Source organism: Halomonas sp. MMH1-48 (assembly GCF_022348105.1).
GTDB lineage: Bacteria > Pseudomonadota > Gammaproteobacteria > Pseudomonadales > Halomonadaceae > Vreelandella > Vreelandella piezotolerans.
This window is the reverse complement of record NZ_JAKRFL010000003.1, coordinates 115,136-172,806: the sequence shown is the minus strand read 5'-3', so window position 1 is coordinate 172,806 and position 57,671 is coordinate 115,136. Positions and strand designations below refer to the sequence as shown.

The window sequence follows — 57,671 nt, the reverse complement described above, 5'->3', positions numbered from 1 at the left end:
CACCCGAGGGCCGACTTTCAGCGTGGGGTCGAAGTGCAGGCGCTGCTTGGCATCCGGTGAAAACTCCAGCGCCGCCATCAGGCCTACGCCGCGCACGTCGCCCAGCAACGGGTGGCCTTCGAAGGTCGCTTTCAGCTGCTGCTGGAAGTAAGCGCCGGTTTCTGCTGCGTTGCCCACCAAGTTTTCGCGCTCGATGATATCCAGGTTCGCCAGGCCAGCGGCACAGCCCAAGGCGTGGCCGGAATAGGTCCAGCCGTGGCCGATGGGGCCATATTCGCCGGTACCCTGCTCCAGCACTTTCCATACCTTGTCGCCGACGATGACACCCGACAGCGGCTGGTAGGCGCTGGTCAGGCCTTTGGCGATGGTGATCAGGTCTGGCTTCATGTTGTAGTGGTGGCTACCGAAGTCGGAGCCGGTACGGCCAAAACCACACACCACTTCGTCGGCGATCAGCAGCACGTCGTACTTGTCCAGCACCGGCTGAATCGCTTCCCAGTAGCCTTCTGGCGGCGGCACGATACCACCGGTGCCCAGCACCGGCTCGCCGATGAAGGCGGCCACGGTGTCCGGTCCCTCTTCCAGAATCATCGCTTCGAGCTTGTCCGCGCAGTAGGCGGAGAATTCGAGCTCGGTCATGCCGTGTTGTTCGGCGGCACGCAGGTAGTAGTGCGGCGCTTCGGTATGGCGAATGGTATCGATGGGCAGGTCGAAGTGGTCGTGGAACGCCTTCAGACCAGTCAGCGAGCCAGACGCGATGCCTGAGCCGTGGTAGCCGCGCATGCGCGAGATGACCTTTTTCTTCTGCGGGCGGCCCAGCACGTTGTTGTAGTAGCGCACGATCTTGAGCTGGGTTTCGTTGGCGTCAGAGCCGGACATGCCGTAGTAAACCTTGGACATGTTGAGGCCCGCGATTTTCAATACGCGCTCGGACAGCTCGATTTGCGGCTCGTTGGAGTGGCCGACGTAGGTGTGGTAGTAGGAAAGCTCAAGCGCCTGCTTGTAAATCGCTTCCGCCACTTCGGTGCGGCCATAACCGATGTTGACGCAGTAAAGGCCCGCAAAACCGTCGATGAACTCACGGCCATCTTTATCCACGATGTGGATGCCTTTACCGCCGGTAATCACGCGGCCCGGCGCATCGCCATGGGCGAAATCACGCAAATGGGTAGAGGCGTGGAAGGTGACTTTGCGGTCGCGTTCGATCAGGTCCTGATGCAAGCTCATAACGTTCTCTCTGTACGATACGCCTTTCACATATTAGAAAGGCTTCAATTCAATAGTACTGGGGCCAGCGGGGCTGGATAGGGGCTAAGCGAACCGTCTTTTTCAGGGATGAAAAAGCCGAGCGCCCAGGGATGGGTCTACAGCGTGTTCGTGTGCCCCTATCCAGCCATGCACAATGGCGATATTTAACTACCCGATACGGAACCCAGCGCCCCCAGGCAGTAGTACTTCGTTTCCAGGTACTCATCGATGCCCGTCGCGCCACCTTCACGGCCAAGGCCGGACTGTTTGACGCCGCCGAAAGGCACGGGCGGGCCGGTCATCTTCACCGAGTTGACGCTCACCATGCCGTACTCCAGCGCGCGCATCAGCTTCCAGATGCGGCGAATATCGTGGGTATAGATATACGCAGCCAAACCATATTCGGTGTCGTTGGCCATCTCGATCACTTCGTCGTCGCTACTATAAGCGGTAATGCCGGCCACGGGGGCAAAGTTCTCTTCCTGCCATACTTTCATTTGCGGCGTCACACCGGTCAGCAGCACCGGCATGAAGAAGTTATCGCCCGGCGCTTGGCTTTGGTCACCCGCGATCATCGTGGCACCTTTCGAGATCGCATCATCGACAATCGCAGCCGCTTTTTCGACCGCTTGGCGGTGAATCAGAGGGCCAAGATCCACTTCGCCGTGCAGGCCGTTGCCCACGGTGAGTGCCGCCATGCGCTCGGTGAACTGGGCCACGAACTCATCGTGAATGGATTCGTGTACCAGTATCCGGTTAGCGGCTAGGCAATCCTGCCCGGCGGTTTGGAACTTCGCGGCCACCGCCGCATAGGCGGCTTCTTTGGGGTCCATATCCGGTCCAACGATGAACGGCGCGTTGCCACCCAGCTCCAGCGAAAGACGTTTTACCGTATTGGCGCTCTGTTCGATGAGCAGGCGGCCCACGCGGGTGGAGCCGGTGAACGAGAGCGCACGAATGCGCGGTTCGCTGCATAAAATCTTGGAGACTTCCGCAGGGTCACCCAACACCACGTTGAAGATACCCTCCGGAATGCCCGCACGCTCGGCAAGCTCGGCCAGCGCCAGTGCCGAAAAAGGCGTCTCGTTGGCGGGCTTCACGATCACCGGGCAGCCTGCGGCCAGCGCAGCGGCGGCTTTACGGGTGATCATCGCCAGCGGGAAGTTCCAGGGTGTGATCATCGCCGCAATGCCCACCGGCTCCTTGATGGTGCCGAGCGATGCATTGGGAATGTGGCTTGGGATGGTTTCGCCGTAGGTGCGTTTGCCCTCTTCGGCGAACCAACGCACGAAGCTGGCACCGTACTCCACCTCACCACGAGCATCCGGCAGCGGTTTACCCTGCTCCAGCGTCATGATAGTGGCCAGGTCTTCACGGTTGGCTTGAATCAGGTCGTACCACGCCAGCAGGCGTTCGCAACGCTCATCGGCGCGCAGGGCGCGCCAGTGGACGAAGGCCGCTTCCGCTGCGTCCACCGCCGCGGTGATTTGAGCCGCCTCTAGCAGAGGAATATGACCAATGGCCTCATTCGTCGCGGGGTCAACCACCGCTTCTTCGCGGCCACCCTCGCCATGGGTCCATTTGCCATTCACATAGGCGTACTGCCGAAACAGGCGCGGATCTTCCAGACGTTTCACGAGCGTGGTGGATAGTGTGGTCATGAGTATCTCCCCAGGTGCAGCCAGTACGGTGAAGCCAGCCAACGGCGACACACCGTGTACATCGAAAGAGCCATTAACGGCGGTTAAGGCCGTGTGGAATCTATGTGCCTAGCGTAAGGGAGAACCATCACGAAGTGTTTTCGAAAGCGCCGGAGATTTCCGGCACTTTTTTTGTGGCAGGACGATTTAAATCGGTTTTTTTTGGCAGCCCATAAACGTAGCTATAGTGCGGCGCTGGTATCGATGCCGATGGGCTGATGCTTGACCGTTTTCGTCACGATATAGGTGAAGTAACGCTCGATGCCCGCCTCGGAGACCAGCCACTTATCCATTAGGCGCTGATAGCTGTCGATGCTGCGGGCCTCGAACTTGACCAGATAATCCACCCCGCCGCCGACGGCCACGCACTCGGTCACTTCGGGGGTTTGCATCACCAGGGCTTCGAAGCGGGCAAAGCTGTCGGCATTGTGCTGTTTGAGTTCGATCTGCACCCATACCGGGTTGCGCGGTACCAACACGTCGGCATTGATTCGCGCGGTGTAGCCCTCGATCACCCCAGCCTTTTCAAGGCGCTTCACCCGTTCCCAGCAGGGGCTAACGGACAGGTTAATCGCCTCGGCCAGTTTGGATTTGGTGATTCGCCCATCCCGAGAGAGGATATCAAGGATTTTGAGATCAAAACGGTCCAGTTTCATCATGCCGGGGGCTACGCCTCCAGGCGTTCGACAACATCGGCGATCACCGCCAGGGTATCCCCCATATTGATCAGTGACGGCGCACGGCGAGCCATGAGAATGCCGTCACGCTCAGCTTGGTAGGCCACCGGAGCCGTGCCGCTGCGGGTCATGTCGTAGACATAGGCGATGGTTTGACCCTTCTTCACTTCATCCCCCAGGGCCACTAACAGTTCCAACACGCCGGAGTGTTGGCTCTGCACGTAGCAGCTGGCATCGGGCATATCGAGGTACATCTGCCCACCTTCGGGCATCTCAACATCACCCGCTACTAGGCCGTAATGAATCAAGAAGTTGCGTACGCCACGCTCGGCAATGGCGATGCTTTGCGGTGTAGAGGTGCCGCCGCCGCCCAGCTCAGTGGCTACAAACACTTTGCCCTGGCGCTCGCAGGCAGTGTCGAACAGCTTTTCGGCATCCAGCTCAAACATCACCATGGCGTAAGGCGCACCAAAGGCCTTGGCACCTTCCAAGGCGGCCTGCTGCTGCTGTTTGTCATCCAACACATGAGAGGCACCAAACGGCAGGATATCCAGCGTGCGGCCGCCGGAGTGCAGATCGAGCACCACATCGCTCATGGGCACCAGTACGCGGGTGAAGTAGTCGGCAATTTGCGAAGTCACCGTGCCGTTGGGGTCACCGGGAAAGCTGCGATTCAGGTTGCCCTTGTCCATCGGGGAGGTACGCTTGCCTGCCATGACCGCCGGGGTGTTCATGCAGGGCACGATGATGACGCGGCCGGTCACGTCCTCTGCTTTGAGCGTCGAAGAGAGCTTGAGTAGGGAGGTAATTCCCTCGTACTCATCGCCGTGGTTGCCCCCCGTCAACAGCGCCGTAGGGCCTTCGCCGTTTTTCACCACCGTGACGGGAATCATCACCGCGCCCCAGGCCGACTCATCGGTGGAGATCGGCAGTTTTAAAAAGCCGTGCTGAACGCCGTCGGCGTCGAAATCAACGGTGGCAGCAATAGGGCTTGGGCGCAGTGAGTTCGGTTGAAGCGTCATTGTGTGTCCCTTGTGTTGTCACGCAGCTACTTGACGAACAGCTGGCGGGGGAAGTTTGCCAGCGTTTCGCAGCCGTCTTCGGTAATCAATATGCTTTCGGTAATTTCCAGCCCCCAGTCATCGACCCACAGGCCTGGCATGAAGTGGAACGTCATACCGGGCTGCAGAATCGTTTCGTCCGACGGGCGCAGGCTCATGGTGCGCTCGCCCCAGTCGGGGGGGTAGGAGATACCGATGGGGTAGCCACAGCGTGCGCCGCCGCGGTCAAAGCCGTACTTGTCCATCGCCGCGCCCAGCGCCATGGCGATATCGGCCGTGCGGTTACCGGGTTTGGCCACCGCCAAGCCGTGCTCGATGCCTTCCAGCAAGGCCGACTCGGCGCGGATGAAGTCGGTGGGCGGCGTGCCGAGAAACACGGTCCGGGACATGGGGGCATGGTAGCGTTTGAACACCCCGGCAATTTCGAAGAAGGTGCCCTCACCGCTGCGAAAAGGCGTGTCGTCCCAGGTCAAGTGTGGAGCAGCGGCGTCTTTACCGGTGGGCAGCATCGGTACGATGGCCGGATAGTCACCACCAAACACCTTGCCGTTCTCGTCCACGAAGCCTTCGATACCGACGCGATAGATTTCAGACACCAGCTTGCTCTTTGGCAGTCCTGGCTCGATCACCTCTAGAATGCGTGAGTGCATACCTTCGACGATTTTGGCCGCCACGCGCATATAGGCGACTTCTTGCGGTGACTTGATCGCCCGGCACCAGTTGACCAGTGCATTAGCATCCATGAAGCGTGCGTGGGGCAGCTCCTTGAGCAGGCTTTGGTAGGCTTTAGCAGAGAAGTAGTAGTTATCCATCTCCATACCCACCACGCCGGTGTGCCAACCGCGGTCGGGCATGATCGACTGCGCCAAATACTCCATCGGGTGCATGTCGGGGTTCTGGACGTAATAATCCGGGTAGTAGGTAATGTTGTCTGGATGAATCCAACAGGTGCGCAGCGCGCCGTTGGCATCCATACGTCGCCCAAACCACACCGGCTCGCCTTCCAGCCCTACCAATACACACTGGTGAACATAAAACGACCAGCCATCGTAGCCGGTTAGCCACGCCATGTTGGAGGGATCGCTGACGATCAGTACATCGATGCCGCGAACGGCCATTTCGGTACGCACCTTCCAAAGGCGGTTTGCATACTCTTCACGAGTGAAAGGCAGGGAAACCTCAGTCATCGGGCAACTCGCCATCAAAGATCACTAAGAACCAGCGCGAGCCGCAAGGACATGCCGCACTGGGCCACAGGATCGACCTGGCCACCGCCGCTGTTGGCCCGCCAATGTCGTCTTAAGCCGATACTAGCACCCACCCTTGGTTGCCGGTCAAAACCTTTATGACAAAAATTTCATATGCCGTTAACGTTGTATACATCGAGGTGTTAACAGCGCTCTTACTCCTTGGCACAAGGCGCTCTACGGGTTGCGAACTCGTAAGACTCTCACCCATGATAGTGAATGACGGCATTGGCTAGATAACGAGGAGATCATATGAAAATTGTCGTGCATATCGACGACGCGGCCCAGTGGCAGAACGCCATTGCCCAAGCGCTACCCCACGCGGACGTCGTGACGAGCGACGCTCCCCCTAGTGAGCGCGCCAATGCCGATTACCTCGCGGTGTGGAAAGCGCCCGCGCATCTCTTCGAGGAACAAACCCAGCTGAAGGGAATTATCAACCTGGGAGCCGGCGTCGATCATTTGCTCAAGACGCCTGAACTACCCAAAGACGTGCCCATCGTCAAATTGCGTGATGCCGGGATGAGCGAGCTGATGGCCGACTACGTGCTCTACGGCGTGCTGTATTTTTATCGCAGTATGGATCGTTACGCTGCGCAACAATCCAGCGCTTGTTGGCAGCCCCAGACAGTGCCGGATAAAGCAAACTGGCCAGTCGGCGTATTAGGGCTGGGCGCCATCGGTAGCTACGTCGCCAGTGCACTCCAGCAAGCAGGCTTCCCCGTTTTGGGCTGGAGCCGAACGCCCAAGCACATCAACGGTGTGCGCTGCTTACATGGCGATGAGGGTCTGAACGAGCTGTTGAGCCAAGTACAAAGCGTGGTGACGATCTTGCCTGACACCGCGGCAACCCGGCACATTCTCGACGGCGAGCGGCTGGCCCAACTGCCTAAAGGGGCCAGTGTCATCAATCCAGGTCGCGGTAGCCTGATCGACGAACAGGCGCTGCTCGATGCGTTGGGTCAGGACGAGCGTTCAGGCCATCTGCGCGGCGCGCTACTGGATGTGTTCGATAAAGAACCCTTGCCCGCTGACCATCCGCTATGGCGACACCCCAAGGTCATCGTCACGCCTCACATGGCGGCCCCCACACCGCTGAACGATGCCATCGACCAGGTCATCTCCTACCTGCATGCCTTCGATGCAGGAGAGCCGGTCGCCACCGTCGATCCCAAGCTGGGCTACTGACGGCAAGTAGCCCGCTCGCTATACTCACCCAAGGAACCAAGCGCTTGCTAAAGGCTCTTAGGACGACACACTGTAGGGAGGGAGAGCCTTTGCAATACACATTCGCTCGTAACACACGGCACGGCCTAATGGGCGCTACACTGACTGCCGCGCTGATGACGAACAGCGCCGCCGCGCTTGCCGATGACAGCGCTTCCTTGGCCTCTCCTCAGCCATTCGAGGCGCAGTACCGGCTTGACATTCGCGGCTGGCCGAGCGCCAACATTACCCATACGCTCACGCATGAAGGCTCGCATTGGCTGAGCGACATGAGTTTCTCCATTGCCGTCGCCCGAGGTAACGAGCGCAGTCGTTTCTACATCGATGATGGCGACACACACTCTTTGCTTTATAACAGCAGCTACTCTCTCTTCGGCGTCGGCGACAGCTATCAGCTCAACCAAGACGACATTCCCTCCATCGATCGTCAAGCCGCCCTGTTCGACCTCTCCCGCAGGGCTGGCACAGAAGGCTGCACCGAGAGCAACCCCTGCGATATCGACTTCGTGGATCACCGTGGGCGCGACGAACACTTCCAGTACTTCGTGAACGAGCCCACTACAGCCCGTGTGCCTGCCGGTGAGTTCGACGCCAAGCAGGTCACGCTGATCGATGCTGAAAAGCCCGATCGGCATTTGCTGATCAACTTCCATCCTGACTGGCCGGGGCTCATCCTCTCAGCCACCTATGAAAAAGAGGGGCGCCGACAAACGACGCTCACCATGACCCAGTTCACCCCTGCCGAGGATAACGCGCCCTAAATGCTGTCTGGCCTATTGATCGTTTTACTGCCGCTGTTTTTGGGCTACTTGGTACGCGTTGGCTCATCAACTTTACTCAACCTGATCAACCGAGCCGTTAGCGGCTCGGTATATGTGATCCTGCTGTTGATGGGCATCAGCCTTGCCGGTCTCGACAACCTAGGCAGCCAGCTCTCCCGTTTGGGGGGCAATGCCCTGCTGCTGTTTAGCATGACCACCCTATTTAACCTAGCGGCGCTATGGTGGCTGTCACGGCGGGTACGACTCAGCGCGGGCGGCTCGCCAGTGGTGAAAGATGCCCCCACCAGTAAACTCGCCGCGATGCAGGGCTCGTTAATGTTAGTGGGAGTGGTCGCCGCGGGTGTCACTGCAGGTCTGCTGCTGGGGCCTAGGGTTGGCGAGGCGCTATTCACCACGGCTGACCGGCTGGCGGAGTGGGTGCTCTATCTGCTGCTGGCGTTGATTGGCTGCCAGTTACGCAACTCCGGCATGCCGTTGAAGCAGATTTTGCTAAACCGCTTGGGGCTTGCCATTGCCATCACGCTGGCGCTGAGCTCGCTGCTGGCGGGACTGGCCGCCGCGCCGCTGCTCTCGCTGAGCTGGAACGAAGGATTGGCCCTGGCTTCTGGGTTTGGATGGTACTCGCTGTCGGCCATCCTGATTGGCGACCAGCTCGGCCCTTTGATGGGCGGCGTGGCGTTCTTCAACGACCTCACCCGCGAGCTGCTGGCGTTCATTTTGATTCCCTTGGTCATTCACCGCCACACCGCACTGGCAATTGGCTACGGCGGGGCCACCTCCATGGACTTCACCTTGCCCATCATACAACAACACGGCGGCGTGGCCTGCGTGCCGATCGCGGTGGTTAGCGGTTTTATCCTGTCGCTGCTGTCGCCTCCGCTGATACTGTTTTTTCTTTCGCTGTCGGGTTAGCGCGTACGGGCGCTCCTTGGGTAGGATACGCAGCAAGTGCTCTGCTTTATTCATCACCAAGGACGCCCACCCGCCATGCTCAACGGAATTTGGTTAAGTTTTTTCATTGCCGCCTTTGCGGCATCGCTTTGGCAGTGGCTGGTGGGTGGCGACAGCGAGGTGTTTGCCCGCCTAGTGCAGTCGCTGTTCGATATGGCGAAGGTCAGCGTCGATATCATTCTGGTGCTGCTGGGCACCATGACGCTGTGGCTGGGGTTTCTGGCCATTGCCGAAAAGGCGGGCTTGATACGCCTGCTGGGGCGAGTGCTCGACCCGCTGTTCTGCCGATTGATGCCCGAGGTGCCCCGCGGCCACCCCGCCATGGGGCTGATCAGCATGAACTTTGCCGCCAACATTCTGGGGCTGGACAACGCTGCGACGCCGATTGGCATCAAGGCGATGCACTCGCTGCAAACCCTGAACCCCAGCCGCGATACAGCCAGCAATGCGCAAATTCTGTTTCTGGTGCTGAACACCTCGTCGCTGACCCTGCTGCCCGTCACGATCTTCATGTACCGTGCCCAGCAAGGGGCGGACGAGCCAACGCTGGTCTTTTTACCGATCCTGTTGGCGACAAGCGCCTCCAGTCTGGCAGGGCTGATAGCCGTGGCGATCATGCAGCGCCTGAAACTATGGCAACCGGTGGTGTTGGCCTACCTGTTAGCCGCAGCACTCGCGCTGGGCCTGCTGATGACCACACTCGCCGGGATGTCCGCCCAGGCACTGGCGGCGGCGTCTACTCTGGTCGGTAACCTAACGCTATTTAGCATCGTGATACTGTTCTTGATGGTTGGGGCGCTACGCGGCGTCAAGGTGTACGACGCTTTTATCGAAGGGGCTAAAGAGGGCCTGAGCTTTACCATCACCCTACTGCCCTACCTGATTGCCATGCTGGTCGCGGTGGGTGTGCTGCGCGCCAGCGGCGTGCTGGATGCCGGGCTTGGCGGTATCCGCTGGCTGGTGGAGGGCATTGGCTGGGATACCCGCTTCGTGGATGCGCTGCCCACCGCCTTTGTGAAACCGCTTTCTGGCAGTGGCTCCCGTGCCATGATGATCGAAACCATGAACACCTTTGGGGTCGATAGCTTTCCTGGGCTACTGGCCGCGACCTTCCAAGGCAGCACCGAAACCACGTTTTACGTGCTGGCGGTTTACTTCGGCGCGGTGGGCATTACACGCATTCGTCATGGTCTTGGCTGCGCGTTGATAGCCGACGCGGCAGGCATCACCACCGCCGTTTTCGTATGCTATTGGTTCTTTGGTTAAGTTAAGAAGCGAGCCTAGCGCTTTCGTTCTGAATGTTCGGCATCTACCTTTCAAAGCCACGTCATACCATTCACGGACGAAAGGTGACACATGCCAGGCGCCAGCACGCTATGGATTGCGCTCGCGGCACTCTTCTGGGGGATTTCCGGAGGCATCGCGGGCATCTTATTAGACAGCGGCTGGGATGCCACCGTCGTCTCATTTTATCGTGGTTTCGTTGGGCTTATCTTTGCACTGCTGTGGCTGTTGGTGCAGCGGGGCGGCCGTGGCTTGGCCAGCCATTCGCTGTGGTTCTGGTCAGTGGTGGCAGGCTTAGGGGTTGCGGGCAACTTCACGTTTTATTTTCTGAGTATTGAGTACGGCAACGTGGCGGTGGCGGCGACATTAATGTACTGCGCCCCGGTGTTTGTCTATCTGGCCTCGTTTGTGCTGAAGCTTTAGCGTCCTACGGCCGTTAAGTGGCTGGCCATCGCGCTGATCATGGTCGGCGTGGTGCTACTAACCAAGCTGTACGCCATTGGCGCAGGCGATCTGTCGCTGATGGGCGTCGCCACGGGGCTGCTGGCGGGGCTTTCCTATGCGCTGTTCATTTTTGGCTTCAAGTACGCCGCCCCCCATGGCAGTCCTTCCGCCGTGCTTTCGATTGCCTTTACGGTGCTGGTCATCGTTCTGCTCGTGCCCGCCGACCTCTCTCAGACACTCAGCGTGGTCAGCGCGCCACAGCTTCCGCTGTTTGTGGCGCTGGGTATTTTAGGCGCGGGCTTATCCTTCTTGCTCTACGTGATGGGGATCAGGCACGCGGCCCCGGCAATGGCGTCGATGGTGGCAATGGTCGAGCCCGTGACCGCCACGCTGTTTGGGGTGGCGGTGCTGGGAGAAAGCTTGGAGATGATTCAGATGCTCGGCATGGGAATTATCTTATTCACAGTGACCGCGCTGAGCGTGACGTCCCGCTAACGGGCCATCGCTTCGCCACTTAGGGGCGCACTTAGCGCCCTACGCAGCGCTGGCCCCGAAAGCTCCTGGCCAATCAGCACGGTAAGTTTCGCCACCGCGGCTTCCAGGGTGATGTCGCCTCCGGCAATCACGCCAGCCTGGTTAAGCGCCGCCCCCGTGGCGTAAGCGCCTTGCACGACTTCCCCTTGGGCGCACTGAGTCACGTTAAGCAGTGCCACGCCCCTCTCATTGGCGGCTTTTAAAGCATCCAGCAGCTCGCCGTCAAAACTCGGCGGGTTGCCCACGCCGTAGCTATGCAGCACAAGCCCTTTTAGCGCGGCGTCTTCCAACAGCGCTTTAGCGCGCCGTAGCGACATTCCTGGATGCAGCGGCAGTACCGCCACCGCTTCATCGTCTAGCTGAAGGGGAGCAAAGTTAGGCTCCCCACTGAGCAGCGCCGAGGGCTGGGGAAAGGTGATGTCAATGCCGATCTCGGCCAGCCAGGGGAAATTGGGAGAATCGAAGGCATCCAGACCTTGCGTGCGCACCTTACGGGCGCGATTGCCGCGCAGCAGCCGGTCATGGAAGAGCAGGCTCACTTCGCAGGGCGTTGCCGGATGAGCCGCTAGCTGTAATGCGCTGACCACGTTGTTCAGCGCGTCACTTCTTGGCTCACCCAGCGGAATTTGGGAGCCGGTGAAGAGCACCGGCTTGTTAATCGCACCGAGCATGAACGACAGCGCCGCAGTGCTGTAGGCCATGGTATCGGTGCCATGCAAAATCACGAAGGCATCGTAAGCCTGCCAGTGACTCTCTAGCGCTGCCACGAGACGATTCCACGCCTCGGGCATCAGCTCAGCGCTGTCGATCAGTGGCTGTATTTCAACCACCTCGAAGACAGGCAGCCGATAAGGATCACCTACGGCCAAGTGCGCCGCCAAGCGCTCGGCCAGCCCCGCGCTGGGCACATACCCTTGGGGCGAGGGTTGCATACCGATGGTGCCGCCCGTATAGAGGATGAGGACGCGGGGCATGGGTTCTCCTTATGAGCTGAAAAGAAGCGAACTTACTTCGCTAGCGCATTTTCCAGGCGCTGTTTTAGCGCTTCGGCCTCTTGGGGCTCCAGCTCCCACGCTTTGGGGTCCAGGTCGAGATCCGGGTGCTGGTTGGCGTCGAAAATCGGCTGTTCGATGCCCTGACGGCGCTGACTGTCAAAATCCTTCATAATGCGCAGACCGCATTTGAACAGCAGAATGAGCGCCACGAGGTTAACGACCGCCAAGAGGCCCATGGTGACGTCGGCAAAACCGAACACGGTGCCTAGGTCAGTCGTCGCGCCCCAGCACACCAGCAGCACGATGGCCACGCGGAAGGCGTTGAACAGATTCTGGTTATCACGGCTGAAGAAGTTCAGGCTGTTTTCGCCCAGGTAGTAGTTGTACAAAATGGTGCTGAAGGCAAACAGCAGCAGCGCTAGGCTCACGAAGGTGCGGCCCCACTCACCCACATGGTCTGCCAGAGCAGCTTGGGTCAACGCAATACCTTCGACACCCGCACCAGCAGCCGGGTCATACACGCCACTAAGCAGAATCAGAAACGCCGTGGCCGAACAGATGATGACCGTGTCGATAAACACCGAGAACGCCTGAACGATCCCTTGGTTGGCCGGGTGCGGCACGTAGGCAACGGCGGCCACGTTGGGCGCACTGCCCAAGCCCGCTTCGTTGGAGAACAGGCCGCGCTTCAAGCCCATCATGATGGCCGCGCCAATACCGCCGCCCACCAGCGGCTCCAAACCAAAGGCGCTCTTCACGATCAGCGCGATCACGCCAGGAATCTCAGTGATGTTCAACGCAATGACCAGCAGCGCCACGGCGATGTACCCCACGGCCATGAACGGCACCAAAAATTCGGAAATTCGGGCAATCCGCTTGATACCGCCAAAGATGATCAGCCCCACCAGCATGGCCAGCGCGATACCGCTGTACAGCACCGGCACGCCAAAGGCATCGCCAAAGGACGTGGCAACCGCATAGGACTGTAGAGCTGTAAAGGCAAAACCGAAGGTAATCAGCAGCAGAACCGAGTAGAACGCCGCCAGCCAGCGCCACTGCTTGCCCAGGCCTTTGACGATGTAGTACGCCGGGCCGCCACGGTAGGTGCCGTCGCCCTCGGCCTCTTTATAGGTTTGCGCCAGCGTACACTCCAGAAAGCTGGTGGCCATGCCCATCAGGCCGACGAGCCACATCCAGAAAATGGCCCCAGGACCGCCCAGCGTAATCGCCACGGCCACACCGGCAATGTTACCACCGCCTACACGACCCGCCACTGACAGCACCAGCGCCTGGAACGAGCTCAAGTGGCCGTACTGGTTACGCTTGAAGGCTTGTCCTGTGCCCAGGATGCGGAACATTTCACCAAAATAGCGAAACTGTACGAAGCGGGAGGCAACGGTAAAACCGATCCCCACTCCCACCAGTAAAACAAGTAATACCTTCCCCCAGAGGAGGTCATTGAGCATATCGAGCATGGAGTACTCTCCGCGTTATTATTGAGCGTTATGTTGTAAGTTGCGTCGTTAACGACCGCGTCTTTGTGCTATTGGGATGCGCGGAGAGTGTTGTACCAAGCCAAGGGCGGGATGAAATTTGGCGCAGCGGTGCAGTTGGTTGCACTCACTGCGCCAATTGCTGCACCAGAGTGCATCACAAAAAAAACGGTGCGGGCCAAGGGGCCGCGCACCGCTGTCGTTACTCACCGATAAACGCCGTTAGAGACCCGCTTTAGCCGCTCGCGCTGCGTGAAGCTTCTTGTAGCTTTCGATCAGGCGCTGGTGGCGATCCAAGCCCTCTAACTGCATATTGGTGGGCGTGAGGCCGTGAAAGCGTACCGTGCCGTCTACCGAACCGACGACGGCTTCCATGGTGGCTTCGCCGAACATGCGTTTGAAGTTGGGCAGGTAGTCCTCCAGCGCCAGCTCGTCGTCCAGGGCAATTTCTAGCACCGCGTTCACGGCTTGATAGAACAGGCCGCGCTCGACAGTGTTGTCGTTGTACTGGAGGAACATCTGCACGCAGTCCAGCGCCTCTTCATGGCGTTGCAGGGCCAGGTAGACCAGCAGTTTGAGCTCCAGAATGGTCAGCTGGCCCCACACGGTGTTCTCGTCGAACTCGATGCCGATTAGCGTGATGATATCGGCGTGGTCGTCCATCTGGCTCTCTTCCAGCCGCTCGACCAGATCGGTGAGCTGCTCGTCGTCCAGGCGGTGCAGGTTGAGGATATCTTCGCGGTAATCCAGCGCCTTGTTGGTGTTGTCCCAAATCAGGTCTTCGATGGGGTACACCTCGGAGTAGCCCGGCACCAGAATACGGCATACCGGTGCGCCCAGGTCTTCGTGCACCGCCATGTACACTTCGGCCCCCAGCTCCTCGAAAATGCCGAACAGGGTCTCGGCTTCCTCTTCGTTGCTGCCGGAGAAGTCCCACTCGCTGAACTCGAAATCAGGCTTGGCACTGAAGAAGCGCCAGGAGACCACGCCCACCGAGTCGATGAAGTGCTCGACGAAGTTGTTGGGCTCGGACACCGTTTGCGAGTTGAAGGTCGGCAGCGGCAGGTCGTTCAGGCCTTCAAAGCTGCGGCCCTGCAACAGCTCGGTCAGGCTGCGCTCCAGCGCTACTTCGAAGCTTGGGTGGGCACCGAAGGAGGCAAACACGCCGCCGGTGCGCGGGTTCATCAGCGTGACGCACATCACCGGGAACTGCCCGCCCATGGAGGCATCCTTCACCAGTATCGGGAAGCCTTGAGCTTCCAGGGCATTAATGCCCTCTACAATGCTCGGGTACTTGGCCAGCACTTCTTGGGGTACGTCGGGCAGGGTCAGCTCCTGCTCGAGGATCTCACGCTTCACCGCCCGCTCGAAAATTTCAGATAAACACTGCACCTGAGCTTCCACCAGGGTATTGCCCGCGCTCATACCGTTACTGAGGAACAGGTTCTCGATCAGGTTGGAGGGGAAGTAGACCGTTTCGCCATCGCTCTGGCGCACGAACGGCAGCGAGACGATGCCCCGGTCTTCGCGGCCCGAGTTGGTATCGATCAGGTGCGAGCCGCCAAGCTCGCCTTCGGGGTTATAAATCGCCAGGCAGTGCTCGTCGAGAATCTCGGCGGGCAGCTCGTCATTCGGGCCGGGCTTGAACCACATCTCATTGGGATAGTGTACGAACGCGCTGCCCGCGATCTCTTCACCGAAGAATTGATCGTTGTAGAAGAAGTTGCAGCTCAAACGCTCGATGAACTCGCCCAGCGCCGAGCAGAGCGCGCTCTCTTTGGTCGCGCCTTTACCGTTGGTAAAGCACATCGGCGATGCCGCGTCGCGGATATGCAGCGACCACACGTGGGGCACGATATTGCGCCAGGAAGCGATCTCGATCTTCATACCGAGGTCGGCCAGAATACCGCTCATGTTGGCAATGGTCTGCTCCAGCGGCAAGTCTTTGCCTTCGATGTAGGTGCTGCTCCCTTCCGGCGCGCCCATCAGCAGCGCCTGAGCGTCCTCGTCGATGTTCTCGACCACCTCGATCTGAAATTCCGGGCCGGTCTGCACGACCTTCTTCACCGTGCAGCGGTCAATGGAGCGGAGGATGCCTTCGCGATCCTTTTCCGAGATATCTTCCGGCAGCTCGACCTGGATTTTGAAGATCTGCTTATAGCGGTTTTCCGGATCGACGATATTGTTCTGCGACAGGCGAATGTTCTCGGTGGGAATATTGCGCGCGTTGCAGTACACCTTGACGAAGTAAGCGGCACACATGGCCGACGAGGCCAGGAAGTAGTCGAATGGGCCGGGGGCCGAGCCGTCGCCCTTATAGCGAATCGGCTGGTCGGAGATGACCGTAAAATCGTCGAACTTGGACTCCAGGCGGAGGTTGTCGAGGTAGTTAACTTTGATTTCCATGGGCGGGCGTCCAGAATAATGAGTGTGCCTGAGCGCCAACGCATCAGGCGAATGGCGGCCATTATCCAGTTTTTTGCCCGCCTCGTCTTGGGCCACCGCCTAAATCACCGGCTGCCGTTATGTGCCAATGGCAGTGCCGGCCATAGCAGCATCCTGGCGATCCGTTCAGGAGGGTAACGTCTTACTGCGCTTGCAACATACGCTCGGCCTCGGTGTCGCTGATCCCGAGCATGAGTAAAATTTGGCGCTGTGTGGCGATCAATACCTGTTTGCGCTCCGCCTCGCTCGGCAGACTTTTCGCAATCGCCACGGCTCCCACCAGAGATGCCAATATCACCCGCGACTTATCCGCAATGGCGTTGCGATCAGCAGCAAAGGGGAGTTGTTTCAACTTGCTAAGCGCCATCAACCGCGTTTCGAGCATCTTTTTCATACTCATGTAAGACGCTTCGAACAGGGTGCGGATTTCGGCTTTTTCACTGCCTATTTCATTGAACAGTACCGATTCGGGCCCAGGCTTATGCTTCGCTTCCAGCTCTTGGAGATTGCAGTAATTATCGACTAACTCGGTCAGGTGTTTTAACGAAAGAGGGCCTTTTACCAGTCTAGCGGCCCGACTGTTATCGATGGTCAGGCGTACGGATTCATGGTAGAGGGCCTCTTTTGACGCGAAATGGGCATAAAAGGCGCCGTGAGTCATCTTCGCCAGCTTCATGATCTGGCCAATTGATACCTTCTGAAACCCGTTGCGGCTGAATAGCTCGGTCGCCGACGCCAAAATGCGCTCTTTGGTTTTCGATTTATGGCTCTTGGGGTAAGGCATACTCACCTCATCGTGCGTCAGCTAAATATTATCTTGATCATATACTGCCCATTGCTAGGGTGACCACACTACTGATTCAGGAGTCACTTATGCAGTCACCTATTGTGATTACCGGCATGGGAATGGTCAGCCCGCTAGGCAACAGCGTCCATAAAAGTTGGCAGCGCCTGGTTGACGGCCAATCTGGCATCAGCACCATTGACCGCTTCGATACCAGCAATATCCCGATCAAAATTGCTGGGACGGTACCAAGCATTCACCAGGACCCCAGCGGCGGCGTTGACGTGAGTGCCATCGCCGACCCCAAAGAGCAGCGCAAAATGGACCTGTTCAGCCTGTACGCGTTAGCAGCCGCCCAAGAGGCACTGTCGCAGGCCGACTGGTTCCCCGTCGAGCAGTCGCAAAAACGCCGAACGGCTACCATCATTGGCTCTGGTATTGGCGGGTTTCCTACCATCACACAAGCGCAAAGGACGCTGGTCGAGCGCGGCTATCGCAAACTTACCCCTTTCACGGTGCCTGCCTTTCTAGCCAATCTGGCAGCGGGCAATCTATCTATTCGTTATGGATTCCAAGGCCCCTTGGGGTGTCCGGTAACGGCGTGCGCCGCAGGACTACAGGCGATTGGCGACGGCATGCGCATCATCCGCAGTGGCGAAGCCGATGTCGCCCTCGTCGGCGGGGCTGAAGCATGTATTGATCCGCTTTCGCTCGCCAGCTTTAATGCTTTAAAGGCCGTTTCCACTGAATCAGACGCCCCGGAGCTTGCTTCCAGGCCGTTTGATAACGCCCGTAATGGTTTCGTCATGGGAGAAGGCGCTGGCGTCATGGTGATCGAACCCCTTGACCATGCGATGGCACGGGGCGCCACGCCCTTAGCAGTGATTAGCGGTTACGGTACCAGCGCGGACGCCTACCATCTGACGGCAGGTCCAAAAGATGGATCTGGCGCAGCCGCCGCGATCCAAGCGGCGCTAGGGATGGCCAAACTAGATCCTGATGCGATTGACCATATCAATGCCCACGCCACCTCCACACCCGTTGGCGATCGGGCTGAAATAGCGTCATTGCGCAACGTATTCGGTGAGCGCTTGCCCGCTATTCCCATATCGGCCACGAAAGCCGCCACAGGCCACTTGTTGGGCGCAGCCGGCGGCATAGAGAGTATTTTTTCCGTACTGGCCCTCCGGCATCAGCAACTCCCGCCCACCATTAACCTGGAGGCGTGCGACGAGGATATGCAGGATTTGACCTTCGTCACGTCGGCGCATCAGCACGCCACTCAGCATGTATTGTGCAACGGGTTTGGTTTTGGTGGCGTCAATGCGGCACTGATCGTCAGCAGCATGGAACGTTAAGCGTAGCGCTAGCAGAACCGACGCGATGATCGGTACTGCTAGCGCCTAATGTCATTCATCCTGGTGTAGAAACGACAGCGCTTCTTCCAGCAGCAGGTCAGGAGCCTCCTCGGCAATGTAGTGCCCGCAGGGCAGCGCCTTGCCCTCTACCTGCGTCGCTACCTTGCGCCATTCAGCCAAGGCATCGAAGCAGGCTTCAATCGCACCTTTGGCGCCCCACATCACGTTGATCGGACAGGTGAGCTTCACCCCCGCGTCGATATCCGCCTGGTCGTGCTCCAAGTCGATGGTGGCGCTGGCGCGGTAGTCGCCGCAGATACCGGTGGCCGTACCGGGAAGCGAGAGGCAGCGCTCGTACTCCGCCAGCGCTGCTGGGGCGAACGGTGCCATACCTGCGCTGCGGGCACCCATCACGCTTTTCAGGTACTGCGCGGGGTCGGCTTGAATCAGCATTTCCGGCAGCGGCTGAGGGCGAATCAGAAAGAACCAGTGCCAGTAGCTGCGGGCGAACGCTTCATTCGTGCCGCGATACATCGCCAGCGTCGGGGCGATATCTAACAGCACCATCCGCTCGACCCGCTCGGCGTGATCAACGCCTAAACGATGCGCCACCCGCGCGCCACGGTCGTGGGCCAGTACTTTAAACCGCTCAAACCCAAGCGCGCTCATCAATTCAGCCATATCGGCGGCCATGGTGCGCTTGGCGTAATTGAGGTGCTCGGGGTCGTCGTCCGGCTTGCCGCTGTCGCCGTAGCCGCGCAGGTCGGCGGCAATCACCGTGAAGTGCTGGGCAAGCGTATCCACTACCTTGTGCCAAATCACATGGGTCTGCGGATGGCCGTGAAGCAGCAGCAACGCTGGGCCGCTTCCTCCTACCCGATAGGCAATCTCGACGCCATTGACGCGGCGTGTCTGCTTCTCGAAATGTTCGAACACTCGCTCACCTCCCCCATTCAGCGTGGCGCCCCTTTCCATGGGCGGAAAGTCCGTACAAAGCATTGCACTCGCTGGCGCAAGGCGGCACATTAGCCGCACCGCCACCGCCCAAGAGCTCCGAGTCACGCCCATGCACGATGAATTTGTGGCCAATTTGCGCCTGCTGTGCAGCTACTATCCCTCGATTGCCGAGGTGTGCCGTCGTCTACCGATCAATCGGGCACAGTTCAATCGCTACCTCAGCGGACGTTACTATCCCAGCCATGCGGCGCTCCAGCGGATCTGCCACTTTTTTGGCGTAACGCCAGACGATATTGCCCTGCCCCATCACGATTTCCGAGCGCTGGTTCAAACCGGGCAGCTCAATGCCGACACCGCAAGCACCTCACTGCCCTGGCCCAATGCGCTCATCCAGCGGGGTAGCGAAGGTTTGGAACGCTATCTGGGGCGCTATTTCGAGCTTTATCACTCGATGTCGCGCCCCGGCTATTTAATGCGCACACTGGTGTGTTTGGAAAAACGAGAAGGCGGCGTGGTCTACCAGCGTACCGAGCGCATGCAAGTAATACCGGGTAAGCGACCCTGTCATAACCGCTACGTCGGCGCCGCGGTCAAGCTGGCCGATCGGCTGTTTTTGGTCGACCACGAAACCCTGAACGGACACGAAATCACCCAAACCATTCTGTTTCCCAGCTTTCAGAGCCAGGTCACGCGTCTCACCGGCCTGAAAATGGGCGTGGCGGACAACAGTGAACGCATGCCCTGCTGTGTTCGAGTGGTGTATCAACGCCTGGATGAACAGGTCAGCCTACGCGAGGCGCTAGCCAAGTGCGGTTTGCTAGCCATGGATGATCCGTCGCTAGATGCGTCGCTGCTCGCCGCCGTGAACAACGACGTGCAGAGTGGAGATTACCACTTCCGCGCGCGTCATTGAGCGCTAGCGTGCTAGCGAGGCACCAAGACGTGCTCGAACAAAATGGCTTCGAAGTGTTCCATAGGCGCAACGGATTTGAGGGTTTTGGCTCGTAGAATCGCGCCCTCCCAGCCAGAGAGTATAAAGCTCGCCAGCGACTCGGGCGCGATGGCTGTATTAATCGTCCCGTCGGTTTGGGCGTGGTTTAGGCAGGTGACGAAACGCCTTTCCCAACGCTGAAACACCACGTTCAACGCATCGCGAAAGGTATCGCTCTGACCGGAGAGCTCTTGACCAAGGTTGCCGATCAGACAGCCGGTGGTGTGATCACAATCGAGCATGTGGGCGCGACCGGTGGCGAAGTAGCGGCGCAAGCGCTCGAGAGGCGCCAGCGTCGTATCTTCCAGCAGCGCCGCCAACGACGCATCGTAATCGTCGGCAAAGCGCTCGATGACCGCCAAGCCGAAGTCCTCTTTACTGGAAAAGTAGTGGTAAAACGAGCCTTTGGGGACACCGCAGGTTTTTAATACAGCATTGATACCCGTCGCATTATAGCCCTGCTGGGCAATCAGCTCGGCACCAGAATCAATGAGTTTGTCGCGGGTGGCGGTGTTTTTCATAACGTCGTACAGACCAGGAAGTCTATGGCTTTTCACATGGATGATGGCAGTTATAGCGCAGTTCGTCAGCGCCGGGTGCAAAAAAAGCGCTTCTTGTCGGCTTGCACACTCTTTGCACAAAGCTTACCTAATCGCTGCTCGGCAATCGGTGATGCTAGCATGATACGCCTATTTTTCTGGAATTTTCGCTCTTAGCCAACGGATATCACCCGTCCATGACCCCCTTTCGCTCTTACGCTTTCTTTCAGCAAGGCCGCATCGGTATTGGTGCACTGGCAGCACTGCTGGTGTTCGTCGGTGGTTTGGCGCTCGCGTGGTGGATCGTCAGCCAACCGCCTCGGGTCGAGCGTCGTCCGCCCCCGCCGCCAACGCCGCCGGTGGTCGATGTCATCACCACCGAACAGCGGCTGCAATCCCCCACGCTAGAGGGTTTCGGCCGCGTGGAAGCAGAGAAAGCCACCGAGCTTGCCAGCCGCGTAGCGGGCCAGCTCGAACGCTTTGGCGAGGGCGTGTTGCCTGGGCGAGTCGTGGAACAGGGCGAACCGGTGGCCTATATCGATCAAGCCGACCTGCGTTTGGCTCTCGAAGACGCCGAAGCTCAACTGGCGAATGCTCAGGCGCAGTTAGCATTGGAGCAGGCCGAACAGCAGCGCGCGCGCAGCGAGTATGAATCCTTTGGACGCCAACTCAGCGCCGAACGCCGCTCCCTGGTACTGCGAGAACCACAGCTTCGTCAGGCACAGGCCCAATTGACCCAAGCCCGCGTGGTGCGAGACCAAGCGGCGCTCAACCTGGAGCGTGCGACCTTGACCGCCCCGTGGCGAGCCATGGTCCAAGAGCGTTTGGTGGGCGCTGGCAGTCTATTGGGCCAAGGCACCGCCGTGGTGAGTTTGGTCGGCGTCGAGCAGTTCTGGGTGCGCGCATCACTGCCGGGGGAATCGCTGGACTGGCTGTCGCCGGGGGGCAGCGTCACGCTCTCCAGCCAAGGCTGGCCGGAAGGCGCTTCCAGAAAAGGCACCCTGCTCTCTATTTTACCCAACCTCGAAGAGAACGGCTTGCAGGCCCAGCTATTGATCGCCGTGGACGATCCGCTGGCGCTCGATCACGATGGCCCTGCCCTACGGATGGGCGATGTGCTGCGTGTGGCGTTCCACACCACCGCCGAAGAGCCACTGATCGCGCTGCCTTCGGCAGCGCTGCGCCCCGGCGAGCAGGTGTGGTGGGTAGACGACGAGAACCGCCTACAGCGCACTCAGGTAACGCTGGCCTACCGCGGCCAAGACGACGTGTTGGTGCGCAGCGGCCTGGCGCCCGACCAACGGGTAGTGGTCGCGGGCCTTGCCCAGCCGCGAGAAGGTCAGGAAGTTCGCCTTCGCCAGCGCGGCGACACGCCCGCTCAGAATGAGGGAGCGGCTCGATGATGCGCAAAGGACCGTTGGCATGGATGGTCGATCATGGCGTTGCTCCTAACCTGTTGATGGTGCTGTTCATCGTCGGCGGTTTGATGGCGTCGCTGGCGATCAAAAAAGAGGTGTTTCCCGAATTCGAGACGGAAATCGTCCAGGTCACCATCAGCTATCCGGGCGCTACGCCAGAGGACGTCGAGCAGAGTTTGCTACTGCCGGTCGAGGCCGCCATTGCCGATGTCGAAGGCATCGATGAGCTAACCGCCAGTGCCAGCGAGGGCAGTGGGGTGGTCAGCGCTACGTTGATCGATGGCATCGACGTGATGCGGGCGTACCAGGATATTCAACAATCCGTGAATGCCATCACTACCCTGCCCGCCGCCGCCGACCCGCCCCGCTTCACCCTGGCAGGCCGCTCACGCAGTGTGGTCAGCCTGCAGGTGTATGGCAGCGTTGGGTTGGCCGCTCTCCACGACGCCGCCGAGAGCGTGCGTGCCGAGCTGCAGGCCACGAGCGGTATTTCACGCGCAGAGCTCTCGGGCAATCGTGAGCGAGAGATTCAGGTGCATTTGGATGAAGAGGCCATCAAGCGCTACGGATTGGATCATCAGCAGTTGGCCAGCCGCATTGCCGAGGAGGCGCTGGATCTTGCCAGCGGCCAGCTCACTACCGCCGAAGGCGAGTGGCTGATCCGCTACCAAGGACGACGCAATAGCGCCGACGAGTTCGCCGAGCTGCCGATCTTGACCACCGCCCAGGGCGCTCCCGTGGTGCTGGGCGATATTGCCAGGGTCAGCGAGGGCTTTGCCGAAACCGACCGAGAGGAGTTCTACAACGGTTTGCCAGGGCTATCGGTGGACGTGTACCAAATCGGCGATCAGACCCCTACTAGCATTTCCAATGCGGTCTATGGCGAGCTGGAGCGACTACGCACCAACCTACCTGATGGCGTTCGCTTGGACGTGTCACGGGATAGTTCGGAGGTCTATGAGGACCGTCTTAGCCTACTGTTGAAAAACGCCTGGATGGGCTTGGCCCTGGTGCTGTTCTTGATGGCACTTTTTTTAGAGGCGCGGCTGGCCTTTTGGGTCACGCTCGGCATTCCCACGGCGTTTTTGGGGGCCATGCTGTTTCTACCCTGGGTCGGCGTGTCGCTCAATATGATGTCGATGTTCGCCTTCATCATCGCCCTGGGCATCGTGGTGGATGACGCCATCATGGTGGGTGAAAACATCTACAGCTATCGGGAGCAAGGCTATTCGCTGCGCGATGCGGCCGTCAAAGGCGCTCAAGAAATCGCCACCCCGCTGACCTTCGCGATTCTCTCCAATATCGTCGCCTTTCTACCGCTGCTATTTCTGCCGGGCTTTTTGGGGCTGATTTTTGCCACCGTACCGGTCGTCGTGATCACGGTGTTCATCATTTCTCTGGTAGAAGCGCTATTCATTCTGCCTGCCCACTTGGCGCATGCCAGCAAGCCCCGCCAAACGCCCGCCTGGCAGCGACCCATCGAAGCGGTGCGCCTGCGCATGCAGCGCGGCTTGCATCACGTTACCTACCGGCAGTTCGAACCCTTGTTGCAGCGCGCGCTCGACCAGCGCCTGCTGACCGTTTCCGTGGGAGTGGCCATTCTCTGCGTGACGCTGGCCTGGGCGATGAGCGGCCGGCTCGGATTCTCTCTGATGCCCCGGGTCGAGTCGGATCAGGTGCAGGCCAGCGTGACGCTGCCGATTGGCAGTCACATCAGCGTGAGCCGCGAGCTGAGCCAGCAGTTGCTCGACGCCGCCGAGCAGCTCAGCGAGCGAGAAGAGGCGCTTAGTTTTCGCAGCACTCGCAGTCGTTTGGACGGCGAAAGCCTGGAAGTGCGTCTGGATATCGCGCCAGAAAGCCTGGACGCCTGGCCACCGTCACGTATTGCCCGGGAGTGGCGAGAGCTCACTGGGGATCTTTTAGGAGCGCAGTCGGTTCGCTTCGAATCTGATGTGGGCGGCCCAGGCAGCGGCGCGGCCTTGAGCCTACGCCTTTCCCACCCTGACACCCACGTCTTGGAAGCCGCCGCCTCCCGTCTGGCAGAACGACTTGGCGAGTATGGATTGACCGATATCGACAGCGGCTTGGGCGACGGCAAGCCTCAACTCGAAATGCGCCTATCCGCCGAGGGGCGCTCGTTAGGGCTGACCGGTAGTGACCTGGCCCAGGCGCTGCGCGGCCCGTTGCAAGGCGCCACGGCAGTGGAGCAGTTCATCGGTCGTCAGGAAGTCAGTGTGGAAGTGCGCCTGCCAGAGACGTCGCGTAACAGCCTTAGCGAGCTCTACCGTCTGCCGATCCGCACGCCGGACGGCATGAGCGTGCCGCTCTCGAGAGTCGCCGATATCACACTGAGCCAGGCCTCCAGCAGCCTACAGCGGATCGATGGGCGGCGCATCATCACCGTCACCGCCGATTCCGAGGGTGACCAAGCGATTAATCAGGTAATCGCCACCCTGCAAGAAGAGGTGTTCCCAACGCTCAGCAACACTTGGCCGGGGCTCGAAGTGAGCATGGGCGGCCGACAGCAGGACACCGCCGACAACCTCGCCACGCTGCGCACCGCCATGTGGCTGATGCTCGCCGCGCTTTACGCGCTGCTCGCCATTCCTTTCAGAAGCTACCTGCAGCCGCTGCTGGTGATGGCTGCCATTCCGTTTGGCATCGTGGGCGCGGTAGGTGGGCATCTACTCATGGGCTTTGGGCTGTCGATCATCAGCCTATTGGGTATGCTAGCACTCTCCGGCGTGGTGATTAACGATGCGCTGGTGTTGATCGACTACGCCAACCGCAAGCGTCGTGAAGGCTTGGCCCCGCGAGAAGCCATCGTGGCGGCCGCAACCCGCCGCCTGCGGCCGATCATGATGACCACGCTGACCACCTTTTTGGGGCTTGCGCCGATGATTTTGGAAACCTCCCGTCAGGCTCGTTTTATGATTCCCATGGCGATTTCGCTTGGTTTTGGCATGCTGTTCGCCACCCTGATTCTGCTGCTGGTGGTGCCGTGCCTCTATCTAAGCCTGGAAAATCTGCGTGAACGGTTGAGCGCACCACACCCGCCTAGCCAAACGGATATGACCTAATGCGTAGATGGAGTCGACTTCGCCAGTGGCGACCGTCGCGGCTGGGGCTAAAGCTGTTCGTCGTGATTCTCAGCGTCAACGTCGCCATTGCGGCCAGCGTGTTTCTGGCCGTGTCGTACAGTATCGACCGCGGTTTTCTCGAGTACCTCAATCAAGCCCAAGAGCGGCGGGCCACGCTGCTCGCCGACGGGCTCATTACCCGCTGGGAGACCCAAGGCGACTGGGCATGGTTGGAAGCGTCTCCAGAGCGCTGGCCCTACATCGTCCGGTTCGAGTTGGGCCAAGAGCATCGTGATCGCCCTTCTCCCTTGGGCGAGGCACAAGACTTCGCACTGCGCGATAGCGACGGTGAGTATGTGATACCGCCGACGGATACCCCGCGCGGCTCGATAGGCTGGCGCTGGCTGATGCTGTATAGCGATATGACCCCAAGCGGCCAGCGAGAAGCGATTGGCGCGCTGGGTTTTCGTCCACCGCAAGAGATGATGGAGCGCATGGAGAGCCGGTTTTTGGAGCGCCAGCAGCGCAATCTGGTACTCATCGTCATCTCGCTGGGGCTTGCCTCGCTGCTTCTAGCAGGAGGCCTCTCCTGGTGGCTTGGGCGCCGTACCCGAGCGTTAGCCGGCGCCACCCTGCGGTTGACCGAAGGCGACTATCACACCCGCTTGCCAGAGCGCGGACGAGACGAACTATCGCGCTTGGCACGGGACTTCAACGTGCTGGCCGCCACGCTCGAAGCCAGCCGCGAAGCCCGCGCCCGCTGGGTCTCGGACACTGCCCACGAACTGCGCACACCGCTGGCCGTTCTGCGCGGAGAAATCGAAGCCATGCAGGATGGCATCCGCCCGCTCAACCAAGAAAATCTGGGGTCGCTGGCCCAGGAAGTGGCCCAACTCGAGCGGTTGGTGGCCGATTTACGCTTGCTCTCCCAAAGCGACGCGGGCGCGCTGGATATTCAGCTAGCCCCCATGAATCTCAGTGAGAGTCTGGAAAGTCGCTTGAACGATGCCGACCGTTGGCTAGAAGAGAGCGGCCTTTCGCTGAGCACCGATCTGACACCAGACGTCATGATACGTGGCGATGCCCAGCGGCTGCGCCAACTATGGAACAACTTACTGGACAACAGCTGTGCCTATACCCAGCCGCCTGGTCAGCTAAGCGTCGCCCTGACCTGCGAACGCGACCACGCAGTGATTACTTGGCAAGACAGCGCGCCTGGCGTACCCCCAGAGGAGCTGTCACGATTGACCGAGCGGCTCTATCGTGTGGAGGGTTCCCGCAACCGCGCCAGCGGTGGCAGCGGCTTGGGGCTTTCCATTGCCAGCGCCCTCGTCGCCGCCCACGGCGGCACACTCACGCCTAGCGCTTCGCCCCTGGGCGGTTTGACCTGGATCCTCCGCTTACCGCTGCTAAGCGCCTCATAATCCGATCATAAGCGAGCCGATATGTCTCAGAGTGCTGCACACCCCGACGCTTCATCTCACGACGGCCTCACAGAGGATACTCCTCTACTGATCGTCGAGGACGAGCCCAAAATCGCCCGGCTCATGGCCGACTATCTGCAAAACAACAACTTCGCCCCGATCATCATCAGCCACGGTGGCGAGGTCATGCCATGGCTCACTCAACACGCGACGTCCCTGGTGCTATTGGACGTGATGCTGCCAGGTAAGGATGGCCTGACGCTCTGTCGGGAAATTCGCCAACAGTGGCCCACGCTCCCGATCATCATGGTCACGGCCAAGGTCGAGGAGGTCGACCGCTTACTCGGGCTCGAACTGGGCGCCGATGATTACATTTGCAAACCCTTTAGTCCCCGCGAAGTCGTCGCCCGGGTAAAGGCCGTGCTGCGCAGAAGCCAGGCCGCCGCTCAGGGCGATGCTCCGACGACCGTCAAACTCGCCCCGGTCACGCTGGACGAAGAGGGCTGGCAAGCGCTGGTCAATGGTCACGACCTGGGGCTCACGGCAGTGGAGTTTCAGTTACTGCGAGTCATGATGCAGTCGCCCGGACGTATTTTCAGCCGCGAGCAGCTAATGGACCATATGTATCGTGACAACCGCATCGTCTCCGAACGTACCGTTGACAGCCATATCAAGAAGCTGCGTAAAAAAATCACCGAAGCGCTACCCGAGCAGGAGATCATTCGCTCGGTGTATGGCGTGGGCTACAAATATCAGCCCGAGGGGTAAGCCGCTTCCCTAAGTGCAACCTGGCGATTCAAAAACGCAATGCCCGCTTCGATGGCACTGCCACGCAGCAGGAAGCTCGTGACATGGCCTCGCCCACGCTGTAGATAGAGTTCGCTAGGCGTTCCCTGGGCTTTCAACGCCGCGTAGAAGTCAGTGGCGTGGTCGACCGGCACGAGCTGATCCCAACTGCCGTGAAACAGAAAAAAGGGCGGTGCCTTCGCGGTAATCTGGCGTGCCGGAGAGGCCAATGCGTAAGCTTCCGGCCGCTCGGCCCGCGTCCCGCCGATAAAATCGACCACCAAGCGGCCATCGTCGAACTTCAGCAGATCACTGGGTAATCCTCCGGCCATGACCGCAGCCAAGCGTGCGTGCTCACCGCCGTAAGGATCTGCCAGCGGGCCGTCACTGCGCGCAAGCGCCAGCAGGCTGACCAAATGCGCGCCGGAGGAGAAACCGACACCGACAATGCGGTCGGTATCGATCTGCCATGTCGCGGCGTTCGCGTGTATCCAGGCCATGGCCTGCTGAAGATCGTGTAGCTGGGCGGGGAAGCGATAGTCGGGGGCAAAACGGTGTTCGATATTTACCGTCACGTATCCCTGAGCCGCTAACTGCTCTGCGATACGCTCCATATCCTCCGGCCCACGATTCCGCCAGCCGCCCCCATGCACGACAAGCGCTGCTGGGCGAAGCGCGCTGCTTTGCGTACTGGGGAGCAGCACGTGGGCACGTAAGGGTTCGGGCCACGCCTCTGGTGTATAGCGTTGGGGGTCCAGTCGGGTGAACGGCTGGGGCTCACGCAGGGCACTCTGCTCGATGGCAGGCTCACCCTGAGTGACTTGATGGGTGGCGCCGCAGCCGCTTAACCATAACGCAAGCGCGCTGAAGCCCACGATTCGTCGAAGACCAAGCATATCGGGCATGCAATTCTCCTTCTGACCATCGGTAGTGGCGTTTCCCCTCACCGCTCGATCGCCCCGTGTTCTCATTCTCGAATTGTCTGAGCAAGATCACGGTTGTTGCACACTTTGTGCAACCGTTTTACACCAAGCCATTGAATACTGACATCGTCAAATTACCACGTATTCACCGATGAGGTATGCCATGAAGATGTCACTTCGCCAACTGTTTGCTCCCGCGTTTCTGGCCGTTGCCCTAATGCCACTCGCCTTCACTGCACAAGCGGATCAACACGACGGACAAGGCATGGATCGAGAAGCCATGAAAGAGCGCATGGAAGAGCGTCGTCAGGAGGTCTACCAGCGCGCGGAACTCAGCGAGGAGCAGCAAGCAGCGCTCGATGAGGCCCACGCCGAGCACCGTGAAGCCGTTCTGGCGCTGCGTGAAGAGCACCAGGCCCGAGTCGCCGAGATTCTCTCCGAAGAAGAGCAGCAGGCGCTCAGTAATGCCATGCATGAGATGCTCGCAGAGTATCGCCAAGAGCGCGGCCATGGTGGTCATGGCAAGCGCGGCCACCACGACGATGCTGCCCATGAGATGAACGCTGAGTAAACCTCTATCGAGAAATCGTTTATTTAGCGTCTAATACGCTCTTCGCGCCCAGCCTAGCTGGGCGCGTTTGTTTCTATACTCCTCTCATACGCGACCACCCCATCTCTCACCCTCGGCCAACGACTTGAAGCGAGCGTCTAAACCGCGTATTTTATTTGAACGTTCATTCAAAAATAACGTATTTTCTTCTTTGTCTTAACAACAGGAGTCCGCCTCCATGGCGAAAGACAACCCCGTCCTCCCCTCCCGAGACCGCTTGAACCCCGTGGTTTTCCACGGCAGTGTCGCGGGTATTCTCGTGTTCTTGATCATGACGATGCTGTTCACCGAGCAAGCAGGCGCCTTCTTCGATGCAGGTCTCGCCTGGGTGAGCGAAACCTTTGGCTGGTACTACATGTTGGCCATCGTGGCGTACCTGGTGTTCGTCATCCTCATTGGCATGTCCCGTTACGGCAGCATTCGCCTAGGACCCGACCACTCACGGCCCGAGTTCTCGTTACTCTCCTGGTCGGCCATGCTGTTTGCCGCAGGTATCGGCATTGACCTCTTGTTTTTCAGCGTTGCCGAGCCGGTCGCCCACTATTTGGCGCCGCCCGATCTAACCCCTGAAAGCCAAGAGGCCATGCGTAACGCCGTCGTTCAAACCTATCTGCACTGGGGGCTCTCCGGTTGGGGGCTGTACGTGCTGATGGGCATGGCACTGGCCTACTTCAGCTACCGCCACCGTTTGCCGCTGGCGATTCGTAGTGCGCTCTATCCGCTGCTGGGCAAGCGCATTCACGGCCCAATTGGCAACGCCGTGGATATCACCGCCGTGATCTCGACCGTATTCGGGATCGCCACCAGCTTGGGTATTGGGGTAATCCAGCTCAACTACGGCTTGAATTATATGTTCGACGTGCCGGAAACCTTGACGGTTCAGGTCATCTTGATCGTCCTGGTGGTCGTGCTTGCCACGATCTCGGTGGTGACGGGTGTCGAGAAAGGCATCCGCCGCCTCTCCGAGTTCAACATGCTGCTGGCTCTGGCGCTGATGCTGTTCGTTCTTTTCTCCGGTGACACCCTGGTGCTGCTGGATAAAGTGGTCAACAACGCTGGCGACTACCTCTCAGGCTTCGTTGCTGCCAGCTTCGATACTTACGCCTTTGCCGATGAAGGTGCCCAAGAGTGGAAAATGTGGTGGACCATCTTCTTCTGGGGCTGGTGGATCGCCTGGACGCCTTTCGTCGGGCTGTTTCTGGCGCGCATCTCCCGCGGCCGTACCATTCGCCAATTCGTGGCCGGCGCCCTGTTCATTCCGCTCTCGTTCATGATGGTATGGATGTCCATTTTCGGTAACAGCGGTATCGAACTGGTGGCCAACCAAGGCGTTGCCGAACTGGGCGAGCAGGCCTTGAATTCGCCACAGACCACGCTCTATACGCTGTTGGAGTACTACCCCTACGTGGGCATCACCGCTGCGGTCGTGACCGTTCTGGGGATCGTATTCTTCATTACCTCGGCGGATTCGGGTGCGCTGGTGCTGGCCAACTTCACTTCGATCTTGAGCGACGTGAACCACGACGCACCGGTGAAACTGCGTATTTTCTGGTCGGCCGTGATTGGCCTGATCACCGTCGCGCTGTTGATGGCTGGCGGGCTGAACGCGCTGCAAAGCGCCGTGGTGATCACCGCGCTGCCGTTCTCGGTGGTGATCTTCGCCATCATGGTGGGGACTTACAAAGCACTGAAGCTGGAAGGCAGCAAAGCCGACGCCCGCCGCATGATTGCGGGCAGCGCGCCCGGCGGCGACTGGCGCGAGCGCCTGGACCGCGCGCTGGACACTTCCAACCGTGCAGGTGCCGCCGCCACCATCGAGCACTCGATTCGTCCGGCGATGACACAGTTTGCCCAGGAGCTCGAGAGCCGGGGCCAGACGGCCAACGTCACCGAAGAACAGGTCGAGGGGGAATCACTGCCCACGCTGACGCTGCAGGTCGACCTTGGCGACGCGACGAGCTTCGTCTATCAGGTTTGCCCGCACCGCATGCGCACACCGAGTTTCATCCCCGCAGACGATGACTTCTACGTGCGTTTGGACGTCTATTTGGCAGAAGGTGGTCAGGAAAAAGACCTCAACGGCTACACCCGGGGTCAAGTGATTGGAGACCTGGTGGCAGAGTACGAACGTCACCTACACTTCCTCACCCTGGCGGGCCAGCAGATGGGCCATGTGCAGGCTATGCCAGGCACCATCGGCGAACCGCCGGAGGATGCTCAGATGTAATGGCATTCGCTCAATAAGAAACCCCGGTCATATCGACCGGGGTTTTTTGCTTTGCGTACTCGCGCGACTCAGAAGAAGCCCAGCGGATTGATATCGTAACTGACCAGCAGGTTCTTGGTTTGCTGGTAGTGCTCGAGCGCTACCTTGTGGGTTTCGCGGCCAACGCCGGATTTCTTGTAGCCCCCAAAGGCTGCGTGGGCGGGATACTGATGGTAGCAGTTAGTCCATACGCGGCCCGCTTGAATGCCACGCCCCATGCGGAAGGCGACGTTGATATCGCGGCTCCACACGCCAGCCCCCAAGCCAAACTCGGTATCGTTGGCAATCGCCAGCGCTTCTTCTTCGTCCTTGAAGGTGGTCACCGCCACCACCGGACCAAAAATCTCCTCCTGGAACACGCGCATCTGATTATTGCCTTTCAACAGCGTCGGCTGAATGTAGTAACCGCTATTGATGCTGTCATCCAACGTCTCTTTATTGCCCCCAGTGAGGAATTCGGCGCCCTCGTCACGGGCGATATCCATGTACGACATGATCTTGTCGAACTGCTCTTGGGAAGCCTGCGCACCTACCTGCACATCGGTATCCAGCGGGTTCCCACGCTTGATGGTCTTGGTACGCTCGATGACCTTTGCCATGAACTCGTCGTACATGCTCTCTTGAATCAGCGCACGCGATGGGCAGGTACACACTTCACCCTGGTTGAAGAACGCCAGTACCAGCCCTTCGACCGCTTTGTCGATGAAGGTCGGCTCGGCGTTCATGATATCGGCGAAGTAGATGTTGGGGGACTTACCGCCCAGCTCGACGGTAGAGGGAATGATGTTCTCTGCTGCGCATTTCAGAATGTGTGAGCCCACGGGCGTCGAGCCGGTGAAGGCAATCTTGGCAATGCGCTTACTGGTGGCCAGCGCCTGACCGGCTTCTGCGCCGAAGCCGTTGACGATATTGAGTACGCCAGGCGGCAGCAGGTCGCCAATCAACTCGACCACTTTCAAAATGGAAGCAGGCGTCTGCTCGGCGGGCTTGAGAACGACACAGTTACCTGCCGCTAGCGCCGGGCCTAGCTTCCAGGCCGCCATGAGAATCGGGAAGTTCCAGGGGATGATTTGCCCCACCACGCCCAGCGGCTCGTGGAAATGGTACGCCACGGTATTGGCGTCGATATCGGCCGCGGTCCCCTCTTGGGAGCGCAGGCAGCCAGCGAAGTAGCGGAAGTGGTCGACCGCCAGTGGGATGTCCGCATTGAGGGTTTCACGCACAGCTTTGCCGTTGTCCCACGTTTCGGCCACGGCCAGCATTTCGAGATTTTGCTCGAGGCGGTCGGCGATTTTGAGCAGGATATTGCTGCGCTCTTGCACCGACGTTTTGCTCCAGGCCGGGGCGGCTTTGTGGGCAGCATCCAACGCTTTTTCGATGTCTTCCGCGCTGGAGCGGGGAATTTCACAGAACACTTTGCCATTGACTGGGCTAACGTTGTCGAAATACTGACCGTTCACGGGGGGAACGAATTCGCCGTCGATGTAGTTGCCGTAGCGCTTTTCGAACGATACAACCGAGCCCGCTTCACCTGGGTTGGCGTAGATCATGGTACTGCTCCTGAGTATTATGATTGTTAAAAGGTGCCTACCCAGTGTTGGCCACTTGCGCCGATCACGATATAGCCCGATGGCAGGACGCACCCTCATTCCTTGGTAGGAGACGCCATGTACTCGCTGTTAGTGGCAGATGACCATCCGCTGTTTCGCGATGCGCTGCAAGCAGTGATCGTCAGCGGCTTCACCGATACGCAGCTGTTCGAGGCCGATAGCCTCGCCGCGGCCATGGCACGTATCGATACACAAGAAGGGTTGGATCTGCTGCTGCTGGATTTGAGCCTGCCGGATGCCGATGGGCTGGAGGGGTTGAAAACCCTACGCGAGACCTTCCCCTGGCTGCCGGTGGCCATCGTCTCGGCGCATCAAGAGCGCCAGCTCGTGCTCGATGCCATTACGCTCGGTGCCGTGGGCTACATCCCTAAATCGACCCCGCGCGCGCAGCTGCTGGCTGCTCTGCAGCAAATTCTTCAGGGACAGCTCTACTTACCCGCTGATATCATGCGCCGACCTCCCCCTCCGTCACGCGCGGCCTCGGTCGCTTCCCCTTCGACTACTCCGACAAGCAGGCTGACGCGGCTCACGGAGAAGCAGTTAGACGTGTTGAGCTGTATGAGTCAGGGCATGTCCAACAAACAGATCGCCCGGGAACTGAACATTGCCGAAACCACGGTCAAAACCCATGTATCGGCGATTTTGCGTAAGCTCGGCGCGAGCAGCCGAGTGCACGCCATTGTCATGGCGGGTGAGGAAGATTTGAGCGGCTATTTAGCCAAACGCCCGGCGCGCTAGCCGTTCTCCAACAGCGTGCCCAGCAGCATTTTGAGGCGCAGCGGCTTGAGCGGTTTCAACAGGTAGTGGATGCCCGCTTCGCGGGTGGCCCGCTTTACGGCGGCTTCGTGATTGGCCGTAATGACCACGGCCGCTAATCCGGGATAGCGGCGGCGCAGCCTGGCGGCGAGATCGATACCGTTCTCACGATGCTCGCCGAGGTGGTAATCCACCAACAGCACGGCCGGACGTTCACCGTCGCTGGCCGCCTCCAACGCGCTCACCGTCGCAGCCGCTCGTACCCGGCATCCCCAACCGCCCAAGAGCGCCTGCATACCTTCGGTAATGGCCGGATCATCGTCCACCACCCACACGACGCACCCCTGCAAGGGATCGACATCCCACTCGATGGACGTTCGCGGCTGGGCAGCTTGGTCCTTGCCGATATCGGCATAGGGCACCAAAATCGAGAACAGAGAGCCGTGTCCCAACTGAGAGGCCAACCGAACAGGATGGCCCAGCATCGTGCTAATGCGGTCCACGATGGCCAACCCCAATCCCAGCCCGCGACTCTGGTTCGCCTGAGGCTGACTGGCGCGGCGAAACTCCAGAAATATCGCTTGACGCTGCGGTTCTGGAATTCCTGGCCCCGTATCACCCACCATGATCTCCAACCCCTCACGGCGACGGCGGCAGCCTAATAGCAAATGGCCATGCTCGGTGTAGCGCACCGCGTTGCTGAGAAAATTGCGAACCACCCGCGCCAATAGCGCCAAGTCCGACTCCACCCATACCTGAGAAGGTACGTAGTGGAGAGTTAGCCCGCGCACCCCGGCGACTTGGCGATACTCCTCGGCCAGCGCATCCAACAGCGTGCTAACGGCAAAGGGTGCCTTATCAGCGTGGAGTACACCGGCGTCCAGGCGGGAGATGTCCACCAGCGTTCCCAACAGCCCTTCGACATCTTTCAGCGACCGGCCAATATGGCCGACCAGTGCTTGGGACGCTGCCGGAAGCGCATGGGCTTCCAGGGCACTGGCAAACAGTCGAGCCGCGTTGAGCGGCTGAAGCAGGTCATGACTGACGGCTGCCAGAAATTTGGTTTTCGATGCGTTGGCCGCCTGGGCGTCGGCATTGGCGGCCAGCAGCCGGCCGTTGACCTGGCTTAGTTCATCCAACGTGCGGTGCAGCGCGTCGGTGCGCTCGCGCACCTGCTCGGCCAACAGCACCGAGCGCTCGAAGGCCGCATAGGGCGCCCCATTAGGAGTACCGCCGGACTCCACGCGCTCCATGAGCGCTGCACACACTTTGCGCAGGCGCTGATTCTCTTCACGCAGGGCCGCCACGTCGTTCGACGACGGCGCATCAGAGAGCTGGAAGAGTGCCAAAGGCCACCCCCGTAAAGGTTTGATTCACATGCATCCCGTGGTGCTGCTCGCCGTAAGTATTGAAACCGATCACTCTTGCCTGGCGCAGTAGTGCGGAGGCTCGATCGAGTTGTTCCATCGACTCGAGCGCCATTCGCCGCAAAAAGCAGTCACAGCCGATGATCGCTGCGGGTTCGCCGAGGCGCTCTTCCACGTCCTGCAGCATACGAGCCAAATCTTCCAATAGCGGCGTGGGTTGCATGGCGGTCAGCACAATGCCGTTTTCCACCGCGCAATAGAAGCTGAGACTACCGTCGTCGTTGACCCGCTGAATCGAGCGAATATAGTGCTGCCCACCTAAATGCACCGCCAGCGGATGCTGGGCAAAGACCGCAGGCGTCAGTGCTTCCACCGGGCATCCCACGAGGGAAGCATACAACTCGGCAGCCGGCAGGCCATTGAGTTCCAGCACCCGGCGGCGCTCTCGGTCGACAGCGGTGACCACGAGCTTATGCGCCAGCGGCTCTAGGTGATGGGTAGAGAAGACATCGAACGGCAGCCGCGTATTGATCATGACCACCACGGCCGCCCGAGTATGGAAGCGACCCTCAGCATACACATGGGTGTGGGTGAGGTGGTTGTCGTCCCCGGCGGAGCCGCCAAAACTTGGAATGCGCCCAAGCGCGGCATCCAGCGTTGCCAGCACCTGCTCTTCACGGCTGGAAAGCCCATCCAGCAGTGTCAGAGCAAAGCTATGCTCATTGACCGGCGCCACGGCTTGCTGGCGGCAGCGCTCCAGTAGCCCATCGACCAGCGGTTGAGCGGTGGGCAAATCAAAGTGTTCGAGGTCATCAATCAGCGCGGTTTCGACGGCAAACAAGCGCCTATCGAAACAGATGGCGACAATAGAGCCGCGATCGTAGCCATCGGGCGTCAGCTCACCCGCCGTCGTACAGCCACTGACTGGAAGCTCGCCAAACGCCTGACAAAGCGCGTCCGCTAGCTGCGACAGCGGATACTCAGCGCTACAAAAGAACAGCACGAAACCGGCGTGCTCGTGACACAGCGCGAGAGCCAGCGCATGGGCAGCATCCTGAGGGTTGGGCTCACGGCTCGCGGCCGCACTCAAACCATGATTAGTGAAGCGGGTGGTCACGACGCCATCTCTCCAGCGCGGCATAAGTTCGTGCAGCGCAGTGACGCAGCGTGTCAAAACACGCTGTTAGCAGCTCGAGCGATGCCTCGTCAAGCGCAGCCATGCTCTCCAACCGCTTGGCTTGCGCAGCCAACTGCTCTGCGCCCATGCTCACTGACTCGCCCCGCAGTTGATGCGCTAGCCGCTCGACCTGACGCCAGTGGTCACGACTCGACGTGCTCCCGGCAGCAAAGTAGCCAGAAAGCTGGGCAATGTAGTCACTCGCCTGCTGATGATAGAGCACTGCCAGTTGATCGACACTATCAGCCCCCAGCGAGCCGACGAGGGTGGCCAACGTCGTTTCATTGAGTAGGGCCGCGTCACCTCCTTCCTCACGTAACGCAGAAGGAATCGGCATCATCGGTGTTGGTGTCGTTGATAGCTGCAGCGCCAACACGTTGCCAAGCGCCAACAGCGAGAGCGGCTTGGTGATGTAGTCATTCATACCCGCAGCGAGGCAGCGGCGACGATCATCCTCTGCCCCCCCTGCGGTCATGGCCACGATGGGCACCTCGCTGCACCAGCCGCCCATTTCACGCAATCGCTGGGTCACCGTCACGCCGTCGATATCAGGAAGCTGTATGTCCATGAAAATAAGATGTACCTGCTGGCGTCGTACCATGGCAAGGGCTTCGCGGCCGTTTTCTGCGCACACCACCTCGCAACCAAGTCGCGACAAAAGTCCGACCGCGACTTTGCGATTGACCGCATTGTCCTCGACCAGCAGCAACGAGGTGCCGTCAAAATCTCGCGCTGGCTCAACGGGTAGGGGCGAGCTGACAGGAGAAGCCTCAACTAACGGCAGTTCGCACCAAAACGTACTGCCTTGACCCGGCGTGCTGTCGACACCCAGACGTCCCTGCATGGCTTCGCTCAGCCGTTTACAGATTGCCAATCCCAAACCGGTGCCGCCGTAGCGGCGCGCGACGCTCTCATCCGCCTGCTGAAAGGGTTCGAAGAGCGTTTCTTGCTGTTCACTGTTCAGACCACAACCGGTATCGCTAATATCAAAGAGCAAATGCTCAACGGTCGAGGAGACGCGTACCGAGACGCTGCCGTAATCAGTGAATTTGATCGCATTGGCAATGAGATTGAGCAGTATTTGCCGCAGACGCCCCGCATCGATCATGACCCATGCTGGCACGAGTGGGTCCACGTGAAGCGATAGTTGCAGCCCTTTTGCTTGCGCTCTTGGCTCGAATAGCGCCATGACACCTTCGACTAGCGGCGTCAGCGCCGTAGGCGACGTCTCCAGGGTCAAATGGCCGGCCTCGATTTTAGAAAAATCGAGGATCTCATTGATCATCGCCAGTAACTGATTGGCACTATCGTGAATAGTGCGAGCATAGTCTTCGACCTGGGCGGGGCTGGCGGGCTCGCGCAGCAGCTCGCTCATGCCAATCACACCATTGAGCGGCGTACGAATTTCGTGACTGACCATGGCGAGAAAGTCTGACTTTGCATGATTGGCCGCTTGGGCCTGCTTCGCTGTGACCTGAAGCTGTTTACTGAGCTGCTCTTGTTCTCGACGCGCCGCTGCGCTTTCGCGCATTTCACGCACCAAAAAGACGATCACCGTCAACACGGCAAAGCTTATTCCAATCAGCAGCGAAATGAGCAGCTTATAGAGCGTACTTAGCAGCGCCCTCTCTTCGGTGGCGGATTCCGCTAGATAACCGTTGATCGCAATCACCAAGCGCTCGGTCAAGCGGGTAAGCGATTGAAGCTCGCTCTCCAAGGCCGTGACGGGCAGCCGATCCATCTCCTCGTGGGGTTCGAACATGGGATCGAGGGTGTCGAGCTGCTGCTGAATCTGATCCAACAGCTCGCTCGCTGCACTGATACTTTGCAATAGCGAACTAACCTCTCCCTCTCGCAGCAGGGTGATCCGGCTATAGAGCAATTCGAAGCGAAGATTGAGGGCATCCTGGGCGGCAGGCGATAGGGGGCCCCGCGTGTCGGCCAACAAATGATTGAGCAATTGCACGGCATCGCGGTCGAGTTTATAGACCACCCAGGCGGTGTCCTCTCGCAAACTCTGCGTCAAATTATCCTGCCGCCATGCCGAAAGGCCAGCCACCACCAACGCAGCCGCAAACAGCAGTACGGTGATGATCGCTACCAGCTTGAGGCGGCGCGGGTAGCGTAGCAGGCGGGGTGCCCGAGCGGACTCACTAACGGACATTGATGTGCATGACCTGCCATACGGCCCTGAAACGCATACGCTCGCTCAACAGCGCCTCATCATGGTCGAATGGATATAGCACCCATAGTGGGCCATATTCGCGGATAGGAATGGCCTGCCCGTCCCGCTCTAGTGCCAAAATAACGTCGTAGTCGTAAAAATCCTCAATAGGAATTTCGGCCTCATAACCGTTCAAGGCCGCTACGTTAATGGTGTTGCCTTCGGCCCCTACATGCTCGAGCAGCGTGCGCATCAGCGGGCCGCGGTAGTGGCTCGCTCCCTCGGTCCACGGTGTACCGGTCGTAAAAGCGTGCTGCGGCAGCGCGCCCAACATCTCACGGTCAAAATGGGCCTCTTCCTCGACGTTGGCTGCCGTTACTTCACCATCTATTTTGAGGATGACGGGCCCATCAGGAGCGGCCAATTTATCCACGTCTGCCTCAGCCGCGTCCGCTAGCCCCGTATGGGGAATGCTGAACGCCAGCATAGTCCACCCCAATAACAACGCTTTCACCATCGACTCCTCGTATCGCAGTGCCTGAACGACGCAGCAGCGGCCGCTCCAGGCAATAAAAAAGAGATGGCGTTAGGGTACGCCATCTCGTTTCATTGGTCAGTCGAATGTCGACTTTTTTACTTAGCGATGAGAAATGTAGCGGAGATGTCGTTAAGTACTCAGCTTCTCGACCGGCTCGAACCGAACGAGTTCTTCGTAGGCATGCCAGCTAGCGTGACCAAGCACGGGCAGTATGAGGGCCAGACCGATGTAGAAGGTCATCACCCCAACGACGACGCAGCCGGTTAAAATAGCAGCCCATAGCAGCATGGTCCGGAAGTTACGCGCCACGCAGCGCACGCTAGCCTCGATGCCTTCCATGAACGTCAGATCTTGATCCATCAGAGTTGGAATAGCGACCACGCTAATGGCGAAAGCGCCAAAGGCAAGAATGCCACCTGCCACTGTGCCGACCGCCAGCATGCTGAGCCCTTCCGGTGTGGTGACCAAGGCCGTATAAAGCGTTGCCGGGCTAGGTACTTCAAAACCGAAGAAAAGTGCAAACAGCAGCGTAGCCAGACGTATCCAGGCTAGAAAGAAAATCATCATCATCACGCCCATCATGGCCAACTGCCCAGCATGCGGCCGCCAACTGCCGAAGGCATCGCCCAAGTTAGGCACCCGCCCACGCTCGAGCGCCAAGCTGATGCCGTAAGAACCCACCGCCACGAGCGGCCCAATGAACATGAAGCCCGCAATCATGGGCAGCAGCCAGTGCCAATAACCCAGTGTGTAGGCCCCTAACGTGATGGCAATACTCAAACCAACCCAAAACATGCCATACGAAAGACTGACGGCAGTCGCACGGCGGAAGTCTTCCATACCGGCGGCAAGCCAAGCCTTTGGTCTGTCCATCCCGACTTTGTTGATGATGATTTTAACGTTGGGCGCGTCGGCTGATTGGCCGTGTGTTTTTGTTGTTACTGCATTCATGGCGTAACTCCTGTGATTTACCCCAAATGGCTGTCTCTGACCCAAGCACCAAGGTAAATAGCTACCATGTGTGTTGACACCATTAATCCAACGTTAATGGCTTAATGTTCTTTTAATGTAGCTGAGCCAATGCCGACCGAAGAGCTTTACCGCCACTCGGTACAAAAAATCCTCCTTTAGCGCTCTCAACGACGATTAAATCGATGCGTTAGCAATTCACGATATTGATGACAAAAAAAAACTCCAGGCCACTGGCCTGGAGCTTCGTTGGGGTAACGGCGTTCAGCGCACGATCATCACTGATACCTTGGCATGATGAACGACATGTTCCGCGTTGGGACCGAGCACATAATCGACGAATTTGCGCTTGGTGTGCGACGCCATCACGATCAGATCAGCATCGATCTTCTTGCCGACCTTGATGATGGCTTCCCACGGTGAACCATCGACGATTACGCTTTGGGTTTTGATCCCTTCCGGCACATGCTCTTGAATGAAGGTGTGCTGCGCCTCTTTCATTGCCAAGTGCGCTTTTTCCGAGAAGTTTTTCGGAAAATAAGCGCCCACCATAGGCATAGTGAATTCTGGAAGAACCGATACCACATGCAGCGACGCACCAAAGGTTTGGCACAGCGTTACTGCCGTAGGCAGCGCTTTCTTCCATGAGGCTTCTTCGTTCAAATCCACGGGGAGTAGCACTTTATGGTACATGGCAACCTCCTTAGGCAGCGGCCACTTCGTTGGATTGCTCATGACGCCGACGACGGCGTTGCATAACCACGACCAAGCCAAAGATGCCCAGTGCAGGGAGCCACATCCACTCTTTGGTCCAGCGATCCACCGGGGCCAGCACTTCGAGAATCTCTTGGTCGAAATCAAAGCCCAGCTCGGCCGCTTGGCTGCCGAACTCGACGAAATCGACCAAGGTTTGGTCACCATCTTCGTAAAGTTCGATACCTAGATTCGCCATGCGCTCTTCACCTGTTTCACCGCGCGGCACGGGGACGAGCATATAGGTGGTCATCGGCGCCCCGAAATCGTCTTCACCGGCAATTTGCACGCGCAGGTTGCTACCGTCATCGACCCGGCCCAGTGCCTCGGCAAATTGCGCAGGTGGCACCGATTCATAGGGGTCGTGGATTTTGTCCATCCAGAAGCCGGGGCGGAACAGCGTAAAGGCGACCAGCAGCAGCAGCAGCGATTCGTACCAGCGGTTGCGGGTCAGTATGTAGCCCTGAGTGCCTGCCGCAAAGATCAGCATGGCAATGGTGGCCACTATGAACACCAAAATACCCTGCATCACCGTGACATCGATCAGCAGCAGGTCCGTATTGAAGATGAACAGGAATGGCAGCGCAGCGGTACGTAGGCTGTAATAAAACGCCTGGAAGCCAGTGCGCAGCGGATCCCCACCCGACACGGCCGCCGCCGCAAAGGAGGCCAAACCTACCGGTGGCGTGACATCCGCCATGATACCGAAGTAAAACACGAACAGGTGCACGGCAATCAGTGGGACGATCAGGCCATTTTGCTGGCCCAGTAGCACGATGACAGGAGCCATCAGCGCCGACACCACGATGTAGTTGGCGGTTGTCGGTAAGCCCATGCCCAGGATCAAGCTCAGCAGGGCCGTCAGCAGCAGAATCATCATCAGGTTGCCGCCGGAAAGAATCTCGACGACGTCTGCCAGCACCAAGCCCACACCGGTTTGCGACACCGCCCCGACCACGATACCCGCTGTGGCCGTCGCGATACCGATCCCAATCATGTTTCTGGCACCCGTCACTAAGCCATCCCACAGGTCTTTAAAGCCTTCTTTAATATCCGCCGCCATCCGGCTACGACCACGGAAGAGCGCAATGATCGGGCGCTGCGTCACCATGATGAAGATCATGAACATGGTGGCCCAGAACGCTGATAGCCCAGGAGATAGACGCTCGACCATCAGGCACCACACCAGAACGACCACAGGGAGAATATAGTGAAGGCCCACCATCACCGTGGGACGGGTTTGCGGCAGCTTAACGACCTCCGAGTTAGGATCATCCATCTCCAGTTCGGGGTAGTTAGCACTCACTTTCAACAGCGCCACGTAGACAATCGCAAGACCGACAGACACCACCCATGGCGTCGCTTCACCCAGCACGGGTTTTAACCATCCCAGGCCATAGTAGACGGCAATCGAGAGCCCCATGAGCAGTAGCAAGCCGGTCATGAAACCGATCACCTTGTTCAACAGCGGGCGCGCCGGGTTGCTGGAAGGCAGGCCTTTCATATTGGCCTTGAGCGCTTCCAGGTGAACGATGTAGATCAGGGCGATATAAGAGATCAGCGCTGGCAAGAAGGCGTGCTTGATCACGTCGACGTAGGGAATACCGACGTACTCCACCATCAAAAACGCCGCTGCCCCCATGACGGGTGGCATGATTTGGCCGTTCACCGAAGACGACACTTCCACCGCGCCCGCTTTTTCAGCGCTAAAGCCGACTCGCTTCATCATCGGAATCGTAAAGGTACCGGTCGTCACGGTATTGGCAATCGACGACCCCGAGATCAAACCGGTCATGCCTGAGGCGACCACGGCTGCTTTCGCCGGGCCGCCTTTGAAGTGGCCAAGCATCGAGAACGCCACTTTGATGAAGTAGTTACCGGCGCCTGCTTTATCCAACAGTGCACCGAACAACACGAACAGGAACACGAAGCTGGTGGAGACCCCCAGCGCAATCCCGAACACGCCTTGCGTACCCAACCACTGGTGATTGATCAAACCGCCGAGGCTCACGCCACGGTGGGCCAAAATGCCGGGCATGTAAGGACCAAACAGTGAATAGGCGATAAAAACCGCCGCCACAATCATCAAGGGTGGCCCCAATGCGCGGCGCGTGGCTTCTAACAACATCAATATGCCGACGACGCCCACGACGATATCCTGGGTAATCGGCAACCCAGGCCGCTGGGCCAAATCCGCATAGAAAATAAACAGATAGGCGCCGCAAAAGGCTGCCACTGCCGCAAGAACCCAGTCGGCCAGCGGCACGCGATCGCGCGGCGAACGTTTGAAGGCGGGGTACGCCATAAAGGCTAGAAAGAGCGCAAACGCCAAATGAATCGAGCGCGCCTCTGTGGCGCTGAACACGCCAAAGCCAACGATGTAGGGAAGTGGCGATGCAATCCATAGCTGAAACAGCGACCAAGCGGCTGCAATACTCACTAGCAGCTTACCGGGTACGCCTAGGGGTTTCCTTGCCCCTGTATCGCTGGAAGCGACCATATCCTCCAGGTCGTTCTCAGCGGCTGCCGAAGGGTGTTTGTCATCACGCATACGCTTGCCCTGCCTAATGGTCAGCGCTGACAATCAGCGCTCTCAACAAGAAGCGCGGACACCCAAGGTGCCCGCGCTTTGCAACTCAAAGCGACGCCATTCACCTTTCGTCAATAGCGTCACTCTTTTTACGACTTATTCGATCCAGCCGCGCTCACGATAGTAACGTGCTGCGCCATCGTGCAGCGGCGCCGTCAAGCCATCAGAGATCATGTCTTCTTCGTTCAGGTTCTCGAACGCCGGGTGCAGACGCTTGAAGCGATCGAAGTTTTCGAAGACGGCTTTCACGGTTTCGTAAACGATGTCTTCATCGACGGCGGTCGAGGAAACGAACGTAGCCGCAACGCCGAAAGTCTCGACGTCTTCGTCGTTACCACGGTAGAGGCCACCCGGAATCACGGAACGGGTGTAGTAGGGGTACTCTTCGATCAAGCCGTCGATCTCTTCACCGGTCACGGAGACCAGACGCGCATCGATGGTGGTGGTCGCTTCTTGGATAGAGCCATTGGGGTGACCTACCACGTACACCATGGCATCGATGTTGTTGTCAGACAGGGCAGCCGCCTGCTCGGCCGCGTCGAGCTGAGACGCCAGTGCGAAGGTGTCTTCATCCCAACCGAACGCATCCATGACCACGTCCATGGTGTTACGCTGGCCAGAACCGGGGTTACCGATGTTGACGCGCTTGCCAGGGAAGTCGCTGATGTTTTCGATACCGGAATCCGCGCGGGCCACCACGGTCAGCGGCTCACCGTGCATGGTGAAGACGGCACGCATATCTTCCCAAGCGCCTTCTTCCTCGAAGTTAGCTTCGCCATTATAAGCGCGGTACTGAACGTCGGACTGTACGACACCCATGTCCAGCTCGCCGCTCTTCATGCCGTTGACGTTAGCCACGGAGCCACCGGTGGACGGAGCGTTACAGCGGATGTTGTGCTCATCGCTGCCACGGTTGACCATGCGGCATACCGACTGGCCAACGACATAATAAACACCGGTTTGGCCACCGGTACCGATCGTGATGTAGCGCTCCTGGGCAACGGCCGGAGAGGCGAAGGTTGCCGCCGCGATGAACGCGCCTGAAAAGGCCGCGGTAGAAAATACATGGCGTTTCATGAACACACCTCTTTATCTTGATGTTGTGAGCGTTATGCGCTTTGAAGCCACCTGCAGAACGGTTCCCTTCAGGTGTATAGGTTCCAAAACGTTGTCAAGACAGTCTGTTATCAACCTCGGCACTTAGTGCCGACTGTTCCTACTTTAGCGAAAAAAAAGCTAATTGGCGAAGCGCGATGTCATTTAACCGAGGATGCAGTGCAGCATCGCCACTTGACGTTTCGTTCTTTTCACCAGTGGTGATCGCTGAGATAGGCACTGACAAAGACGCCACTCGGCCTATTGTTCTAAGCCACACCAAGCATCCCCGTGTGCACGTTGGGTGATACTCGACAAGTCTAGCGGCCTGTAACGTTTAGTAAGCGTTAAACATAGGCATAAAGGTATGCCGGTTTGGCATGGGCCATCACTGATCGTATCCCTGCCATGCTCAAACGTTATAGCCCAGCACCGTGGGGAGCCAGAGCGCGATGCTTGGAAAGATGGCGACGAGCGCCAAGGCGCCGCCCATGGCCACCACAAAGAGCAGCGCCCAGCCAAGTGTGTGCTCCAAGCGAATCTTGGCAACTTCCGTGGTCACCATCAGATTCACCGCCACCGGCGGGGTAAACTGACCGATCGCAATGTTCATGGCCAACAATATGCCAAACCACACCGGGTTCCACTCGAAGTGCTGCATTACCGGAATCAGAATCGGCATCATGATCAGGTAAATGGAAATCGCGTCTAGCAGCATGCCCGCTACCAGCACCGCTAACATGATGAGTATTAGCAGCAGCACTCCGTTGTCGGTCAAGCCAATGATCCACTCTGCCAAATGACGGAAGGTGCCCAGCATGGTGCCTGCCCAAGCGAAGATACCTGCCAACGCAATGATCAACATGACCACGCCTGAGATGATCGCGGCCTCCCCTAGCAGCTCCCATACATCGCGCAGCGTGAGTTCTCGCGTCAAGAACAGGCCTACTACCGCTCCGTAGGCAACGGCGACCACGGCGGCTTCCGTGGGGGTAAAGAGGCCTGAACGCAGCCCCCCTAAAATCAGCACCGGCGCAAACAAAGCAGGTAGCGCTTCACGGAAGGTGCCTCGTACCGTCAGCCTTTCAGCTCCTTCTACCGGTGTCCCCTCCCAGCCATGACGCTTGGCAGCCAGCATGGCTGGCACCAGCAACGCCAATCCGGCTAAGACGCCCGGGAAAAGCCCCGCTGCAAACAGCGCCCGGAGATCAACGCCGGGTACCACAATCGAGTAGAGAATCAGCGCCACCGATGGTGGAATCAAAATCGCCGTAGAGGCCGACGCCGCAATGAGCGTGGCAGAGAACGGTTTGGGGTAGCCCGCTTTGGTCATGCTGGGTAGCATCACCATCGCCACGGCGGCGGCATCGGCGGGCCCAGAGCCGCTCATCCCCCCCATGATCATGCACACCAATACCGCGACCAGTGCCAGCCCGCCGTGGCGGGGACCAATCAGCGCTTGGGCGAAACGCACTAGGCGTAGCGCGACCCCTGCCCGCTCGAAAATCAGCCCGGTAAGAATGAACAGCGGAATGGCAATCAGAGGATACTTGGCGATGCTGTTGTAGGTATTGGTGCCCAGGGTAGCCAACATATCCGGTGACAGCCCCAGTACGATGCCCACCGCTCCAGACAGGGCCAGCGAGAACGCCACCGACACGCCAGCAATCAGCAGTCCGGCGAACGCTAAAATCATCCAGATATCAGGTGTCACCGTTGATCTCCCCCGCAAACCGATCACGGGTTTGCTGCACCAAACGCCACAGCATGGCCGCCGACAGCACGGGCAGCCATACCAAATACCACCACTGTGGCAGCCCTAAGCCCGGCGAGAGCGACTCCCATTGGTACTCCTGCCACGCTAGCTTGCCACCGTACCAAGTGATTAAGCCCAGCACGATCAAGCCACACAGGGCTTGAAAAAGAATCAGCGCACCACGCCAGCGAGGTGGCAATGCGCGCTCTAAAAAGCCAATACGGATATGACGGTCGCGCCTCAAAGCAACCGACGCCCCAGCAAAGGTCAGTACAACCAGTAGGAAGACGGAAAACTCTTCGGTGAACGAAAACGAGCCGCCTGTCAGATACCGCGTGACCACATTGCCTAGGCTAATCAGCGCAATCACGATCAACGAAATCGCGCCAAGCCAGCGTTCGGGGCGCGCATCGGGAAAGCCTTTCATGGCAGTCTCACATCAGCAAGCTGCCGCCCTGTAAGGGCGGCAGCGAAAACATGCGAACATCAACGGGCGTCGATAGCGGCTTGGGCGGCTTCGACCACCTCTTCACCAATGCGCGGGGCCCACTTTTCATAAACGGACTGAGTGGCATCCACGAAGGCTTGGTACTGCGCATCGGTCAGCTCGGTCACTGTGACACCACGCTCTTGAATCGCGGCCAGACGCTCGCTCTCCTGCTCACGAGTCATGGCGATTTCCCAGGCACCCGCCTCTTCGGCCGTCTCGCGCAGCATCGTTTGCTGCTCTTCGCTCAATGTCTGCCAGACTTGCTGGTTGACGGCAAAAATCAGTGGATCGTTCATATAGTTCCAGAGCGTCAAATGCTCCTGGCCTACTTGGTCGATACGCGCCACGTCAAAGACCGACAGCGGGTTTTCCTGGCCATCGACCGCGCCCGTGGTGAGAGCGGGCTGGGCATCGGTCCAGCTCATCTGCGTAGGGTCGGCACCTAGCGCAGAGAACGTATCCTGGAATAGCGGCGAGCCCACCACACGGATCTTCAGACCTTCCAGATCCTCTGGCTGACTGATCGGGCCGCGGGAGTTGGATACCTGACGAAAGCCGTTTTCGCCCCAGGCCAAAGGAATAACGCCACGTGATTCGATCGCTTCGAACACCATCGTGCCTGCGTCCCCGCCGGTCACGGCATCGACGGCGGCCTCGTCAGGAATGAAAAACGGCAACGAGAACAAGTTCAGTTCCGGTACCTGGGGTGACCAGTTGATGGTGGAGCCAACAGCGGCATCGATCAGGCCAGAGCGCATGGCAGAAAATTCGCGGGTTTGGTCACCCGATACCAGCTGTGAATTCGGATAGACCCGCAGGGTAAGTTCACCCCCGCTGCGTTCTTCAACCAGCTCTGCCCACTTTTCAGCGGCCTGCCCCCAAGGAAAGGCATCTGAAAGCACGGTAGAGACCGAGAGTTCGCGGGCCTGCGCGGAAAAAGCAGCCGAGAGCAGTGCAGCGCCAGCCAAGCCAGCGGTAAGACGAGCCATAGAGCGTGTCAGCGTCATTATTGTCGATCCTTTTTTCTTTTTTATGGGGTGTTCATGAAGTGTCGGGGCAAGCTTACACCTCCTGACCAAATGTCGCTCAATGGCGGCAATCGCCATAGCGAGCGACACCCCATTGTAGGCACTCGACGAATGAAAGAAAGCCATTGATTAGGCTTTTAACCATCAACTTTCGATGCATCACGTGCTTGCTGATAAGCTGTTGTCTCCTTCAGCGTTTCAAGGATAGATACGTGCCGCTTCGTGATTTTCTCCTGGGCCTGCTGGTCATCGTCATCTGGTCGCTCAACATCATCGTGATCAAAGTGGGCGTAGCGGAGCTGCCGCCACTGTTAATGACGACGCTGCGCTTTATGTTGGTCGCCGCGCTGCTGGTGCCGTTTTACCCGGTCGCTCGGGCACAGCTACCCTTTTTAATATTGCTATCCATCACGTTTGGCAGCCTTCACTTTGCGTTGTTGTTCATTGGGCTAGGGCAAGCCGAAGCAGGTACCGGGGCGCTGCTCGTTCAAATGGGCACGCCCTTTGCCACCCTCTTGGCGGTGATCTTCTTGAAAGAGACACTGGGCCCCAAGCGTTTGGCGGGCTTGCTGCTCTCGTTTGCGGGGGTGGTGGTGCTAGCAGGCGGGCCCACGCTTCCGTCACCGCTGCCATTGACCATTCTGCTGCTAAGCGCACTTGGCTGGGCCGTCTCACAGCTCTTGATCAAGCGCGGACCGCCCATCGCCCCGCTGGCGCTGGCAGGCTGGGTGGCGCTCTTTGCGGTGCCTCAAGTGGCCGTAGGTTCGTGGCTCTTTGAACAACACCAGTGGCAAGCCATCACTCGGGCCAGCTGGTTGGGCTGGGGAGCGGTGGCGTACACCGCGATCATGTCGTCCATAGCGGCTTACGGCATTTGGTACGCGCTGCTACGCCGCCATCCGGTGAATCGTGTGGTGCCGATGACACTACTCACCCCCGTGTTTGCGGTGGGCTTAGGCGCGCTACTGATGGACGACCCGCTGGGGGTGCATAAACTGGTCGGCGGCGGCTTGGTGGTCGCAGGCATCGCCCTGATCGTGCTGAAATTTGGCCAACAGCCGCCAACCAGGGCGTGAGCGTGGGCATTAGTCGGGGCGACAAAAGCCCGCCAACGCAGGTACCGAGACACAGTCGCCTACCTGGATGCCACGCTCGGCAAAGTAGCCCGCATTGACTTCCAGCGCCGCATGATAGGCCGCACCTGCTGGATAAGAGGGGCACTCTTGAGGCGCACTGGATTCGCAAGGCGGCATGGTGTTGATGGCGACGATGCGGCCTTCACCATCGATATAGGCAATATCCAACGGAATCAGCGTGCGGTACATCCAAAATGCATTGCCTGCAGGCTGCTCACGCTCGAAGCGAAACAGCATGCCTCGTGTTTCTGGCAGATGTTCACGTCCCATCAGGCCGCGCTGGCGCTGGGAAGCGGTTTCGGCGACTTCGACATCGAGACGGTGCGGACCACCTTCACTGTGTATCGCCAGCGGTAGCGTGTTGGCAGATGTCGATTCCGCGGCCCACGCCGTCAACAAAGAAAGCGGCAAACAAGCCGCAAGCGAAACGCCTAAAGCGGTTTTGAGCAGTTGGCGGCGTGTCAGGGTCATAACAGGTTCCTTTTGTTGTAGGGTGCCATATGCATCTGCTGCTCGGGCATGAGGTGAATGCCCTCGGCCAGTAGCGAGACGTGTACCCGCTCTCCCAGTCGAAGCTGATTACGTTTAGCCGCGTGGGTGGCGATGTCGAAACGTAGCATATCTTGATGAGAAACGCGCAGCGAGATGGACGTCATGCCGCCCAATACCACCATTTCGCTGACCGTTGCCGCTACCGGGTTTTCGCGCTCACCTTGAGAGGGCCGTCCCCGCCGATGCAGCACGATATCCGACGGCGGCAGGTACCAGGCTAGCGGTTTGCCGAGTTCAACACGGTCTAGCCCTTCTGCCACTTCTAGCCGCCACTCTCCCCACTGCAGGCGTCGCCCAGCGTCCGTCTCTACCACTTCCCCGCTAAAAACGTTGTGGCGATCCAGCAACCTAGCGACAAGCGGCGAAGCGGGCCGTCGAAACAGCGCTTCAGGTGTGCCCTGCTGCAGGCTCACCCCGTTATGCAACACGCAGATTTGATCGGCGAGCGCGGTGGCTTCATCCAAGTCATGCGTAACGAGAATGATGGGGATGGAGATGTGTTGGCGCAGCAGTGCCAGCTCGCGCTGCAAGCGTCGACGCGTCACTTGATCCACCGCAGAGAACGGCTCGTCCAGCAGCAGCGCTTGGGGCTCCCTCGCCAATGCTCTCGCCAATGCCACTCGCTGGCGTTGGCCGCCGGAAAGCTCGCTGGGATAGCGCGCTTCGAGCCCTTGCAGGCGCACCCTGCTCAACCACTGCGTAGCCTGCTCGAGGCGCTGGACGCGGGGCAGATGCCCCATGGCGAGCTGAACGTTCTGCAGCGCCGTCAGGTGCGGAAACAGCGCATAGTCCTGAAACACCATGCCGATCCGACGCGCTTGCGGCGTCAGCGATCGGCGCTGGCCCTCCTGCGCCCAAAACCACTCCGCGCCAGCGCAGCTCACCCGCCCCCGCTCCGGCTGGTAAAGCCCCGCAATGGTGCGCAGCAAGGTGGTTTTGCCACTGCCGGACGGTCCGACGAGTGCCAAAAGCTCGCCAGGAGCGCAGCAAAACGAGGCATTGAGCGGAATCGGGCCAGCCTGTTGGGCGGTCACTTTCAGGTCATCCACGTGACCACCTGCGCTTGCCAGCGAGCCCATAGACCAGACCTAAGGTGGCCAAAGAAATGGCCAGCAGGAGGGCAGACATATTCGCAGCACCCTGCTCATCGAAGGCTTGCACACGGTCATAAATGGCAATCGAGAGCGTGCGGGTCTCACCATCGATCGCCCCACCGACCAGCAAAATCACGCCAAATTCGCCTAGTGTGTGAGCAAAGGTTAGCGCTGCCGCCGATAGGATGCCCGGCCATACGAGAGGCAGCTCGATACGCCATAGGGTTTGCCAGGGGCTTAGCCCACTGCACCAAGCGGCCTCGCGTAAGTTGGCAGGCACGTGCTCGAAGGCGCGCTGAATCGGCTGGATGGCAAACGGAAGATTGGCGATCACAGACGCCAGCAAAATACCGCTGAAGGTAAAGTTGAGCCCACCCCCCGTCAACGCGGCCCAAGCGCTGCCCAGCGGTGCATCGCGGCCAAACTGCTGGAGAAGATAAAACCCCAACACCGTGGGCGGCAGTACCAGCGGCAGCGCAATCAGCGCCTCGCATAGCCCCTTACCTCGAAACGACGTCGTCGCCAGTCGACGTCCCCACCATATACCGAGGGGTAACAAGAAGAGACAAGTAAACGCCGCGAGCCGCAGCGAGACGGAGAGGGCCGACCAGTCCATCAATCGGTACTGAATCCGTAGGTGTCGAAAATCGCCTTCGCCTCAGGCTGCTGCAACCACTCATAAAAGGCATGGGCTGCCCGGGTGGCCTGGGGCGTTAACACCATGCGCTGGCGCAGCGGCGTGTGCCACGCTTCAGGGATCAATACCGTTTCGCTACGCCCGGCCAGCGCAGGCGCCACGGCTAGCGAGTAAGCCACCAAGCCGCCGCGCGCTTCATCGGACAGGGCAAACTGCATCGCTTGGGAGACGTTCTCACCCTGCACGCGAAGCGGCTCGCTGGTTTCCCAAAGCCCCGCTTTTTGTAGCACTTCTTGGGCGGCCACGCCGTAGGGGGCGTGTTCAGGGCTAGCAATGGCGATACGCAGCCGCTGACCTTCTTCTAAAGCGGCAATGGCCTCCTCCACACCGGCGAGTGGCGTTTGTTCGTCGGGTTGGACATAGCGGCCGACAGGCTGCACCCAGGCCAAACGTCCCCGAGCATAAATCACGCCCGCGTCATCCACGTGCCCCTCGTCGTACAGCGCCTGTACGTACCCTTCATTGGCCGATAAAAACAGCTCAAAGGGCGCACCCTGGGCGATTTGGCGGCGAAAGTTGCCAGAAGAGCCAAAATTGAGACGCAGCGCCTGGCCGGTTTGCTGAGTGAACTGCTGGGCAGCCTCTTCCAAGGCGAACTGCAGGCTAGATGCCGCCGCCACGATGGGCGCGCCCGCCATCACAGGCGCGCTTAACAGCCAACCGCATAGCAACAGCAGTGAGCGCATATGCTAGGCCTTTGCGCTGTCGGCGTGTTGCTCGGTAATAGCCATCACTTTCATGGTATTGGTACCACCGTGGGCGTTCATGTGATCGCCACGGGTCAAGATGACGTGGTCTCCCGGCTTGGCGACGCCCTGCTTCACCAGCAGCGTGAGCGCTTGATCATTCAGCTCGGTGGCGGTCATTTGCGACGTGTCGAATGGAAGCGATACCACGCCCCGGTACAGGGCCATGCGACGCTGGGCAATCGGGTTGTGAGCCAACCCCACGATAGGCAAGCCCGAGCGGATGCGCGAGGCGATCAACGGCGTGTAGCCCGAGGCCGTCATGCAAGCAATCGCCACCACGCCGTTCATGTGGTTAGCAGCGTACATCGCCGATAGCGCAATGGTTTCGTCTGGGCGGGTAAAGCCTTCGTGGATACGGTGGCCCGACTCTTGAGCGACCCGCTCACGCTCGGCGCCAAGACACACCCGCGCCATCGCTTCCACGGTCTCCAGCGGGTAATCCCCTGCGGCGGTTTCTGCCGAGAGCATGACCGCATCGCTGCCATCCAGCACCGCGTTAGCGACGTCGAAGACTTCAGCGCGAGTGGGTAGCGGCGCTGAGATCATGCTCTCCATCATTTGGGTCGCGGTGATCACGGCACGGTTGAGCGAGCGGGCACGCTTGATCATACGCTTTTGCACGCCGACCAGTTTGGCATCGCCAATTTCTACGCCCAGATCACCACGGGCGACCATCACCGCCTCGGAAGCTTCGATGATACCATCCAACGTGGCTTCATCGGCCACGGCTTCGGCGCGCTCTACTTTGGCAACGAGGCCAATCTCCTTGCCCTCTTCCCCTAACAAGCGGCGGGCTTCCAGCATGTCTTCCGCCGAACGCGGGAAAGAAATCGCTAAGTAATCGACGCCAATCTCGACGGCGGTTTTCAGGTCGGTTTTATCTTTGTCCGTCAGCGCGGGGGCCGAGAGTCCTCCGCCCTGTTTGTTGATACCTTTATGGTTAGAGAGCTTGCCGCCCACCACCACCTCGGTATGTACCTGCTTGCCCTCGACACGGGTAACGTCCAACACCACACGGCCATCGTCCAGCAGCAGTCGGTCGCCTGCGGTGACATCGTCGGCCAGCGTTTTGTAATCGCAGCCAACGCCGTGACTGTCACCGGCATCACTGTCCATGGCCATGTCCAGGACAAACGGCTGCCCCTCTTCCAGGTACACCGCGCCGTCTTTGAAACGCGCAACGCGGATTTTAGGCCCCTGTAAATCGCCCAGCGCGGCGACACTGCGGCCAAGCTGAGCAGCAATCTCACGCACACGCATCAAGCGGCGGCGATGGTCGTCAGCAGTGCCATGGGAAAAGTTCAAGCGAACCACATCCACCCCCGCCTTCAGCATGGCTTCCAGCACGCCTTCACGATCGCTGGCGGGGCCGAGGGTCGCGACGATCTTGGTACGACGAAGGGGCGTATGGCTGTGTGCGCTCATAAATGTCCTAACCGTTCATGGAGTGGAGTGTCAGCTTATCAGGATAACCCAACCAAGATGACACTCGCATGCACTTGAGGTGGGCTACTGCGCTAACGTGACGGTAACATCCAGCGGGTACTCGTCACAGTTGTTGCCCTCCCCTCCGCGATCTACCACCAAAAACTCCCCCTCGCGCTCCAGCACCGACTGAATGGCATGCCAAGTCCCGGCGCGGTAGTTCACCCCCTGGCGGCCGTCGGTCACGAACGCCTGCACCTCGTCTAGCACAATGCTGTCGCCCGGCGGTGCCACGACAATGATGAAACGCTCCTGATGCAGCGGCATGAACGCTTGGCTGCCCTGCGGGTGGCGCTCTAAAAACGTGAGGGTTAGCGGCAGCGTCACCGGTTGGCTAACGAAAATATTGATCAGCGTATGGGCGTTCTGGCCCAACGTTTCCACCTTGGCGAGGTCGTGATGACGCTGGGTGCGGCCGGCATTAATCGGAAACGAGGCCGATGTTCGGGCATCCAACACATCCCCAAACGGTGCAAAGGCTTCTGCCGTGAGCGGCTTCGCCGTCAGCTCTAACATAGAATCATCCTAGCAAGTGAGGTGGGGGATCGGCTGGCCGACTCAGATTTTTAGCGCCGCGTGGCGGTTAACGTCTTTGTACAGCAGGTAGCGGAACGGGCCGGGTCCACCTGCGTAGCACGCCTGTGGGCAGAAAGCGCGTAGCCACATAAAGTCACCTGCTTCGACTTCCACCCACTGCTGGTTCAAGTGATACACCGCCTTGCCTTCCAGTACGTAAAGACCGTGCTCCATGACGTGGGTTTCATCGAACGGAATGACGCCGCCCGGCTGAAAGGTCACGATATTGACGTGCATATCGTGGCGAACGTCGCTGGGGTCGACAAAGCGCGTCGTCGCCCAGCGACCTTCGGTGCCCGGCATCTCGATCGGCGCGATCTCCTGCTCGTTGGTCACGAAAGCTTTGGGGACATCCAACCCTTCTACATACTCGTAGGCTTTGCGCACCCAGTGGAAACGCACCGGCTCGCGGGCTTCATTGCGTACCTGCCAGTGGCTGCCCGGGGGAATGAACGCGTAGCCACCGGGCCCCATGGTGTGGCGCTCACCCGCCAAAGTAAGCGTTAACTCACCTTCCACAACAAACAGCACGCCCTCCGCCTGGGGGTCCAGTTCGGGCTTATCACTACCGCCTTCCGGCTGCACTTCCATGATGTATTGGGAGAAGGTTTCCGCAAACCCTGACAGCGGCCGCGCCAGCACCCATAGCCGAGTGCCCTCCCAAAACGGCAGGTTGCTGGTCACGATATCGCGCATCACACCTTTAGGAATCAGCGCGTAGGCCTCGGTAAAGACCGCACGGTCAGCGGTGAGCTGGGTTTGCGGCGGATGCCCGCCGGTGAGGGCGTAATAGTGAGCGGGTTGGCGTGTTGTTGGCATTGTCTCTCCCTGAGAGTGTAAGCGTACTCGACGACGATGCAGCACAAGCGTGCTGCATCGTCTTTTTTGTATACAGTATTATGGAGTGCGGCTTCAAACAAACCTTAAAGGCCCGCTTCACTTAAAGTACCGCTGAGATAAACTGCCTGAGCTCTGGGGTTTTAGGATTGCCGAACAGCTCGGCAGGCTCGCCCTCTTCGTGAATGCGCCCTTGGTGCATGAACACCACGCGGTCGGCCACATCCCGAGCAAAGCCCATTTCATGGGTGACTAGAATCAGCGTCATGCCTTCTGCTGCCAACGCCTCCAACACGCGCAGCACTTCGCCGACTAACTCAGGGTCGAGAGCCGAAGTGACTTCATCGCACAGCAGCACCTTCGGGCGCATGGCCAGCGCACGGGCGATGGCCACCCGCTGCTGCTGGCCGCCGGAAAGCTGGGCGGGGTAAGCATCGTACTTGTCTGCCAAACCCACTTTATCCAGCACTTCTCGGGCCACTTTCTCGACATCGGCGCGGGCCTCGCCACGCACCACCACGGGGGCGAGGCACACGTTGTCGCCCACAGATTTATGGGGAAATAGATTAAAGCTTTGAAACACCATGCCAACGTTTTCACTCAGCTCTTTGGGCGACATGGAGCCCGCATCGAGCTGCTGTTCGGCAATGGTGATCTCGCCGCTATCGTGCTGTTCGAGCTGGTTCAAGCAGCGCAGCAGCGTACTTTTACCCGAACCACTGCGGCCGATGATGGCGACCACTTCCCCCTGAGCAACGTTGAGGTCGATCCCTTTGAGCACTTCCAGGTCGCCAAAGGCTTTATGAACGTTATTAACGCAGACCAGCGTCATAGAGCTTTTTCTCCAAATGGCGCGCGTAGCAGGAGAGCGGGTAGCACAGCGCGAAGTAAAAAAGGGCCACGAGGGTGAAGATAGTGAACGGTTCAAACGTGGCGTTATTGAGCATCGTGCCCGCTTTAGTGAGCTCCACGAAGCCAATGATGGAAGCCAGCGCCGTACCTTTTATCACCTGTACTGAAAACCCCACCGTGGGTGGAATCGAGAGTCTCAGCGCCTGCGGCAGAATCACATGGCGCATGGTTTGGAAATAGTTCATGCCCAGCACGCGAGCGGCATGCCACTGCCCCTTCGCCACGGCTTCCAGGCAGCCCCGCCAGATATCGCAGAGAAACGCGCTGGTAAAGAGCGTCAGTGCGATGGAGGCGGCCCACCAGGCAGAAATGGGATGCCCCATCGCCGCCGCGCCAAAGAAGATCAAAAAGAGCTGCATCAATAGCGGCGTGCCTTGAAACAGGTCCACGTACAGCGAGGTAAAACGCTGCAGCCAGCGGCGGCTGGAAAGACGCATAAAGGTGAGCACCAGCCCCACGGTAGCCCCGCCGATAAAGGCAATCAGTGACAGCACCACGGTCCAGCGGGCGGCGAGCAGCAGGTTGCGCACGATATCCCATAGGGTGAACTCGGTCATCGTTGCTCTCCTTGCTGATACGCGAACACACGCTTACCCACCAGCATAAAGGCGCGGCGCATACCAAACGCCAGCAGCAGGTACACCAAGGTAATCAGCAGGTAGACTTCAAAACTTCTAAAGTTGCGCGACTGAATGAAGTTGGCCGCGTAAGTGAGGTCGAAAACGGAAATCTGCGACACCACCGCCGAGCCCAGCATGACGATGATCGACTGGCTAATCAGTGAGGGGTATACCCTGGCAAAGGCGGGCACCAGCACCACATGGCGGTAACTTTGCAGGGTACTCATGCCCAGCGCTCTGGCGGCTTCTAGCTGCCCTTTCGCCGTGGCGCTAATGCCGGCGCGTAGTATTTCGGCGCTGTAAGCGGCGAGGTTTAGCGTCATGGCGATGAACGCGGCGGTAATGGCATCGATTTTGATACCCAGCCCCGGTAAACCAAAAAAGATAAAAAACAGTTGAACGATAAAAGGCGTGTTACGGGTGATTTCGACATAGCCCCCCAGCCCCCAGCGCATCCAGGGCTGCCCGTTCACACGCAAATACGCCACCGCTACGGCCAGCCCCAGCCCGGTCAAGGTGGTCACCACGGTCAGCACGACCGTGGTGGTCAAACCTTTGATCAGCTCGCTGGCGTAGGGCAACAGGGTGAGAAAATCGAGTGTTGGCCCCATACCGCCTCTCAGCTACCGAAGTTGTCAGGAAGGTCCGCGCTGAACCAGCGCTGGGAAAACTCGTTGAGCGTGCCGTCTTCCAATGCCTGGGCAATCAAGCGATTCACTTCTGCTTGTAGCGCCGCTTCGTTTTTGTTCAGGCCAATGTAGCAAGGGGAATCTTTCAGCTGATACATCAGCGAAGGCGCACGATTGCTGTTGCGCTCGGCAATTTCGGCGGCCACTACGTTACCGGTGGCAATGTAATCTACTTGGCCAGAAAGAAACGCCGAGATGGTGGTGGCGTTATCTTCAAAGCGCTGAATGGTGGTGGAGTCGGGAGCGACGTTGGAAAGCTCCATATCCTCGACGGCACCGCGAGTCACGCCAATGGTTTTATCGGCGAAGCCTTCGGGTCCTTCTACGCTTTCGTCGGCATCCGCACTAAACACGCCCAGGAAGAACGGCGCGTAGGCATCGGAGAAATCGATCGCCGCTTCGCGCTCCGGATTTTTACCCAGACTCGAGATCACCAGATCCGCCTGACCTGTTTGCAGATAAGGAATGCGGTTGGCGCTGGTCACGGTAATCAGTTCCAGGGTGACGCCCATCTCGTCGGCAATGTAGTTGGCCATGTCGATATCGTAACCGCGCGGCTGTAGGTCGGTGCCTACCGAGCCAAAGGGAGGGAAATCCTGCGGAACCGCGATACGAATCGTGCCGCGAGATTCAATGTCTTCCAGCGCATCGGCGTGAACCGCGCTGCTGGCACCCAGCCCACCCATAGCCAGCGTGGCCGCTATGCCGGTGGCCAACACGCCGGTTTGAAGACGTTTCAAGTAGTGCTGAACCGAATCTTTAAAGCCCTGAAGGGTAGTTCCCATGACGCTCTCCTGAAAGTGTGTC

The 57,671-nt window shown here is 59.0% G+C and carries 51 protein-coding genes (1 of these 51 cut by a window edge); 16 read left to right on the top strand and 35 right to left on the bottom strand.

Going from position 1 to position 57,671, the window contains the following annotated elements; all coding sequences use genetic code 11:
* From MHM37_RS04475 to doeA, 5 genes are all read right to left on the bottom strand, one after another.
* Window positions 1-1,227: the 5' portion of an aspartate aminotransferase family protein gene (locus tag MHM37_RS04475; RefSeq protein ID WP_239295973.1), read on the bottom strand. Its footprint begins 207 nt before the window's first position; the window shows 1,227 of its 1,434 coding nt (coding positions 1-1,227); its start codon is at window positions 1,225-1,227; the stop codon falls past the left edge of the window.
* A 185-nt stretch (window positions 1,228-1,412) separates the two neighbouring features.
* Entirely contained in the window at window positions 1,413-2,909 is a 1,497-nt protein-coding gene (locus MHM37_RS04470; protein ID WP_239295974.1) for an NAD-dependent succinate-semialdehyde dehydrogenase, read from the bottom strand.
* A 221-nt stretch (window positions 2,910-3,130) separates the two neighbouring features.
* Window positions 3,131-3,607, bottom strand: coding sequence for an Lrp/AsnC family transcriptional regulator (locus MHM37_RS04465; protein WP_139526464.1), 477 nt, complete (start codon window positions 3,605-3,607; stop codon window positions 3,131-3,133).
* An 8-nt stretch (window positions 3,608-3,615) separates the two neighbouring features.
* Window positions 3,616-4,647, bottom strand: coding sequence for a N(2)-acetyl-L-2,4-diaminobutanoate deacetylase DoeB (gene doeB, locus MHM37_RS04460; protein WP_139526463.1), 1,032 nt, complete (start codon window positions 4,645-4,647; stop codon window positions 3,616-3,618).
* Between the two features lie 26 nt (window positions 4,648-4,673).
* Window positions 4,674-5,873 (bottom strand): ectoine hydrolase DoeA, encoded by a 1,200-nt coding sequence (doeA, locus tag MHM37_RS04455; protein ID WP_139526462.1) that lies wholly within the window; start codon window positions 5,871-5,873, stop codon window positions 4,674-4,676.
* A 312-nt stretch (window positions 5,874-6,185) separates the two neighbouring features.
* On the opposite strand from doeA, the gene MHM37_RS04450 reads away from it, so the two are divergent.
* From MHM37_RS04450 to MHM37_RS17170, 6 genes are all read left to right on the top strand, one after another.
* Window positions 6,186-7,121 carry a glyoxylate/hydroxypyruvate reductase A gene (locus tag MHM37_RS04450; protein ID WP_239295975.1) on the top strand — a complete coding sequence of 312 codons (936 nt, stop codon included), beginning with the start codon at window positions 6,186-6,188 and terminating at the stop codon, window positions 7,119-7,121.
* 155 nt (window positions 7,122-7,276) lie between these two features.
* Window positions 7,277-7,921, top strand: a complete 645-nt coding sequence (locus MHM37_RS04445; protein WP_239296056.1) for a hypothetical protein — start codon at window positions 7,277-7,279, stop codon at window positions 7,919-7,921.
* Window positions 7,922-8,854: a lysine exporter LysO family protein gene (locus MHM37_RS04440; RefSeq protein WP_239295976.1), complete on the top strand. Its 933-nt coding sequence runs from the start codon at window positions 7,922-7,924 to the stop codon at window positions 8,852-8,854.
* 75 nt (window positions 8,855-8,929) lie between these two features.
* Window positions 8,930-10,159, top strand: coding sequence for a spore maturation protein (locus MHM37_RS04435; RefSeq protein ID WP_239295977.1), 1,230 nt, complete (start codon window positions 8,930-8,932; stop codon window positions 10,157-10,159).
* A gap of 90 nt (window positions 10,160-10,249) precedes the next feature.
* Window positions 10,250-10,600 carry a DMT family transporter gene (locus MHM37_RS17175; RefSeq protein WP_343218243.1) on the top strand — a complete coding sequence of 117 codons (351 nt, stop codon included), beginning with the start codon at window positions 10,250-10,252 and terminating at the stop codon, window positions 10,598-10,600.
* Window positions 10,601-10,639: 39 nt separating this feature from the next.
* Window positions 10,640-11,116, top strand: coding sequence for a DMT family transporter (locus MHM37_RS17170; RefSeq protein WP_343218242.1), 477 nt, complete (start codon window positions 10,640-10,642; stop codon window positions 11,114-11,116).
* On the opposite strand, the gene MHM37_RS04425 is transcribed toward MHM37_RS17170, so the two are convergent.
* The 4 genes from MHM37_RS04425 to MHM37_RS04410 all read right to left on the bottom strand — a co-directional run bounded on the left by MHM37_RS04425 (window position 11,113) and on the right by MHM37_RS04410 (window position 16,872).
* Window positions 11,113-12,129 carry an asparaginase gene (locus MHM37_RS04425; protein ID WP_239295978.1) on the bottom strand — a complete coding sequence of 339 codons (1,017 nt, stop codon included), beginning with the start codon at window positions 12,127-12,129 and terminating at the stop codon, window positions 11,113-11,115. The genes MHM37_RS17170 and MHM37_RS04425 overlap by 4 nt on opposite strands.
* Before the next feature lie 32 nt (window positions 12,130-12,161).
* On the bottom strand, window positions 12,162-13,625 hold the full coding sequence (locus MHM37_RS04420; RefSeq protein ID WP_239295979.1) for an alanine/glycine:cation symporter family protein: 1,464 nt from the start codon (window positions 13,623-13,625) through the stop codon (window positions 12,162-12,164).
* A 240-nt stretch (window positions 13,626-13,865) separates the two neighbouring features.
* On the bottom strand, window positions 13,866-16,049 hold the full coding sequence (locus MHM37_RS04415) for an OsmC domain/YcaO domain-containing protein (protein ID WP_239295980.1): 2,184 nt from the start codon (window positions 16,047-16,049) through the stop codon (window positions 13,866-13,868).
* A gap of 181 nt (window positions 16,050-16,230) precedes the next feature.
* Window positions 16,231-16,872 (bottom strand): TetR/AcrR family transcriptional regulator, encoded by a 642-nt coding sequence (locus MHM37_RS04410; protein WP_239295981.1) that lies wholly within the window; start codon window positions 16,870-16,872, stop codon window positions 16,231-16,233.
* 89 nt (window positions 16,873-16,961) lie between these two features.
* On the opposite strand from MHM37_RS04410, the gene fabF reads away from it, so the two are divergent.
* Window positions 16,962-18,230, top strand: a complete 1,269-nt coding sequence (fabF, locus tag MHM37_RS04405; protein ID WP_239295982.1) for a beta-ketoacyl-ACP synthase II — start codon at window positions 16,962-16,964, stop codon at window positions 18,228-18,230.
* Window positions 18,231-18,281: 51 nt separating this feature from the next.
* On the opposite strand, the gene MHM37_RS04400 is transcribed toward fabF, so the two are convergent.
* On the bottom strand, window positions 18,282-19,166 hold the full coding sequence (locus MHM37_RS04400; RefSeq protein WP_239295983.1) for an alpha/beta hydrolase: 885 nt from the start codon (window positions 19,164-19,166) through the stop codon (window positions 18,282-18,284).
* Between the two features lie 37 nt (window positions 19,167-19,203).
* Here MHM37_RS04400 and MHM37_RS04395 point away from each other — a divergent pair, with 37 nt between their 5' ends.
* Entirely contained in the window at window positions 19,204-20,100 is an 897-nt protein-coding gene (locus MHM37_RS04395; RefSeq protein ID WP_239295984.1) for a helix-turn-helix transcriptional regulator, read from the top strand.
* Between the two features lie 11 nt (window positions 20,101-20,111).
* Here MHM37_RS04395 and MHM37_RS04390 read toward each other — a convergent pair whose 3' ends face one another.
* Entirely contained in the window at window positions 20,112-20,699 is a 588-nt protein-coding gene (locus MHM37_RS04390) for a TetR/AcrR family transcriptional regulator (RefSeq protein ID WP_139526449.1), read from the bottom strand.
* Window positions 20,700-20,914: 215 nt separating this feature from the next.
* Here MHM37_RS04390 and MHM37_RS04385 point away from each other — a divergent pair, with 215 nt between their 5' ends.
* Genes MHM37_RS04385 through MHM37_RS04370 form a run of 4 tightly spaced genes read left to right on the top strand, consistent with a single transcriptional unit; the run spans window position 20,915 to window position 27,407 of the window.
* Entirely contained in the window at window positions 20,915-22,120 is a 1,206-nt protein-coding gene (locus MHM37_RS04385; protein WP_239295985.1) for an efflux RND transporter periplasmic adaptor subunit, read from the top strand.
* Window positions 22,117-25,215: an efflux RND transporter permease subunit gene (locus MHM37_RS04380; protein WP_239295986.1), complete on the top strand. Its 3,099-nt coding sequence runs from the start codon at window positions 22,117-22,119 to the stop codon at window positions 25,213-25,215. The genes MHM37_RS04385 and MHM37_RS04380 overlap by 4 nt, the downstream gene beginning before the upstream one ends.
* A complete protein-coding gene (locus tag MHM37_RS04375) occupies window positions 25,215-26,639 on the top strand; it encodes an ATP-binding protein (protein WP_139526446.1) in 1,425 nt (474 codons plus the stop codon). Before MHM37_RS04380 ends, MHM37_RS04375 begins: the two co-directional genes overlap by 1 nt.
* Window positions 26,640-26,660: 21 nt before the next feature.
* Entirely contained in the window at window positions 26,661-27,407 is a 747-nt protein-coding gene (locus MHM37_RS04370) for a response regulator (RefSeq protein WP_139526445.1), read from the top strand.
* Here the strand turns inward: MHM37_RS04370 and MHM37_RS04365 are convergent.
* Complete coding sequence (locus MHM37_RS04365) at window positions 27,392-28,330, bottom strand: alpha/beta hydrolase (protein ID WP_239295987.1); 939 nt, start codon at window positions 28,328-28,330, stop codon at window positions 27,392-27,394. The two genes, MHM37_RS04370 and MHM37_RS04365, sit on opposite strands and share 16 nt — an antisense overlap.
* A 181-nt stretch (window positions 28,331-28,511) precedes the next feature.
* Here MHM37_RS04365 and MHM37_RS04360 point away from each other — a divergent pair, with 181 nt between their 5' ends.
* On the top strand, window positions 28,512-28,919 hold the full coding sequence (locus MHM37_RS04360) for a hypothetical protein (RefSeq protein WP_239295988.1): 408 nt from the start codon (window positions 28,512-28,514) through the stop codon (window positions 28,917-28,919).
* Between the two features lie 217 nt (window positions 28,920-29,136).
* Window positions 29,137-31,185, top strand: coding sequence for a choline BCCT transporter BetT (gene betT / locus MHM37_RS04355; protein ID WP_139526442.1), 2,049 nt, complete (start codon window positions 29,137-29,139; stop codon window positions 31,183-31,185).
* A 68-nt stretch (window positions 31,186-31,253) separates the two neighbouring features.
* Here betT and MHM37_RS04350 read toward each other — a convergent pair whose 3' ends face one another.
* Entirely contained in the window at window positions 31,254-32,774 is a 1,521-nt protein-coding gene (locus tag MHM37_RS04350; RefSeq protein WP_239295989.1) for an aldehyde dehydrogenase family protein, read from the bottom strand.
* A gap of 117 nt (window positions 32,775-32,891) precedes the next feature.
* Here MHM37_RS04350 and MHM37_RS04345 point away from each other — a divergent pair, with 117 nt between their 5' ends.
* On the top strand, window positions 32,892-33,572 hold the full coding sequence (locus MHM37_RS04345; RefSeq protein ID WP_153842545.1) for a response regulator transcription factor: 681 nt from the start codon (window positions 32,892-32,894) through the stop codon (window positions 33,570-33,572).
* Here the strand turns inward: MHM37_RS04345 and MHM37_RS04340 are convergent.
* The 11 genes from MHM37_RS04340 to MHM37_RS04290 form a co-directional block, all read right to left on the bottom strand.
* Window positions 33,569-34,939, bottom strand: coding sequence for a hybrid sensor histidine kinase/response regulator (locus tag MHM37_RS04340; RefSeq protein WP_239295990.1), 1,371 nt, complete (start codon window positions 34,937-34,939; stop codon window positions 33,569-33,571). The genes MHM37_RS04345 and MHM37_RS04340 overlap by 4 nt on opposite strands.
* Window positions 34,917-36,074 carry a nitric oxide-sensing protein NosP gene (gene nosP / locus MHM37_RS04335; RefSeq protein ID WP_239295991.1) on the bottom strand — a complete coding sequence of 386 codons (1,158 nt, stop codon included), beginning with the start codon at window positions 36,072-36,074 and terminating at the stop codon, window positions 34,917-34,919. The genes MHM37_RS04340 and nosP overlap by 23 nt, the downstream gene beginning before the upstream one ends.
* Window positions 36,055-38,298: an ATP-binding protein gene (locus tag MHM37_RS04330; protein WP_239295992.1), complete on the bottom strand. Its 2,244-nt coding sequence runs from the start codon at window positions 38,296-38,298 to the stop codon at window positions 36,055-36,057. The genes nosP and MHM37_RS04330 overlap by 20 nt, the downstream gene beginning before the upstream one ends.
* A complete protein-coding gene (locus MHM37_RS04325; protein ID WP_231125552.1) occupies window positions 38,288-38,815 on the bottom strand; it encodes a molybdopterin-dependent oxidoreductase in 528 nt (175 codons plus the stop codon). The genes MHM37_RS04330 and MHM37_RS04325 overlap by 11 nt, the downstream gene beginning before the upstream one ends.
* Before the next feature lie 150 nt (window positions 38,816-38,965).
* Window positions 38,966-39,787: a DUF2189 domain-containing protein gene (locus MHM37_RS04320; protein ID WP_139526436.1), complete on the bottom strand. Its 822-nt coding sequence runs from the start codon at window positions 39,785-39,787 to the stop codon at window positions 38,966-38,968.
* A gap of 282 nt (window positions 39,788-40,069) precedes the next feature.
* Entirely contained in the window at window positions 40,070-40,498 is a 429-nt protein-coding gene (locus tag MHM37_RS04315) for a universal stress protein (RefSeq protein ID WP_139526435.1), read from the bottom strand.
* 10 nt (window positions 40,499-40,508) lie between these two features.
* Window positions 40,509-43,109 carry a TRAP transporter permease gene (locus tag MHM37_RS04310; RefSeq protein ID WP_239295993.1) on the bottom strand — a complete coding sequence of 867 codons (2,601 nt, stop codon included), beginning with the start codon at window positions 43,107-43,109 and terminating at the stop codon, window positions 40,509-40,511.
* 135 nt (window positions 43,110-43,244) lie between these two features.
* Entirely contained in the window at window positions 43,245-44,225 is a 981-nt protein-coding gene (locus tag MHM37_RS04305; protein ID WP_139526433.1) for a TAXI family TRAP transporter solute-binding subunit, read from the bottom strand.
* Between the two features lie 430 nt (window positions 44,226-44,655).
* Window positions 44,656-45,957 (bottom strand): TRAP transporter large permease, encoded by a 1,302-nt coding sequence (locus tag MHM37_RS04300; RefSeq protein WP_239295994.1) that lies wholly within the window; start codon window positions 45,955-45,957, stop codon window positions 44,656-44,658.
* A complete protein-coding gene (locus MHM37_RS04295) occupies window positions 45,947-46,426 on the bottom strand; it encodes a TRAP transporter small permease (RefSeq protein WP_239295995.1) in 480 nt (159 codons plus the stop codon). Before MHM37_RS04295 ends, MHM37_RS04300 begins: the two co-directional genes overlap by 11 nt.
* A 59-nt stretch (window positions 46,427-46,485) precedes the next feature.
* On the bottom strand, window positions 46,486-47,496 hold the full coding sequence (locus MHM37_RS04290) for a DctP family TRAP transporter solute-binding subunit (RefSeq protein WP_239295996.1): 1,011 nt from the start codon (window positions 47,494-47,496) through the stop codon (window positions 46,486-46,488).
* Between the two features lie 233 nt (window positions 47,497-47,729).
* Here MHM37_RS04290 and MHM37_RS04285 point away from each other — a divergent pair, with 233 nt between their 5' ends.
* Window positions 47,730-48,593 carry an EamA family transporter gene (locus MHM37_RS04285; protein WP_239295997.1) on the top strand — a complete coding sequence of 288 codons (864 nt, stop codon included), beginning with the start codon at window positions 47,730-47,732 and terminating at the stop codon, window positions 48,591-48,593.
* Window positions 48,594-48,602: 9 nt separating this feature from the next.
* Here MHM37_RS04285 and MHM37_RS04280 read toward each other — a convergent pair whose 3' ends face one another.
* The 11 genes from MHM37_RS04280 to MHM37_RS04230 all read right to left on the bottom strand — a co-directional run bounded on the left by MHM37_RS04280 (window position 48,603) and on the right by MHM37_RS04230 (window position 57,649).
* Window positions 48,603-49,124 carry a DUF192 domain-containing protein gene (locus tag MHM37_RS04280; RefSeq protein WP_239295998.1) on the bottom strand — a complete coding sequence of 174 codons (522 nt, stop codon included), beginning with the start codon at window positions 49,122-49,124 and terminating at the stop codon, window positions 48,603-48,605.
* On the bottom strand, window positions 49,121-50,254 hold the full coding sequence (locus MHM37_RS04275) for an ABC transporter ATP-binding protein (protein ID WP_239379726.1): 1,134 nt from the start codon (window positions 50,252-50,254) through the stop codon (window positions 49,121-49,123). Before MHM37_RS04275 ends, MHM37_RS04280 begins: the two co-directional genes overlap by 4 nt.
* A complete protein-coding gene (gene modB, locus MHM37_RS04270; RefSeq protein ID WP_239296000.1) occupies window positions 50,247-50,915 on the bottom strand; it encodes a molybdate ABC transporter permease subunit in 669 nt (222 codons plus the stop codon). The genes MHM37_RS04275 and modB overlap by 8 nt, the downstream gene beginning before the upstream one ends.
* On the bottom strand, window positions 50,915-51,682 hold the full coding sequence (gene modA / locus MHM37_RS04265) for a molybdate ABC transporter substrate-binding protein (RefSeq protein WP_239296001.1): 768 nt from the start codon (window positions 51,680-51,682) through the stop codon (window positions 50,915-50,917). Before modA ends, modB begins: the two co-directional genes overlap by 1 nt.
* Before the next feature lie 3 nt (window positions 51,683-51,685).
* Window positions 51,686-53,170 carry a pyruvate kinase gene (gene pyk, locus MHM37_RS04260; protein WP_153842535.1) on the bottom strand — a complete coding sequence of 495 codons (1,485 nt, stop codon included), beginning with the start codon at window positions 53,168-53,170 and terminating at the stop codon, window positions 51,686-51,688.
* An 84-nt stretch (window positions 53,171-53,254) separates the two neighbouring features.
* Window positions 53,255-53,746, bottom strand: a complete 492-nt coding sequence (locus MHM37_RS04255) for an ureidoglycolate lyase (RefSeq protein ID WP_139526423.1) — start codon at window positions 53,744-53,746, stop codon at window positions 53,255-53,257.
* A gap of 42 nt (window positions 53,747-53,788) precedes the next feature.
* The gene (locus MHM37_RS04250; RefSeq protein ID WP_139526422.1) at window positions 53,789-54,625 is read right to left on the bottom strand and encodes a bifunctional allantoicase/(S)-ureidoglycine aminohydrolase; all 837 of its coding nucleotides are present in this window, start codon (window positions 54,623-54,625) and stop codon (window positions 53,789-53,791) included.
* A 121-nt stretch (window positions 54,626-54,746) separates the two neighbouring features.
* Window positions 54,747-55,475: an amino acid ABC transporter ATP-binding protein gene (locus MHM37_RS04245; protein WP_058577177.1), complete on the bottom strand. Its 729-nt coding sequence runs from the start codon at window positions 55,473-55,475 to the stop codon at window positions 54,747-54,749.
* Window positions 55,456-56,112, bottom strand: coding sequence for an amino acid ABC transporter permease (locus MHM37_RS04240; RefSeq protein WP_239296002.1), 657 nt, complete (start codon window positions 56,110-56,112; stop codon window positions 55,456-55,458). Before MHM37_RS04240 ends, MHM37_RS04245 begins: the two co-directional genes overlap by 20 nt.
* The gene (locus MHM37_RS04235) at window positions 56,109-56,786 is read right to left on the bottom strand and encodes an amino acid ABC transporter permease (protein ID WP_058577175.1); all 678 of its coding nucleotides are present in this window, start codon (window positions 56,784-56,786) and stop codon (window positions 56,109-56,111) included. The genes MHM37_RS04240 and MHM37_RS04235 overlap by 4 nt, the downstream gene beginning before the upstream one ends.
* Window positions 56,787-56,794: 8 nt before the next feature.
* Window positions 56,795-57,649, bottom strand: a complete 855-nt coding sequence (locus MHM37_RS04230; RefSeq protein ID WP_239296003.1) for a transporter substrate-binding domain-containing protein — start codon at window positions 57,647-57,649, stop codon at window positions 56,795-56,797.
* Window positions 57,650-57,671 lie beyond the last annotated feature (22 nt).

Excerpts from the sequence above, each read along its gene's own strand:
- MHM37_RS04470 (WP_239295974.1), bottom strand. The coding sequence starts at position 2,909 with ATGACCACACTATCCACCACGCTCGTGAAACGTCTGGAAGATCCGCGC.
- MHM37_RS04465 (WP_139526464.1), bottom strand. The coding sequence starts at position 3,607 with ATGATGAAACTGGACCGTTTTGATCTCAAAATCCTTGATATCCTCTCT.
- doeB (WP_139526463.1), bottom strand. The coding sequence starts at position 4,647 with ATGACGCTTCAACCGAACTCACTGCGCCCAAGCCCTATTGCTGCCACC.
- doeA (WP_139526462.1), bottom strand. The coding sequence starts at position 5,873 with ATGACTGAGGTTTCCCTGCCTTTCACTCGTGAAGAGTATGCAAACCGC.
- MHM37_RS04450 (WP_239295975.1), top strand. The coding sequence starts at position 6,186 with ATGAAAATTGTCGTGCATATCGACGACGCGGCCCAGTGGCAGAACGCC.
- MHM37_RS04445 (WP_239296056.1), top strand. The coding sequence starts at position 7,277 with ATGACGAACAGCGCCGCCGCGCTTGCCGATGACAGCGCTTCCTTGGCC.
- MHM37_RS04440 (WP_239295976.1), top strand. The coding sequence starts at position 7,922 with ATGCTGTCTGGCCTATTGATCGTTTTACTGCCGCTGTTTTTGGGCTAC.
- MHM37_RS04435 (WP_239295977.1), top strand. The coding sequence starts at position 8,930 with ATGCTCAACGGAATTTGGTTAAGTTTTTTCATTGCCGCCTTTGCGGCA.
- MHM37_RS17175 (WP_343218243.1), top strand. The coding sequence starts at position 10,250 with ATGCCAGGCGCCAGCACGCTATGGATTGCGCTCGCGGCACTCTTCTGG.
- MHM37_RS17170 (WP_343218242.1), top strand. The coding sequence starts at position 10,640 with ATGGTCGGCGTGGTGCTACTAACCAAGCTGTACGCCATTGGCGCAGGC.
- MHM37_RS04425 (WP_239295978.1), bottom strand. The coding sequence starts at position 12,129 with ATGCCCCGCGTCCTCATCCTCTATACGGGCGGCACCATCGGTATGCAA.
- MHM37_RS04420 (WP_239295979.1), bottom strand. The coding sequence starts at position 13,625 with ATGCTCGATATGCTCAATGACCTCCTCTGGGGGAAGGTATTACTTGTT.
- MHM37_RS04415 (WP_239295980.1), bottom strand. The coding sequence starts at position 16,049 with ATGGAAATCAAAGTTAACTACCTCGACAACCTCCGCCTGGAGTCCAAG.
- MHM37_RS04410 (WP_239295981.1), bottom strand. The coding sequence starts at position 16,872 with ATGCCTTACCCCAAGAGCCATAAATCGAAAACCAAAGAGCGCATTTTG.
- fabF (WP_239295982.1), top strand. The coding sequence starts at position 16,962 with ATGCAGTCACCTATTGTGATTACCGGCATGGGAATGGTCAGCCCGCTA.
- MHM37_RS04395 (WP_239295984.1), top strand. The coding sequence starts at position 19,204 with ATGGGCGGAAAGTCCGTACAAAGCATTGCACTCGCTGGCGCAAGGCGG.
- MHM37_RS04390 (WP_139526449.1), bottom strand. The coding sequence starts at position 20,699 with ATGAAAAACACCGCCACCCGCGACAAACTCATTGATTCTGGTGCCGAG.
- MHM37_RS04385 (WP_239295985.1), top strand. The coding sequence starts at position 20,915 with ATGACCCCCTTTCGCTCTTACGCTTTCTTTCAGCAAGGCCGCATCGGT.
- MHM37_RS04380 (WP_239295986.1), top strand. The coding sequence starts at position 22,117 with ATGATGCGCAAAGGACCGTTGGCATGGATGGTCGATCATGGCGTTGCT.
- MHM37_RS04375 (WP_139526446.1), top strand. The coding sequence starts at position 25,215 with ATGCGTAGATGGAGTCGACTTCGCCAGTGGCGACCGTCGCGGCTGGGG.
- MHM37_RS04370 (WP_139526445.1), top strand. The coding sequence starts at position 26,661 with ATGTCTCAGAGTGCTGCACACCCCGACGCTTCATCTCACGACGGCCTC.
- MHM37_RS04365 (WP_239295987.1), bottom strand. The coding sequence starts at position 28,330 with ATGCCCGATATGCTTGGTCTTCGACGAATCGTGGGCTTCAGCGCGCTT.
- MHM37_RS04360 (WP_239295988.1), top strand. The coding sequence starts at position 28,512 with ATGAAGATGTCACTTCGCCAACTGTTTGCTCCCGCGTTTCTGGCCGTT.
- betT (WP_139526442.1), top strand. The coding sequence starts at position 29,137 with ATGGCGAAAGACAACCCCGTCCTCCCCTCCCGAGACCGCTTGAACCCC.
- MHM37_RS04350 (WP_239295989.1), bottom strand. The coding sequence starts at position 32,774 with ATGATCTACGCCAACCCAGGTGAAGCGGGCTCGGTTGTATCGTTCGAA.
- MHM37_RS04345 (WP_153842545.1), top strand. The coding sequence starts at position 32,892 with ATGTACTCGCTGTTAGTGGCAGATGACCATCCGCTGTTTCGCGATGCG.
- MHM37_RS04330 (WP_239295992.1), bottom strand. The coding sequence starts at position 38,298 with ATGTCCGTTAGTGAGTCCGCTCGGGCACCCCGCCTGCTACGCTACCCG.
- MHM37_RS04325 (WP_231125552.1), bottom strand. The coding sequence starts at position 38,815 with ATGGTGAAAGCGTTGTTATTGGGGTGGACTATGCTGGCGTTCAGCATT.
- MHM37_RS04320 (WP_139526436.1), bottom strand. The coding sequence starts at position 39,787 with ATGAATGCAGTAACAACAAAAACACACGGCCAATCAGCCGACGCGCCC.
- MHM37_RS04315 (WP_139526435.1), bottom strand. The coding sequence starts at position 40,498 with ATGTACCATAAAGTGCTACTCCCCGTGGATTTGAACGAAGAAGCCTCA.
- MHM37_RS04310 (WP_239295993.1), bottom strand. The coding sequence starts at position 43,109 with ATGCGTGATGACAAACACCCTTCGGCAGCCGCTGAGAACGACCTGGAG.
- MHM37_RS04305 (WP_139526433.1), bottom strand. The coding sequence starts at position 44,225 with ATGAAACGCCATGTATTTTCTACCGCGGCCTTTTCAGGCGCGTTCATC.
- MHM37_RS04295 (WP_239295995.1), bottom strand. The coding sequence starts at position 46,426 with ATGAAAGGCTTTCCCGATGCGCGCCCCGAACGCTGGCTTGGCGCGATT.
- MHM37_RS04290 (WP_239295996.1), bottom strand. The coding sequence starts at position 47,496 with ATGACGCTGACACGCTCTATGGCTCGTCTTACCGCTGGCTTGGCTGGC.
- MHM37_RS04280 (WP_239295998.1), bottom strand. The coding sequence starts at position 49,124 with ATGACCCTGACACGCCGCCAACTGCTCAAAACCGCTTTAGGCGTTTCG.
- modB (WP_239296000.1), bottom strand. The coding sequence starts at position 50,915 with ATGGACTGGTCGGCCCTCTCCGTCTCGCTGCGGCTCGCGGCGTTTACT.
- modA (WP_239296001.1), bottom strand. The coding sequence starts at position 51,682 with ATGCGCTCACTGCTGTTGCTATGCGGTTGGCTGTTAAGCGCGCCTGTG.
- pyk (WP_153842535.1), bottom strand. The coding sequence starts at position 53,170 with ATGAGCGCACACAGCCATACGCCCCTTCGTCGTACCAAGATCGTCGCG.
- MHM37_RS04255 (WP_139526423.1), bottom strand. The coding sequence starts at position 53,746 with ATGTTAGAGCTGACGGCGAAGCCGCTCACGGCAGAAGCCTTTGCACCG.
- MHM37_RS04250 (WP_139526422.1), bottom strand. The coding sequence starts at position 54,625 with ATGCCAACAACACGCCAACCCGCTCACTATTACGCCCTCACCGGCGGG.
- MHM37_RS04245 (WP_058577177.1), bottom strand. The coding sequence starts at position 55,475 with ATGACGCTGGTCTGCGTTAATAACGTTCATAAAGCCTTTGGCGACCTG.
- MHM37_RS04240 (WP_239296002.1), bottom strand. The coding sequence starts at position 56,112 with ATGACCGAGTTCACCCTATGGGATATCGTGCGCAACCTGCTGCTCGCC.
- MHM37_RS04235 (WP_058577175.1), bottom strand. The coding sequence starts at position 56,786 with ATGGGGCCAACACTCGATTTTCTCACCCTGTTGCCCTACGCCAGCGAG.
- MHM37_RS04230 (WP_239296003.1), bottom strand. The coding sequence starts at position 57,649 with ATGGGAACTACCCTTCAGGGCTTTAAAGATTCGGTTCAGCACTACTTG.